52 protein-coding genes and 2 pseudogenes (1 of these 54 running past the window's edge) are annotated in these 57,671 nt (G+C 52.0%); 35 read left to right on the plus strand and 19 right to left on the minus strand.

Annotation, left to right across the window (positions count from 1 at the left end):
• The coding region (locus MUA00_RS12515; RefSeq protein WP_271121941.1) for an IS3 family transposase at positions 1-95 on the plus strand (95 nt) is incomplete at its 5' end.
• Positions 96-147: 52 nt separating this feature from the next.
• Here the strand turns inward: MUA00_RS12515 and zupT are convergent.
• Complete coding sequence (gene zupT / locus MUA00_RS12520; RefSeq protein WP_271123378.1) at positions 148-915, minus strand: zinc transporter ZupT; 768 nt, start codon at positions 913-915, stop codon at positions 148-150.
• 125 nt (positions 916-1,040) lie between these two features.
• Here zupT and ygiD point away from each other — a divergent pair, with 125 nt between their 5' ends.
• The gene (gene ygiD / locus MUA00_RS12525; RefSeq protein ID WP_271123379.1) at positions 1,041-1,829 is read left to right on the plus strand and encodes a 4,5-DOPA-extradiol-dioxygenase; all 789 of its coding nucleotides are present in this window, start codon (positions 1,041-1,043) and stop codon (positions 1,827-1,829) included.
• Positions 1,830-1,870: 41 nt separating this feature from the next.
• Here ygiD and MUA00_RS12530 read toward each other — a convergent pair whose 3' ends face one another.
• The 3 genes from MUA00_RS12530 to tolC all read right to left on the minus strand — a co-directional run bounded on the left by MUA00_RS12530 (position 1,871) and on the right by tolC (position 5,370).
• Positions 1,871-3,031 carry a glutathionylspermidine synthase family protein gene (locus tag MUA00_RS12530; RefSeq protein WP_271123380.1) on the minus strand — a complete coding sequence of 387 codons (1,161 nt, stop codon included), beginning with the start codon at positions 3,029-3,031 and terminating at the stop codon, positions 1,871-1,873.
• Between the two features lie 5 nt (positions 3,032-3,036).
• Positions 3,037-3,705, minus strand: coding sequence for a DUF1190 family protein (locus tag MUA00_RS12535; RefSeq protein ID WP_271123381.1), 669 nt, complete (start codon positions 3,703-3,705; stop codon positions 3,037-3,039).
• Positions 3,706-3,873: 168 nt separating this feature from the next.
• Positions 3,874-5,370, minus strand: coding sequence for an outer membrane channel protein TolC (gene tolC / locus MUA00_RS12540; protein ID WP_271123382.1), 1,497 nt, complete (start codon positions 5,368-5,370; stop codon positions 3,874-3,876).
• A gap of 210 nt (positions 5,371-5,580) precedes the next feature.
• On the opposite strand from tolC, the gene nudF reads away from it, so the two are divergent.
• The 5 genes from nudF to parE are packed head-to-tail and all read left to right on the plus strand — an operon-like array spanning position 5,581 to position 10,008.
• Positions 5,581-6,213 carry an ADP-ribose diphosphatase gene (gene nudF, locus MUA00_RS12545; RefSeq protein ID WP_271123383.1) on the plus strand — a complete coding sequence of 211 codons (633 nt, stop codon included), beginning with the start codon at positions 5,581-5,583 and terminating at the stop codon, positions 6,211-6,213.
• A gap of 2 nt (positions 6,214-6,215) precedes the next feature.
• Positions 6,216-6,638 carry a DUF1249 family protein gene (locus tag MUA00_RS12550; RefSeq protein ID WP_271123384.1) on the plus strand — a complete coding sequence of 141 codons (423 nt, stop codon included), beginning with the start codon at positions 6,216-6,218 and terminating at the stop codon, positions 6,636-6,638.
• 25 nt (positions 6,639-6,663) lie between these two features.
• Positions 6,664-7,491 carry a 3',5'-cyclic-AMP phosphodiesterase gene (gene cpdA, locus MUA00_RS12555; protein ID WP_271123385.1) on the plus strand — a complete coding sequence of 276 codons (828 nt, stop codon included), beginning with the start codon at positions 6,664-6,666 and terminating at the stop codon, positions 7,489-7,491.
• On the plus strand, positions 7,491-8,066 hold the full coding sequence (gene yqiA / locus MUA00_RS12560) for an esterase YqiA (protein ID WP_271123386.1): 576 nt from the start codon (positions 7,491-7,493) through the stop codon (positions 8,064-8,066). The genes cpdA and yqiA overlap by 1 nt, the downstream gene beginning before the upstream one ends.
• 46 nt (positions 8,067-8,112) lie before the next feature.
• Positions 8,113-10,008: a DNA topoisomerase IV subunit B gene (gene parE / locus MUA00_RS12565; protein ID WP_271123387.1), complete on the plus strand. Its 1,896-nt coding sequence runs from the start codon at positions 8,113-8,115 to the stop codon at positions 10,006-10,008.
• 74 nt (positions 10,009-10,082) lie between these two features.
• Here the strand turns inward: parE and MUA00_RS12570 are convergent, their stop codons facing one another.
• The 4 genes from MUA00_RS12570 to qseB all read right to left on the minus strand — a co-directional run bounded on the left by MUA00_RS12570 (position 10,083) and on the right by qseB (position 13,133).
• The gene (locus MUA00_RS12570; protein ID WP_271123388.1) at positions 10,083-10,400 is read right to left on the minus strand and encodes a putative quinol monooxygenase; all 318 of its coding nucleotides are present in this window, start codon (positions 10,398-10,400) and stop codon (positions 10,083-10,085) included.
• A 30-nt stretch (positions 10,401-10,430) separates the two neighbouring features.
• Positions 10,431-11,012 (minus strand): NAD(P)H-dependent oxidoreductase, encoded by a 582-nt coding sequence (locus MUA00_RS12575; protein WP_271123389.1) that lies wholly within the window; start codon positions 11,010-11,012, stop codon positions 10,431-10,433.
• A 109-nt stretch (positions 11,013-11,121) separates the two neighbouring features.
• The gene (gene qseC, locus MUA00_RS12580; RefSeq protein WP_271123637.1) at positions 11,122-12,474 is read right to left on the minus strand and encodes a quorum sensing histidine kinase QseC; all 1,353 of its coding nucleotides are present in this window, start codon (positions 12,472-12,474) and stop codon (positions 11,122-11,124) included.
• A complete protein-coding gene (gene qseB / locus MUA00_RS12585; RefSeq protein WP_271123390.1) occupies positions 12,474-13,133 on the minus strand; it encodes a quorum sensing response regulator transcription factor QseB in 660 nt (219 codons plus the stop codon). Before qseB ends, qseC begins: the two co-directional genes overlap by 1 nt.
• A 194-nt stretch (positions 13,134-13,327) precedes the next feature.
• On the opposite strand from qseB, the gene MUA00_RS12590 reads away from it, so the two are divergent.
• The 5 genes and pseudogenes from MUA00_RS12590 to MUA00_RS12610 form a co-directional block, all read left to right on the plus strand.
• A complete protein-coding gene (locus MUA00_RS12590) occupies positions 13,328-13,732 on the plus strand; it encodes a YgiW/YdeI family stress tolerance OB fold protein (RefSeq protein WP_271123391.1) in 405 nt (134 codons plus the stop codon).
• A 168-nt stretch (positions 13,733-13,900) separates the two neighbouring features.
• Positions 13,901-16,171: a DNA topoisomerase IV subunit A gene (parC, locus tag MUA00_RS12595; RefSeq protein WP_271123392.1), complete on the plus strand. Its 2,271-nt coding sequence runs from the start codon at positions 13,901-13,903 to the stop codon at positions 16,169-16,171.
• Positions 16,172-16,262: 91 nt separating this feature from the next.
• Entirely contained in the window at positions 16,263-17,018 is a 756-nt protein-coding gene (locus tag MUA00_RS12600) for a 1-acylglycerol-3-phosphate O-acyltransferase (RefSeq protein ID WP_271123393.1), read from the plus strand.
• 78 nt (positions 17,019-17,096) lie between these two features.
• The gene (gene ftsP, locus MUA00_RS12605; protein WP_271123394.1) at positions 17,097-18,509 is read left to right on the plus strand and encodes a cell division protein FtsP; all 1,413 of its coding nucleotides are present in this window, start codon (positions 17,097-17,099) and stop codon (positions 18,507-18,509) included.
• A gap of 60 nt (positions 18,510-18,569) precedes the next feature.
• A pseudogene (locus tag MUA00_RS12610) lies at positions 18,570-20,792 on the plus strand (YgiQ family radical SAM protein); the annotation flags it as partial.
• Positions 20,793-20,878: 86 nt separating this feature from the next.
• On the opposite strand, the gene dkgA reads toward MUA00_RS12610, so the two are convergent.
• Together dkgA and yqhD are read right to left on the minus strand one after the other, a co-directional pair.
• Entirely contained in the window at positions 20,879-21,706 is an 828-nt protein-coding gene (gene dkgA / locus MUA00_RS12615; RefSeq protein WP_271123396.1) for a 2,5-didehydrogluconate reductase DkgA, read from the minus strand.
• 105 nt (positions 21,707-21,811) lie between these two features.
• Positions 21,812-22,975, minus strand: coding sequence for an alcohol dehydrogenase (gene yqhD / locus MUA00_RS12620; RefSeq protein WP_271123397.1), 1,164 nt, complete (start codon positions 22,973-22,975; stop codon positions 21,812-21,814).
• 194 nt (positions 22,976-23,169) lie between these two features.
• On the opposite strand from yqhD, the gene MUA00_RS12625 reads away from it, so the two are divergent.
• A complete protein-coding gene (locus MUA00_RS12625; protein WP_271123398.1) occupies positions 23,170-24,060 on the plus strand; it encodes an AraC family transcriptional regulator in 891 nt (296 codons plus the stop codon).
• A gap of 36 nt (positions 24,061-24,096) precedes the next feature.
• Here MUA00_RS12625 and yghB read toward each other — a convergent pair whose 3' ends face one another.
• Positions 24,097-24,756: a DedA family general envelope maintenance protein YghB gene (yghB, locus tag MUA00_RS12630; RefSeq protein WP_271123399.1), complete on the minus strand. Its 660-nt coding sequence runs from the start codon at positions 24,754-24,756 to the stop codon at positions 24,097-24,099.
• Positions 24,757-24,918: 162 nt separating this feature from the next.
• On the minus strand, positions 24,919-26,106 hold the full coding sequence (gene metC / locus MUA00_RS12635; RefSeq protein WP_271123400.1) for a cystathionine beta-lyase: 1,188 nt from the start codon (positions 26,104-26,106) through the stop codon (positions 24,919-24,921).
• 257 nt (positions 26,107-26,363) lie between these two features.
• On the opposite strand from metC, the gene exbB reads away from it, so the two are divergent.
• Together exbB and exbD are read left to right on the plus strand one after the other, a co-directional pair.
• On the plus strand, positions 26,364-27,104 hold the full coding sequence (gene exbB / locus MUA00_RS12640; RefSeq protein WP_271123401.1) for a tol-pal system-associated acyl-CoA thioesterase: 741 nt from the start codon (positions 26,364-26,366) through the stop codon (positions 27,102-27,104).
• A 6-nt stretch (positions 27,105-27,110) separates the two neighbouring features.
• On the plus strand, positions 27,111-27,536 hold the full coding sequence (gene exbD, locus MUA00_RS12645) for a TonB system transport protein ExbD (protein ID WP_271123402.1): 426 nt from the start codon (positions 27,111-27,113) through the stop codon (positions 27,534-27,536).
• Between the two features lie 46 nt (positions 27,537-27,582).
• On the opposite strand, the gene MUA00_RS12650 is transcribed toward exbD, so the two are convergent.
• On the minus strand, positions 27,583-28,479 hold the full coding sequence (locus MUA00_RS12650) for an SDR family oxidoreductase (RefSeq protein ID WP_271123403.1): 897 nt from the start codon (positions 28,477-28,479) through the stop codon (positions 27,583-27,585).
• A gap of 263 nt (positions 28,480-28,742) precedes the next feature.
• Here MUA00_RS12650 and MUA00_RS12655 point away from each other — a divergent pair, with 263 nt between their 5' ends.
• The gene (locus MUA00_RS12655; RefSeq protein WP_271123404.1) at positions 28,743-30,194 is read left to right on the plus strand and encodes a methyl-accepting chemotaxis protein; all 1,452 of its coding nucleotides are present in this window, start codon (positions 28,743-28,745) and stop codon (positions 30,192-30,194) included.
• 81 nt (positions 30,195-30,275) lie between these two features.
• Entirely contained in the window at positions 30,276-30,992 is a 717-nt protein-coding gene (gene fucR, locus MUA00_RS12660) for an L-fucose operon activator (protein WP_271123405.1), read from the plus strand.
• Positions 30,993-31,017: 25 nt separating this feature from the next.
• On the opposite strand, the gene MUA00_RS12665 is transcribed toward fucR, so the two are convergent.
• Together MUA00_RS12665 and MUA00_RS12670 are read right to left on the minus strand one after the other, a co-directional pair.
• Positions 31,018-31,404, minus strand: coding sequence for a cytoplasmic protein (locus MUA00_RS12665; RefSeq protein WP_271123406.1), 387 nt, complete (start codon positions 31,402-31,404; stop codon positions 31,018-31,020).
• 5 nt (positions 31,405-31,409) lie between these two features.
• Positions 31,410-31,811: a hypothetical protein gene (locus MUA00_RS12670; protein ID WP_271123407.1), complete on the minus strand. Its 402-nt coding sequence runs from the start codon at positions 31,809-31,811 to the stop codon at positions 31,410-31,412.
• A gap of 102 nt (positions 31,812-31,913) precedes the next feature.
• On the opposite strand from MUA00_RS12670, the gene MUA00_RS12675 reads away from it, so the two are divergent.
• Together MUA00_RS12675 and MUA00_RS12680 are read left to right on the plus strand one after the other, a co-directional pair.
• Positions 31,914-32,417 carry an ESA_00282 family adhesion-associated protein gene (locus tag MUA00_RS12675; protein WP_271123408.1) on the plus strand — a complete coding sequence of 168 codons (504 nt, stop codon included), beginning with the start codon at positions 31,914-31,916 and terminating at the stop codon, positions 32,415-32,417.
• A gap of 95 nt (positions 32,418-32,512) precedes the next feature.
• A pseudogene (locus MUA00_RS12680) lies at positions 32,513-32,721 on the plus strand (hypothetical protein).
• A gap of 183 nt (positions 32,722-32,904) precedes the next feature.
• Here MUA00_RS12680 and MUA00_RS12685 read toward each other — a convergent pair.
• Positions 32,905-33,945 (minus strand): aldo/keto reductase, encoded by a 1,041-nt coding sequence (locus MUA00_RS12685; protein ID WP_271123409.1) that lies wholly within the window; start codon positions 33,943-33,945, stop codon positions 32,905-32,907.
• A gap of 316 nt (positions 33,946-34,261) precedes the next feature.
• On the opposite strand from MUA00_RS12685, the gene MUA00_RS12690 reads away from it, so the two are divergent.
• The gene (locus MUA00_RS12690; protein WP_271123410.1) at positions 34,262-34,618 is read left to right on the plus strand and encodes a DUF1971 domain-containing protein; all 357 of its coding nucleotides are present in this window, start codon (positions 34,262-34,264) and stop codon (positions 34,616-34,618) included.
• A gap of 201 nt (positions 34,619-34,819) precedes the next feature.
• On the opposite strand, the gene MUA00_RS12695 is transcribed toward MUA00_RS12690, so the two are convergent.
• Positions 34,820-34,957 (minus strand): hypothetical protein, encoded by a 138-nt coding sequence (locus tag MUA00_RS12695; protein WP_271123411.1) that lies wholly within the window; start codon positions 34,955-34,957, stop codon positions 34,820-34,822.
• A 184-nt stretch (positions 34,958-35,141) separates the two neighbouring features.
• Between MUA00_RS12695 and MUA00_RS12700 the strand changes: the two genes are divergently transcribed.
• Positions 35,142-35,540, plus strand: coding sequence for a hypothetical protein (locus tag MUA00_RS12700; RefSeq protein ID WP_271123412.1), 399 nt, complete (start codon positions 35,142-35,144; stop codon positions 35,538-35,540).
• Between the two features lie 179 nt (positions 35,541-35,719).
• On the opposite strand, the gene MUA00_RS12705 is transcribed toward MUA00_RS12700, so the two are convergent.
• Entirely contained in the window at positions 35,720-38,725 is a 3,006-nt protein-coding gene (locus MUA00_RS12705; protein ID WP_271123413.1) for an autotransporter family protein, read from the minus strand.
• A gap of 568 nt (positions 38,726-39,293) precedes the next feature.
• Positions 39,294-39,908, minus strand: coding sequence for a DUF2238 domain-containing protein (locus MUA00_RS12710; protein ID WP_271123414.1), 615 nt, complete (start codon positions 39,906-39,908; stop codon positions 39,294-39,296).
• Between the two features lie 589 nt (positions 39,909-40,497).
• Between MUA00_RS12710 and tssB the strand changes: the two genes are divergently transcribed.
• The 14 genes from tssB to MUA00_RS12780 form a co-directional block, all read left to right on the plus strand.
• Positions 40,498-40,995 (plus strand): type VI secretion system contractile sheath small subunit, encoded by a 498-nt coding sequence (gene tssB, locus MUA00_RS12715; protein WP_271123415.1) that lies wholly within the window; start codon positions 40,498-40,500, stop codon positions 40,993-40,995.
• A gap of 32 nt (positions 40,996-41,027) precedes the next feature.
• A complete protein-coding gene (gene tssC / locus MUA00_RS12720) occupies positions 41,028-42,575 on the plus strand; it encodes a type VI secretion system contractile sheath large subunit (protein WP_271123638.1) in 1,548 nt (515 codons plus the stop codon).
• A gap of 18 nt (positions 42,576-42,593) precedes the next feature.
• A complete protein-coding gene (gene tssK / locus MUA00_RS12725) occupies positions 42,594-43,943 on the plus strand; it encodes a type VI secretion system baseplate subunit TssK (protein ID WP_271123416.1) in 1,350 nt (449 codons plus the stop codon).
• Positions 43,940-44,692, plus strand: a complete 753-nt coding sequence (gene tssL, locus MUA00_RS12730; RefSeq protein ID WP_271123417.1) for a type VI secretion system protein TssL, short form — start codon at positions 43,940-43,942, stop codon at positions 44,690-44,692. Before tssK ends, tssL begins: the two co-directional genes overlap by 4 nt.
• Positions 44,692-46,374 (plus strand): OmpA family protein, encoded by a 1,683-nt coding sequence (locus MUA00_RS12735; protein ID WP_271123418.1) that lies wholly within the window; start codon positions 44,692-44,694, stop codon positions 46,372-46,374. The genes tssL and MUA00_RS12735 overlap by 1 nt, the downstream gene beginning before the upstream one ends.
• A gap of 4 nt (positions 46,375-46,378) precedes the next feature.
• Entirely contained in the window at positions 46,379-46,870 is a 492-nt protein-coding gene (gene hcp, locus MUA00_RS12740) for a type VI secretion system effector Hcp (protein ID WP_271123419.1), read from the plus strand.
• A 170-nt stretch (positions 46,871-47,040) separates the two neighbouring features.
• The gene (gene tssH / locus MUA00_RS12745; protein WP_271123420.1) at positions 47,041-49,695 is read left to right on the plus strand and encodes a type VI secretion system ATPase TssH; all 2,655 of its coding nucleotides are present in this window, start codon (positions 47,041-47,043) and stop codon (positions 49,693-49,695) included.
• Positions 49,695-52,046, plus strand: a complete 2,352-nt coding sequence (locus MUA00_RS12750; protein ID WP_271123421.1) for a type VI secretion system Vgr family protein — start codon at positions 49,695-49,697, stop codon at positions 52,044-52,046. Before tssH ends, MUA00_RS12750 begins: the two co-directional genes overlap by 1 nt.
• A gap of 11 nt (positions 52,047-52,057) precedes the next feature.
• Positions 52,058-54,385, plus strand: coding sequence for a glycoside hydrolase family 19 protein (locus MUA00_RS12755; protein WP_271123422.1), 2,328 nt, complete (start codon positions 52,058-52,060; stop codon positions 54,383-54,385).
• 3 nt (positions 54,386-54,388) lie between these two features.
• A complete protein-coding gene (locus tag MUA00_RS12760) occupies positions 54,389-54,880 on the plus strand; it encodes a hypothetical protein (RefSeq protein ID WP_271123423.1) in 492 nt (163 codons plus the stop codon).
• Between the two features lie 121 nt (positions 54,881-55,001).
• Complete coding sequence (locus MUA00_RS12765; RefSeq protein WP_271123424.1) at positions 55,002-55,244, plus strand: PAAR domain-containing protein; 243 nt, start codon at positions 55,002-55,004, stop codon at positions 55,242-55,244.
• Positions 55,235-56,464: a lysozyme inhibitor LprI family protein gene (locus tag MUA00_RS12770; RefSeq protein ID WP_271123425.1), complete on the plus strand. Its 1,230-nt coding sequence runs from the start codon at positions 55,235-55,237 to the stop codon at positions 56,462-56,464. Before MUA00_RS12765 ends, MUA00_RS12770 begins: the two co-directional genes overlap by 10 nt.
• Before the next feature lie 58 nt (positions 56,465-56,522).
• Positions 56,523-56,780 carry a PAAR domain-containing protein gene (locus MUA00_RS12775; RefSeq protein ID WP_271123426.1) on the plus strand — a complete coding sequence of 86 codons (258 nt, stop codon included), beginning with the start codon at positions 56,523-56,525 and terminating at the stop codon, positions 56,778-56,780.
• A gap of 2 nt (positions 56,781-56,782) precedes the next feature.
• Positions 56,783-57,671, plus strand: the 5' portion of a protein-coding gene (locus MUA00_RS12780) for a hypothetical protein (protein ID WP_271123427.1). The gene runs 272 nt beyond the window's last position; the window shows 889 of its 1,161 coding nt (coding positions 1-889); it begins with the start codon at positions 56,783-56,785; the stop codon falls past the right edge of the window.

The raw sequence follows: 57,671 nt of genomic DNA on the forward strand, positions 1-57,671 counted from the left end.
ACTATATCCATTACTATAACAACGAGCGGATCAGCCTGAAATTAAAAGGCCTGAGTCCGGTAGAATACCGAACCCAGACCCCGATAGCCGCTTAACATGAACTGTCCAACTTTATGGGGTCAGTCCATTTCTCAACCGGGCTTTTTGTTAGCCGATGCCGCTGGTTTGCAGCAGCGTCAGGCTTAATCCCATCACCGCCATACCGCAAAGAACGCCGTAACTGGGATTGTTATGCGGATCGATTTCTTTCGCCAGCGGCATCAGTTCATCTACCGAAAGCGCCACCATAATTCCTGCGACGGCCGCCATGATTGAAGCCATAACAATCGGTGAGATCATCGTGCCCAGAATCAACCAGGCCAGTACGCCGCCAAAAATTTCTGCCAGCCCTGAAATGCCAGCCCAGACGATCGCTTTACGTTTTGAACCCGTTGCGGCATAAACCGGGCCTGCAACCGCCAGGCCTTCAGGAATATTGTGTAATGCGACGGCGAGCGCGATACCCATCCCGAGCTCGAGATTGGAACTGGCCGTCACAAAGGTTGCAATGCCTTCCGGGAAGTTATGCAGACTGATACCGAGCGTTAGCAAAAGCGCGGTGCGGCGCAGGTTTGGTGCTTTTAACGTGCCATCCATCAAATCCTGTGGATGCGCATGGGGCAGGCTGCGATCGAGCGCGAAATAGCCCACCAGCCCCAACACGAACATGCCATAGCCAAGTACGGGCGACATCCCTTCGGTGTGCAAAGCAGCAGGCAGCATTTCCATCAAAGAAATGAGCAGCATAATACCGGCTGCAAAACCAAGTGAAAATGCCAGCACCCGGTTCGACGGCTTCTGGCCGATTACACCCAAAACGGCCCCGATAAAGGTAGCTCCCCCGGCAAGCAGGGTCAGGAGCAAGGGGACTGACATTGACAACTCCTCATCATACACATTCAAATTTCCTGATGATCTTCATCATGCTTATCTGAGTTCTTCCCGCAATGATTGGGCGTAATGTTGTGTCATTAAATATTTATCCGCTTAAGGACATGATGATGACTACCCAACGTATGCCCGCGCTATTCCTTGGTCACGGTAGCCCGATGAATGCGCTCGAAGAGAATCACTATACCCAGACCTGGCGGCATTTGGGAGAGGCTCTGCCGCGCCCGAAAGCGATTGTGGTGATCTCTGCCCACTGGTTCACGCGTGGTACCGGCGTAACCGCGATGGAAGCGCCAAAAACTATTCATGATTTCGGCGGATTCCCGCAGGCGCTGTACGATACCCATTATCCGGCCCCGGGTTCTCCGGCGCTGGCCCAGCAGCTTGTCGATTTGCTGGCGCCAGAACATGTCACGCTGGATAAGGAGGCTTGGGGTTTCGACCATGGCTCCTGGGGCGTGCTAATAAAAATGTACCCGGATGCAGACATTCCCATGGTGCAGTTAAGCATTGACAGTACTAAACCGAATGCTTGGCACTACGAGATGGGCCGTAAACTGGCTGCGTTGCGTGATCAGGGTATTATGCTGATCGCCAGCGGCAACGTTGTGCATAACCTGCGCACCGCCCGTTGGCACGGAGAAAACACACCTTATCCATGGGCCGAATCGTTCAATCAGTTTGTGAAAGACAATCTCGCCTGGAAGGGGCCAACGGCAGAGCACCCGCTGGTGAATTATCTGCAACATGAAGGCGGATCGTTATCAAACCCGACGCCGGATCACTACCTGCCTTTGCTTTATGTACTTGGCGCGTGGGATGGTGAGGAACCGATTACGATCCCGGTAGACGGAATTGAGATGGGATCGTTGAGCATGCTTTCGGTGCAGGTAGGTTAATAAAAAAGGCGCGATTACCGCGCCTTTTTACGCTACGCTTTTTACTCTACAAAGACGTGCGGATAGAAACGAGAAAGATCCTGGGTGATTAACGCCCGGTCTTCACGAATGCCGATCCCGGCCGGTTGATCGTTGATAAGCCAGCTTCCGATAAGCGTGTAGCTGTCGCCAAATTTTGGCAGTTGATAGAACTCTTGTACGATCATGCCTTCTTCGCCGTAAGGACCATCAACGCGGGCAACTTCCTGACCGTTCTCGATGATCTTCACATTCGCGCCCTCGCGGGAGAAGATCGGTTTAACGACATATTTATCCATCGCCGGGAAATCGTCTTCTGCAAAATACGCGGGCAGCAGGTTTGGATGATTAGGGAACATTTCCCACAGCATCGGCAGCAATGCTTTGTTGGAGATAATGCTTTTCCAGGCAGGTTCCAGCCAGCGCACACCGGCATCTTCAAGCTTGGTAGAGAACATCTCGCGCAGCATGTATTCCCACGGATAGAGCTTAAAGAGGTTGCTGATAACCTGATCCTGCGGGTCGGTAAACTGGCCTTTTTCACCCAGGCCTATCTCTTCTATGTACAGGAATTCGCTGGCCACTTCTGCTTCGGCGGCACAATCCTGCAGATACTGAACCGTACCGCGATCTTCTACCGTCTCCTGGCAGCAGGCGAAATGCACCAGGTTGAAACCATGCTGCTGTTTTAGTTCGGCAAAGCGTTCGATGATCTTTTCTTGCAGGCTGTTGAACTGATCGCTACCCGCTGGCAGATTTCCTGCCTGCGTCTGATCTTCGAGCCAGATCCACTGGAAGAACGCGGCTTCGTAAAGCGAAGTCGGCGTGTCGGCGTTGTTTTCGAGCAGCTTAGGGTCACCCACGCCATCCCACGCCAGATCGAGACGGGAATAAAGCGAAGGCTGTTGGGTGCGCCAGGACTGACGCACAAATTCCCAGGTGTGTTTCGGGATGCGGAATTTAGTTAGCAGCGCATCGCTGCTCACCACTTTCTCGACAACCTTCAGGCACATCTGGTGCAGTTCCGCCGTGACTTCCTCCAGACGTTCAACCTGCGGCAACGTCAGCTTGTAATAAGCTTCTTCACACCAGTAGGGTTCGCCATACATGGTGTGGAAGTTGAAACCGTATTCGGTGGCTTTCTCGCGCCAGTCCGGGCGTTCCTGGATTGCGACTCTTTCCATGTCCCTTAACCGCCCATCGAACGGGAGGAGCCGGTAGCGCTGCTGCGTTGCATAGTCGATTGCTTAGCGACCGATTCACCAAAGCCGCCGCGAGTTACGGTGTTGGTGGTGGCTGGTTTTGGCGCCATAGCGGTTTTTGGAACGGTGGCTGTACGGCCAGGCGTTGCCGCGCCGTAGCTCTTGCCGCTGGCATCAGCATATTTGCCGTAGGCCGGACTTGCCGGATTTTTGGAGGTGAACAGCGGCTGCTGAGCAAAGCCCGCGCCGCCGCCCATCAGGCGACCCATCATGTAACCCGCCATCAGCGGCATCCAGAAACTTCCGCTCTGCTGGGTTTGCGCCTGGTTCTCACCCGCCATACTGGCCTGGGCAGGCGCCTGTTGGCACTGACCTTCACCAAACTCGGCGATACATTCTTCACGGGAAGCATATTTAGGCGCGGTGCGCTCAGCTTCCTTTAAGGCGTTATTGTAGGAGGTGGTGCATTCCGCGCTTTTGCCAGGGTTTGCCTGGGCGCAGTCATCCGCGTTCTGGTACATGGAGACGGTTTCGTCGCTCTGTTCACAACCCGCGAGCATAAACACGGCGGTGACGGCCAGCGCAACCGGCGTTAGATGTCTGGCGTTCCAGCTTTTGCGGAACGATGCGTGGTTTATAGTTTTTGTCCGTTTCATTTATCTGTCCTGAGCCCAAAGGAATGAAGCTAATGTTGTGCTTAGAATAGGGGATGAATGGTCGAAATTAAAGCGATGACGGGCGATTGCGGGGGGATCTTTACGTTGCCTTACGTTCGAAGCCGCAAGTTGTGACAGGGGCATGTCGCCATGCCCCTTTTTACGAAATTAATTTCCGAATGGATTACGGGAATTGGTGCTGGTCGCTTTCGCAGGCTGAGCTGCCGGAGTGGTCTGAGCAGAGACGCTGGTAGCGGCTGCAGCGGTATTCGCTGTGTAACCGTCCGCGCGCGCATTCTGCTCTGGCGTTTCTGGAGCCACGCTGTCAGCGGTGGTCGGCACCGGCTGGCCGAGCGTTGCGTTAAGCGCGACCAGATCCTGTTCGTTAAGCGTACCCAGAGCCTGCTTAATATTAAGCTGATTGATCAGGTAGTTATAACGAGCACTGGAAAGCTGCTGTTTCGCGTTATACAACGTCGTGGTCGCATCCAACACGTCAACGATAGTACGAGTACCTACGGAGTAACCTGCTTCCATCGCATCTAAAGAGCTTTGCGCAGACACAACGGCCTGTTTGTATGCATTGATGGTACTGATGGACGCGTTCACGTTATTGAAGGAGGAACGAACGGTCTGCACAACGCTGCGGTGCGCGCTTTCCAGTTGTTCACTCGCGCCCACAAAGTTGTACTGCGCTTGTTTAACCTGTGAGTTAACCAGGCCGCCCTGATACAGCGGCAGCGAGAAGCTCAGGCCGATTTTATTCTGGCCCATATTGCTGTCATCGTACTGCGCGTTGTTGGTTTTTGAGCCGCTGTAGCTGGTATCGGAAACGCCGGTAGAAGCGCTCAGGTCCACGGTTGGCATATGGCCCGTTTGTGCGTAGCGAATTTGTTCGCGAGCAAGATCCTGAGACAGACGAGCCTGCAACAGCGCCAGGTTACGTTTTTCAGCTTCCTGCAGCAGGCTATTCACCGCTTCGGGCTTGTTGGTTTTGAAACCGTCAACGTTTAAAGAAGCCAGAGACGGATAGTAATTGCCGGTAACCTGACGCAGCGCTTCTACCGCGTTATCCAGGTTGTTGCGGGCAGTCACTTCGTTTGCCAGCACGTTATCGTACTGCGAACGGGCGTTCTGCACGTCGGTAATAGCTACAAGGCCTACGTTAAAGCGCTGGGTCGTCTGGTCTAACTGACGGTAAATCGCCTGTTTCTGCGCTTCGGTATAGGAAAGTGCATCAATGGCGCTCAGCACGTTAAAATAGGCCGTCGCGGTATTGAGAATCAGCGTTTGCTGGTCGGTCTGGTAAGTCACGTCCTGGATGCCGGCAGATTTTTCCTGCAGGGTCAGCGCACGCCATTTCGACATATCAAAAATAGTTTGCGTCAAAGACAAAGAGGCGCTGGTTGCATTGGAGTTAACGCCGTTCGCGTCGCGATAGCCGTTGCTATAGGTGTAATCTGCGCCAAGGCCGAGTTGCGGTAATAACGGGCTACGCGCTTCGTTAATTTTCTCGAATGCGGCATCACGGTCTGCAGCGGATCTACGTAAGTCCGGGTTGCTAAGACGCGCCTGCTGATAAACCTGCATCAGGTTTTCTGCCTGGCTCATGGCGCTGAAACCCGTTAGGCTCAGACCGATAAGGATTGGGAGCAGTTTCTTCATTTGCATTCCTTGTTGTGAAGCAAAATTGTTTTGTTAGCGCTGTTTGAGGCGAAATATTTGCCGATTCTAGCAGAGACGGCCAGCGGGGCGGGTTGGCGTAACGTGCCATCCACCCGGAATTTTCATCAATCTACCACATAGCAAATGAAACGGCAGTCAAACAGGGTTGAAATTGCTCATTTCATTACCATTAGTCATCAGGACATCATTATGAGTCAGCCTAAGAATAAGCTTGTCACGTTAGCCAAAAACGATGTTGAAATTATTGCACGGGAAACACTTTATCGCGGCTTTTTTTCGCTCGATCTTTATCGTTTTCGCCATCGTCTTTTCAATGGTGAAATGAGTGGCGAAGTTCGACGTGAAATTTTTGAACGCGGGCATGCCGCGGTGCTGCTACCCTATGACCCTGTGCGTGATGAAGTGGTGCTGATTGAACAGATTCGAATTGCCGCTTACGACACAAGCGACACGCCATGGCTGCTTGAACTGATTGCCGGAATGATTGAAGAAGGCGAAAGCGTTGAAGACGTGGCGCGTCGGGAAGCCGTGGAAGAAGCCGGTTTATTGGTTGGGCGCACAAAACCGGTGCTCAGCTACCTGGCAAGCCCTGGAGGAACCAGCGAGCGGTTATCCGTACTCGTGGGTGAAGTGGATGCCACCACCGCTGAAGGTATACACGGTCTGGTGGATGAAAACGAAGATATTCGTGTTCATGTGGTGAGCCGGGAAAAGGCTTATCAGCTAGTAGAAGAGGGGTTCATTGACAATGCTGCCTCAGTCATCGCTTTGCAATGGCTGCAACTGCATTATGAGAAACTGCGAATTGAGTGGAACGACTAACTATGAAGCGCTATACGCCTGACTTCCCTGAAATGATGCGCCTGTGCGAAACCAATTTCGCTCAACTGCGCCGCCTGCTGCCGCGTAATGATGCGCCAGGCGAAAACCTGACCTATCAGGTTAATAGCGCCCGCTATCGGCTGACCGTCCTTGAGTCTACCCGCTACACTACGCTTGTTGAGATAGAACAAACCGCGCCCAGCGTAAGCTACTGGAGCCTGCCATCCATGTCCGTCAGGCTTTACCATGACGCGATGGTCGCGGAAGTGTGTTCAAGCCAGCAGATCTTCCGCTTCAAAGCACGGTATGATTATCCTAATAAAAAGTTGCATCAACGCGACGAAAAGCATCAAATTAACCAGTTTCTTGCTGATTGGCTGCGCTACTGTTTAGCGCATGGAGCGATGGCGGTTCCGGTTTGTTAGAGAGAGTGAAACCTAAGGACACCATTTGGAAAGCCTGTTAAATCTTCCTGTGGCCGGTGGGGGCCGTATCAGGATACTGCAAATTACCGATACCCACCTATTCTCTGGAAAGAATGAAACGCTGCTTGGCATCAACACCTGGGAAAGCTACCAGGCGGTGCTTGCGGCTATTCTCGCTGACAAACGTCACTGCGATCTGATTGTCGCAACCGGGGATTTAGCCCAGGATCACAGCGCGCAAGCCTACCAGCACTTTGCTGAGGGCATCGCGAGAATTGCTGCGCCCTGCGTCTGGTTGCCGGGCAATCACGATTTTCAGCCAGCGATGTACAGCGCCTTGCAGGAAGCTGGGATCTCTCCTTCGAAACTTGTCTATATCGGTGATAACTGGCAGGTCGTTTTGCTGGACAGTCAGGTCTTTGGCGTGCCTCATGGCGAACTGAGCGACTATCAGCTTGAATGGCTGGAGCGTAAACTAGCCGCCGCCCCTGAACGTCACACTCTCTTGTTGCTTCATCATCACCCACTGCCCGCTGGATGTAGCTGGCTCGATCAGCACAGCCTGCGTAATGCGCAGGAGCTGGATAACGTGTTGGTCAATTTCCCACAGGTTAAAACCTTACTGTGCGGGCATATTCATCAGGAATTGGATCTCGACTGGAACGGTCGCCGTATGCTGGCAACGCCTTCTACCTGCGTGCAGTTTAAGCCCCATTGTTCCAACTTCACGCTGGATACCATTGAACCGGGCTGGCGCTGGCTCGAACTCCATCCGGACGGCGTTGTCACTACCGAAGTATGCCGTCTGAAAGGCGCAGTATTTAATCCTGATACCGCTTCAGAAGGATACTGATGTCAACGCTACTGTACCTGCACGGTTTTAATAGCTCCCCGCGTTCGGCAAAGGCGACAAGCCTCCAGGCGTGGCTTGCAGAGCGCCATCCACATATAGAAATGGTCGTGCCTCAGTTACCGCCATATCCTGCCGATGCTGCGGAGCTGCTGGAGTCGCTGGTGCTTGAGCACGGCGGCGAGCCGCTTGGTGTTGTCGGCTCTTCGTTAGGTGGCTATTACGCCACCTGGCTGTCGCAATGCTTCATGCTGCCCGCCGTAGTGGTAAACCCGGCGGTAAGGCCCTTTGAATTGCTGGCGGATTACCTTGGCGCCAACGAGAACCCCTACACCGGCCAGCAATATGTGCTAGAGTCTCGCCATATTTACGATCTTAAAGTCATGCAGGTTGACCCGCTTGAAGCGCCGGATCTCATCTGGCTACTGCAACAAACGGGTGACGAAGTGCTCGATTACCGCCAGGCGGTGGCTTACTACACCTCCTGTCGCCAGACGGTCGAATCCGGCGGCAATCACGCCTTTGTGGGCTTCGAAGATTATTTCACACAGCTTGTCGACTTCCTCGGTCTACATTGAGGCCGGGTCGGCCGATTCTCTGTTTCGCTATCTGAACGAATAAACCATGACGCAATCCAGTTATAACGCCGATGCCATTGAGGTACTCACCGGGCTTGAGCCGGTTCGCCGCCGTCCGGGAATGTACACCGACACCACCCGCCCGAATCATTTGGGCCAGGAAGTCATTGATAACAGCGTGGATGAAGCGCTGGCAGGCCATGCTAAGCGTGTTGATGTCATTCTCCATGCCGACCAGTCATTAGAAGTTATCGATGACGGTCGTGGTATGCCGGTAGATATCCATCCCGAAGAAGGGGTGCCTGCGGTCGAACTGATCCTCTGCCGTCTGCACGCTGGCGGTAAGTTCTCTAATAAAAACTATCAGTTTTCCGGCGGCCTGCACGGGGTGGGGATTTCCGTTGTCAACGCTCTGTCCAAACGTGTTGAAGTTACCGTTCGCCGTGACGCGCAGGTCTACAGCATCGCTTTTGAAAATGGCGATAAGGTGCAGGAGCTTGACGTGGTCGGCACCTGCGGCAAACGCAACACCGGCACCAGCGTTCACTTCTGGCCGGATGAAAAATTCTTCGACAGCCCGCGCTTCTCTGTTTCACGACTGAGCCACCTGCTGAAAGCCAAAGCGGTGCTCTGTCCGGGCGTGGAAATCACCTTTACCGATAAAGTAAATAATACCGAACAGCGCTGGTGCTACCAGGATGGCCTGAAAGACTATCTGAGCGAAGCGGTAAACGGGCTGATCACGCTGCCGGAATCACCGTTTATCGGTAATTTTGCAGGCGATACCGAAGAAGTTGACTGGGCGTTGCTCTGGCTGCCGGAAGGCGGCGAGCTGCTGACTGAAAGCTATGTAAACCTGATCCCAACCATGCAGGGCGGTACGCATGTCAACGGCCTGCGCCAGGGTCTGCTTGATGCGATGCGTGAATTTTGCGAATACCGCAACATTCTGCCACGCGGGGTAAAACTTTCGGCGGATGATATCTGGGAACGCTGTGCCTATGTGCTTTCAGTCAAAATGCAGGACCCGCAGTTTGCGGGGCAGACCAAAGAACGCCTCTCATCCCGCCAGTGCGCAGCCTTTGTCTCAGGCGTGGTGAAAGATGCGTTTAGCCTGTGGCTAAACCAGAATATTCAGGCCGCGGAACAGCTTGCGGAACTGGCTATCTCCAGCGCTCAGCGCCGGATGCGCGCGGCCAAAAAAGTGGTGCGTAAGAAACTGACCAGCGGCCCGGCTTTGCCTGGCAAACTGGCGGACTGTACCGCGCAGGATCTCAGCCGTACTGAACTGTTCCTTGTGGAAGGGGATTCCGCAGGTGGCTCGGCAAAACAGGCGCGCGATCGTGAATATCAGGCGATCATGCCGCTTAAGGGTAAGATCCTTAACACCTGGGAAGTTTCCTCCGATGAGGTCCTGGCCTCCCAGGAAGTACATGATATTTCTGTTGCGATCGGTATCGATCCTGACAGTGAAGATCTAAGCCAGTTACGCTACGGCAAGATCTGTATTCTCGCGGATGCGGACTCTGACGGACTGCACATCGCAACGCTGCTGTGCGCGCTGTTCGTGCGACACTTCCGTTCGCTAGTGAAAGGCGGCCACGTTTATGTGGCAATGCCGCCTTTGTACCGCATCGATTTGGGGAAAGAGGTGTACTACGCGCTGGATGAAGAAGAGAAAGCCGGCGTGCTTGAGCAACTCAAGCGTAAGAAGGGCAAACCGAACGTACAGCGTTTTAAAGGTCTGGGTGAAATGAACCCGCTGCAGTTGCGCGAAACCACGCTCGATCCAAATACACGCCGCCTGGTACAGCTTACCATCAGCGACGAAGACAGCGACAAAACGCTGGCAATGATGGATATGTTGCTTGCCAAAAAACGTTCCGAAGACCGTCGTAACTGGTTGCAGGAAAAAGGCGATACGGCCGATCTCGACGTCTAACAGGGTCGAAATAAAAAGGGAGCCGGTGTAAACCGGCTCCCTTTTCTTTTTCTAAAAACAGTTAGCGAATTATTTTATTTAATCGCGTCTTCCAGGATGTGAATATGGATATCCAGCACGTCATCTTTCACCGCGGCGCTGTGGTTCTTCATGTGCGGCGTGGCTAAGTGGGCTTCCAGATGGGCAACGCTCTCCCATTTTTCCACCATAAAGATGGAATCCGGGGCGGTAGTCTGAAAAGCGACCTGCGCATTATGATCGACTAACGGCGCGTAACCGAAACAACCTTCTTCTTCTAACACGATCGGGATAATTTTTGCGAACGCATCCACAACGTTCTTACGATGATGCTGGCCCGGGCGGGTGCGAATCTCAGCTATTACTGTCAGCATGACTAACTCCTTTTCTAAGCAGACCAACAGTTAAGCAAAAATTTCGCCGAGATGCTTGCGATATTCTGCAACAAAGCGTGGAACGTCCGGCACCTTCATTACGTCGTTCGCGATAAAGGTCGGCAGGCCTTTCATGCCCAGGAATTCATTGGCCTTATGGAAGGGCAGATAAACGCCGTCAACGCCAACGCCATGGAAGAACTGTTCTTTATCTTCAAAGGCTTGCAGCGGGGCGTTCCAGGTAAGGGAAAGCATATAAGTTTTTCCCTGAATCAGCCCGCCGGAACCGTATTTCTTCGCCGCGTCAGATCGAGTACGACCATCGCTGGCATACAGGGAGCCGTGACCTTCGGTGAACACGTCATCAATGTATTTTTTCATGGTCCACGGAGCACCCATCCACCAGCCCGGCATCTGATAAATGATGGTATCGGCCCAGAGATATTTTTCGACTTCAGCTTTTACGTCGTACTCGCTGTCGGTGCGCGTAACCTGAACATCATGTCCGAGGTCGCGCAGGTAGCTTTCCGCGACTTCGGTCAGGGTGTCGTTTAGCTGGCCGTTAGAGTGGGCGAATTTTTTCGCACCGTTGATAATTAGAATATTGCTCATCGTTTGTCCTCGAATCATTGCGTTTGGCACGAAGTCTAACGTGACCGCCGTCACGATAAAATGGCCAGAATGTGCAAAGACTTTTGCCATAGGAGCAATAATCTTCTGATTACCAGCTTATCCGTACCTGAAATCCACCGCTTTCAACGTTAGAAAACTGCGCATTCATGCCGTGCAAGGAAGCGATACGCTGGACGATCGAAAGGCCCAGGCCGCTGCCTGTTTTTTCCAGGCCTGGTGGACGAAAGAACCTTTCGCCTAACTTCGGTAAAAACTCCGGACTGATACCCGAGCCGTTATCGGTAATGCAAATTTCTCGCTTGCGTAAAACAACGTTCACCAAGCTGCCGCCTGGGCTGTAGCGCACGGCATTATCCAGCAGGTTACGCACCATTAAACTCAGCAGTAAAGTTTGCCCACGCACAGACACTTGCTCTTCTTTTAACTCAAGGCGAATATCCACGCCCTCGCGTTGAGCCTGGTGCCAGGCATCCATTACGGCGCTTTGCAGCAGTGCAGGAAGCGATACATCCTCAATATCGTCCAGGTCAGCCAGCGAATCCAGGCGAGACAAAGTAAGCAACTGATCCACCAGACGAGAGGCCCGCTCGGTGCCGGTCGTCAGATTATTCAATGCATGTTCGCGCATTTGGGGATCGTTAGCCGCCAGTTGCGCCACTTCAGCCTGTACTTTTAGCGCCGCCAGCGGGCTGCGAAGCTCATGGGCCGCATCCGAGGTAAAACGGCGTTCGCGCAGCATGAACTCGCCGGTGCGGGTAAAAAGCGTATTGAGCGCATTGACCAGCGGTTTTATTTCCAGAGGAAGCTGCTGCGTCTCTAGCTTGCGGGCATCGTCTGGTGAACGCTGGCGTAACTGCGCCGCCAGCTTATGTAGGGGGGCAAGCGCGCGGCTAACCAGCCAGACCAGCAGCAATAACATCAACGGCAGGGCAATCAGCCACGGCAGCAGTTGAGACGTGACGATATCCAGAGCCATATCTTCGCGATACTCTCTCTCCTGGCCAACCACAATACGGTAGCGGCCGTCAGGCGTAGTAAGCCACACCAGCCGCCAGGGATCGTCATCGCCGTTCAGGTATCCATCCGTAAAACCATCGCGGCGATAGTCAAACCTCAGGTCTTTACCGTTATCGCCGTCATTCAGGCGCATCTGCCCGTCAACGGAAAAAATAGCGAAGGCGAGGGTATCGTCATCCTGTTTTCCGCGATGGTGCGGCACCATTTTTTTTGTGCGTGGTAACTGTGGATCTGCCCGGAGGGCACGTAAATCCAGCGCGCTTAGTCGTTTGGCAAACAGCAGTTGCTGGGTATCGAACAGCTTGTCGAGCGTTTTGGATGTCTGATGCCAGGCGGCAACGCTTGCGCCAGCCCAGGCGATAGCCGTCAGCAAAATAAAACTGGCGATAAGTCTCGCCCGCAGGCTTTGCGTCAGCTTTTTAATCATTCTTCACCCAGCGTATAGCCAATTCCGTGAACGGTACGAATAAAGCCGCTGCCCAGTTTACGGCGAAGATGGTGAATATGAACTTCCAGCGCATTTCTGGAAACTTCATCGTCCCAGCTATAAATTTTCTCTTCAATAAGCGAGCGAGGAAGTACACGGCCGGCGTTGCGCATCAGCAATTCGAGCAGCGCGAATTCTTTCGGTTTTAGCTGCAGGGATTCACCATTTTTGGTGACGGTTAATTTGATGGGGTCGAGTTCAACCCCAGCGTGTGAAAGCAAAGGCTGCGGCTGGCCGTGAGTGCGGCGAATTAAAACCTGCAGGCGTGCAGCTACTTCAATTAGCGCGAAAGGTTTGCATAAATAGTCATCGGCGCCGAGCTGTAAACCTTCGATGCGTTGTTCCAGCGCATCGCGCGCGGTGAGAATTAATACCGGCTCATTTTGGCCGTTACGCCGCCAGCTTTTTAATATTTCCAGGCCGTCGATGCCGGGCAGGCTTAAATCAAGTACGACTGCATCATAAGGGGCCTGGCTTAATGTTGATTGACCAAGTTTGCCATCGGTAAACCAGTCGATAGTGAAGCCCATTTTGGTCAGCCCGGCTTTAAGTCCATCGCCGATCAGTTTGTCATCTTCAATTAATAATACGCGCATGACGCTATCCTTATCGCTCAAACACGTGAAGTTAATAACGTTTGACTGAGTGTGTACAGAGCAAAAATACGATGCTTCGGCAATTGCCGCAATTCAGTAAAAAAAGCATTTTTGCGGCGAGAAATTAAGATCGCGTTAAGATCTATGCACTTTAATAGGTATCAGAAACGACATATCAATAAGGAGAATAAATAATGAAAAAAGTAGCCGCTATTCTGACCGTACTTGCTATTTCCGCCGCGCCTGCCATCGCTGCAAATCAAGGCGGCTTTGTTGATCCCAATGCGCCAGCCGCAACGCAGCAAGCTCCTGCATCGGGCGGGTTTGTCGGCCCAACGGGCACGGTAACCACGGCAGAAAAAGCAAAAACATTCTCTGACGATACCTGGGTTACGCTGCGCGGAAAGATTGAACAACGCATCGGCGGCGATCACTACGTGTTTCGTGATGCCTCCGGCACGGTAAATGTGGACATTGACCACAAGCGCTGGAATGGGCAGACCATCACCCCGCAGGACACCGTTGAAATCCAGGGAGAGGTAGATAAGGACTGGAATTCTGTTGAAATTGACGTAAAGCAAATCAACAAAATGAAGTAAGCCTGCAACGAGCCGCCCGGTGCGGCTCGCTTTCACTCGCTCACCCGCGTTAAACCTCCGCGCAAAGCTATTCCCCCCTGTGACTCGGCAAGCCAGATAAGGTACTATCGGCGGCAATTACGCCGTTTGTGGCCACACTCGGCTCGTCAGTTTGAGGATGAATAATTAATGAGTGATCTAACTCATGATGGTGCAGAGCGCCTTGCGCTGCACGAATTCACGGAAAATGCCTATCTCAACTATTCCATGTACGTCATCATGGACCGCGCGCTGCCGTTTATTGGCGATGGGCTTAAGCCCGTGCAGCGCCGTATCATCTATGCCATGTCGGAGTTGGGACTCAGCGCCAGCGCTAAATTCAAAAAATCCGCTCGTACCGTAGGCGACGTACTGGGTAAATACCACCCGCACGGCGACAGCGCCTGCTATGAGGCGATGGTCCTGATGGCGCAGCCGTTCTCTTACCGCTATCCGCTGGTAGACGGGCAGGGAAACTGGGGCGCGCCGGACGATCCGAAGTCCTTTGCGGCGATGCGTTATACCGAATCGCGTTTGTCTAAATACGCGGAAGTGCTGCTGGGTGAGCTGGGCCAGGGCACCGTTGATTACATCCCAAACTTTGACGGCACGCTACAGGAGCCAAAAACGCTGCCCGCGCGTTTGCCAAACATTCTGCTAAACGGCACCACCGGCATCGCGGTCGGGATGGCGACGGATATTCCGCCGCATAACCTGCGGGAAGTAGCGAATGCTGCCATCGCGCTTATCGACAAGCCAAAAACCTCTCTTGATGAGCTGCTGGATATCGTCCACGGCCCGGATTATCCGACCGAAGCCGAAATCATTACTCCGCGCGCTGAAATTCGTAAAATTTATCAGACCGGCCGCGGTTCAGTGCGCATGCGTGCCGTCTGGAAAAAAGAAGATGGCGACGTAGTAATTACCGCGCTGCCGCATCAGGTTTCTGGCGCTCGTGTGCTGGAGCAGATCGCAAACCAGATGCGTGCTAAAAAGCTGCCGATGGTTGAAGACCTGCGTGATGAATCCGATCATGAAAACCCGACTCGTCTGGTGATTGTTCCTCGATCAAATCGCATCGATATGGAACAGGTCATGAACCACCTGTTTGCCACCACCGATCTTGAGAAGAGCTATCGCGTTAACCTCAATATGATCGGCCTGGATAACCGTCCGTCGGTGAAAAACCTGCTCGAAATTCTTACCGAGTGGCTGGACTATCGTCGCGATACGGTGCGCCGTCGCCTTTCATACCGTCTCGAAAAAGTGCTCAAACGCCTGCATATCCTTGAAGGTTTGCTGGTGGCGTTCCTCAATATTGATGAAGTGATTCACATCATCCGTACCGAAGACGAGCCAAAGCCAGTGTTGATGGAGCGTTTTGCGCTGAGCGAAACGCAGGCTGAATCCATCCTTGAGCTTAAATTACGCCACCTCGCCAAACTCGAAGAGATGAAAATTCGCGGCGAGCAAAGCGAGCTGGAAAAAGAGCGCGATCGGCTACAGGGCATTCTCGCTTCCGAACGCAAAATGAATACGCTGCTGAAAAAAGAGCTGCAGGCCGATTCTGATGCATACGGCGATGACCGTCGTTCACCGCTGCACGAACGCGGCGAAGCGAAAGCGATGAGCGAGCATGATATGACGCCATCTGAACCCGTCACTATAGTGTTGTCACAAATGGGCTGGGTGCGCAGCGCCAAAGGCCACGATATCGACGCGCAAGGGCTTAATTACAAGGCGGGCGATAGCTATCTGGCTTCAGCTAAAGGCAAGAGCAATCAGCCTGTGGCGTTCATTGATTCTACGGGAAGAAGCTATGCGCTTGATCCGATTACGCTGCCGTCGGCACGTGGTCAGGGAGAACCGCTAACCGGTAAACTTACGCCGCCACCGGGCGCAACCGTAGAACATGTGTTGATGGCCCCAGATGAGCAGAAATTGCTGATGGCATCCGATGCGGGTTACGGCTTCGTGTGTACTTTCAACGACCTGATTTCGCGCAACCGCGCAGGCAAAGCGCTGATTTCACTGCCGGAAAATGCACGTGTGTTGCCGCCAATGGAAATCACCAGTGAAGAAGATATGCTGATGGCAATCACGGCTGCCGGACGTATGCTGATGTTCCCGGTGAGCGATCTGCCTCAGTTATCCAAAGGCAAAGGCAATAAAATCATCTCTATTCCATCTGCTGAAGCGGCGAAAGGGGTAGATAAGCTGGCGCATCTCTTTATCCTGCCACCGCTTAGCACCGTTACGCTGCATGTGGGCAAACGTAAGATTAAACTGCGTCCGGAAGAACTTCAGAAAATTACCGGCGAGCGCGGCCGTCGCGGTACGCTGATGCGCGGTCTGCAACGTATTGATCGTGTAGAAGTTGATTCTCCGGCTCGCGCAGGCATTGGCGACAGCGAAGAGTAATCCATATCGGGCGGCGGTATTGTCGCCCGAACGGTGTGTTTTGCGCTAAAGCAGGTCATACTTGTTAGCGGTTTAGGCTTTAGAGGTTGTTATGCTATCCATCGTTCGTTTTATTATTGTTGTAATTTATTGCATCCTGGTATGCATTTTAGGCTGCATTTACTGCTTATTTAGCCCGCGTAACCCGCGCCACGTGGCAACTTTTGGCCATCTCTTCGGACGCCTTGCGCCCGTATTTGGTCTGAAAGTAGAAACCCGTTTACCCCCGGGCGCTGAAAACCACCCGACCGCAATTTATATCGGTAACCACCAGAATAATTTCGATATGGTTACCGCAGCGAATATTGTGCAGCCGCCGACGGTTACCGTGGGTAAGAAAAGCCTGTTATGGATTCCTTTCTTTGGGCAGCTATATTGGTTAACCGGCAATCTGTTGATTGACCGGGATAACCGCGCTAAAGCGCACAGCACTATTTCGCAGGTTGTGACGCAAATGCAAAAACGTAAAATATCCGTCTGGATGTTCCCGGAAGGTACTCGTAGCCGCGGGCGCGGATTATTGCCGTTTAAAACCGGCGCGTTCCATGCCGCTATTGCTGCCGGCGTGCCAATTATTCCGGTGTGCGTTTCCAATACCAGTAATAAAATTAAACTGAACCGTTGGAATAACGGCCTGGTGATTGTCGAAATGCTGCCGCCGATTGATACCAGTCGATACGGTAAAGATCAGGTGCGTAAACTGGCAACGCACTGCCGTGAAATTATGATGGCGAAAATCGACGAACTAAATAAAGAAGTGGCGGAACGCGAAGCGTCCGGCACGGTAGAGAAAAAACAGGCGAACTAATCGCCTCATGCCGGGGTTCCCCCCTCTGGCGGTACGGTTTGTACCGCCCCCACGTTTTAAGTTTTACATGGAGTAATTATGTCACTCAGTCGGCGTCAGTTTATTCAGGCATCGGGAATTGCACTTTGTGCGGGTGCGGTGCCACTGAGGGCAAATGCGGCGGGGCAACAGTTACCGTTACCCGTTCCCCCTTTGCTTGAATCTCGCCGTGGTCAGCCTCTTTTTCTGACGCTGCAACGGGCACACTGGTCATTCACCGGCGGCGCGAAGGCGCAGGTCTGGGGATTAAACGGACGTTACCTGGGGCCGACAATTCGCGTCTGGAATGGCGATGATGTGAAGATGATTTACAGCAATCGCCTGCAGGAAAATATCGGTATGACTATCGCCGGCCTTCAGGTGCCAGGGCCTTTAATGGGCGGCGCGCCGCGCATGATGTCGCCCAATGTAGACTGGGCGCCCGTGCTGCCCATTCGTCAACAGGCCGCCACGCTTTGGTATCGCGCAAACACGCCAAACCGTTCTGCGCAGCAGGTATATAACGGCCTTGCGGGTATGTGGCTGATTGAAGATGAAGTCAGTAAATCACTGCCCATCCCTAATCACTACGGCGTTGATGATTTCCCGATAATCATTCAGGACAAGCGTCTGGATAATTTCGGAACGCCGGAATACGTCGAACCGGGCAGCGGCGGTTTTGTGGGAGATACGCTGTTGGTTAACGGCGTGCAGGGGCCGTATGTTGAAGTTTCTCGCGGTTGGGTACGCTTGCGTTTGCTCAACGCGTCCAACGCGCGTCGCTATTTGCTGCAAATGAGCGATAACCGTCCGATGCATGTTATTTCAGGCGATCAGGGTTTTTTACCTGCGCCTGTCCCGGTCAAACAGCTTTCTCTGGCTCCCGGCGAGCGCCGCGAAATCCTGGTTGATATGACCGAAGGGAAAGAGGTTTCGATTACCTGCGGTGAAGCGGCGGGGATTATGGATCGTATTCGCGGCTTCTTTGAGCCGTCGAGCATCCTTATTTCTACGCTGGTATTAACGCTGCGCCCAACCGGTCTGCTGCCGCTGGTAACAGACAGTCTGCCAATGCGTCTGTTGCCGGATGAAATTATCAACGGCAGCCCGGCACGCAGCCGTGATATTACGCTTGGCGACGAACCGGGCATTAACGGCCAGTTGTGGGATATTAAGCGCATCGATATCCAGACGCAGCAGGGCACCTGGGAACGCTGGACCGTGCGTTCGGATATGCCGCAGTCCTTCCATATTGAAGGCGTGAGTTTCCTGATTAAGAACGTTAATGGCGCCGCGCCCTTCGGCGAAGACCGCGGCTGGAAAGACACCGTCTGGGTCGACGGCCAGGTTGAGCTGCTGGTTTATTTCGGCCAGCCTTCCTGGGAGCATTTCCCGTTCCTTTATTCCAGCCAGACGCTGGAAATGGCGGACAGAGGCTCAATTGGTCAACTGCTGGTACAGCCCGCGCCATAAAATTTGCATACCGCCTTCACCGAAGGGTGAAGGCAAAATTAAACCCTGTATTAACCCTTCATTTATTGCCTGATAACGGCGTATAATCGCCGGCTTTGGTTACTTTTACATCATTTTTCGGAAAGCTATATGAGCTCTGTAAGCTTGATCCAGCCCGATCGCGAACTCTTTTCGTGGCCTCAATACTGGGCGGCCTGTTTCGGCCCGGCACCGTTTTTACCCATGTCACGCAAGGAAATGGACGACTTAGGCTGGGATAGCTGCGACATCATTCTGGTTACCGGCGATGCGTACGTTGACCATCCCAGTTTTGGTATGGCGATTTGCGGTCGCATGCTGGAGGCTCAGGGCTTCCGCGTGGGAATAATCTCCCAGCCGGACTGGAACAGCAAAGAAGATTTCATGCGTCTGGGAAAACCGAACCTGTTCTTCGGCGTCACCGCAGGCAACATGGATTCCATGATCAACCGCTACACCGCCGACCGTAAACTGCGCCACGATGACGCTTACACGCCGGACAACGTCGCGGGCAAGCGCCCCGATCGTGCTTCGCTGGTTTATACCCAGCGCTGTAAAGAAGCCTGGCGCGATGTGCCGGTGATCCTTGGCGGCATCGAAGCGAGTCTCAGACGCACCGCGCACTACGATTACTGGTCCGATACCGTACGTCGTTCGATTCTGGTGGATGCCAAAGCCGACATGCTGATCTTCGGCAACGGCGAGCGTCCGCTGGTGGAAGTGGCTCATCGTCTGGCAATGGGCGAGAAAATTGACGAGATAAGCGACGTTCGTAACACCGCGATGATGCGTAAAGAGGCGATGCCGGGCTGGGCGGGCGTGGATTCCACACGTCTGGACACGCCCGGGCGCATCGACCCAATCCCCCATCCTTATGGCGAAGATTTGCCGTGCGCGGATACCGGCAAACCAACAGAAGTAAAAGAAGAAACTAAAGCCGTTGTCATTCAGCCGCCGCGTCCTAAGCCGTGGGAAAAAACTTACGTGCTGCTGCCGTCGTTTGAAAAAGTGAAAAACGACAAAGTGCTCTATGCCCACGCATCGCGCATTTTGCACCATGAAACTAATCCGGGCTGCGCGCGTGCGCTGATGCAAAAGCACGGCGATCGCTACATCTGGATTAACCCGCCGGCCATTCCGCTTTCCACCGAAGAGATGGACAGCGTGTTTGCGCTTCCCTATAAGCGCGTGCCGCACCCGTCTTATGGCAAAGCCCGCATTCCTGCGTATGAAATGATTCGCTTCTCGGTCAATATCATGCGTGGCTGCTTCGGCGGCTGTTCATTCTGTTCGATCACCGAGCACGAAGGGCGCATCATTCAGAGCCGTTCGGAAGATTCGATCATCAGTGAAATTGAAGCGATCCGCGATACCGTGCCGGGCTTTACCGGCGTGGTTTCCGACCTGGGCGGTCCAACGGCGAATATGTATATGCTGCGCTGTAAATCGCCGCGCGCTGAACAAACCTGTCGACGTCTGTCCTGTGTTTACCCGGACATCTGCCCGCATATGGACACCAACCACCAGCCGACCATTAATCTTTATCGTCGCGCCCGCGATCTGAAAGGCATTAAGAAGATCCTGGTCGCATCCGGCGTGCGTTATGATCTGGCGGTAGAAGATCCGCGCTATATCAAAGAGCTGGCTACCCATCACGTGGGCGGCTACCTGAAGATCGCGCCGGAACATACTGAAGAAGGCCCGCTGTCCAAGATGATGAAGCCGGGGATGGGCAGCTATCACCGCTTCAAAGAGCTGTTTGATACCTATTCGAAACAGGCCGGAAAAGAGCAGTATTTGATTCCATACTTTATCTCTGCGCACCCGGGCACGCGTGATGAGGATATGGTGAATCTGGCGCTGTGGCTGAAGAAAAACCGTTTCCGTCTGGATCAGGTGCAGAACTTCTATCCATCGCCGCTCGCGAACTCGACCACTATGTATTACACCGGTAAGAATCCGCTCGGCAAGATTAGCTATAAAAGCGAGGATATCGTGGTGCCGAAGGGCGATCGCCAGCGACGTCTGCATAAGGCATTGCTGCGCTACCACGATCCGGCAAACTGGCCGATGATCCGTGAAGCGCTGGAAGCTATGGGTAAAAAACATCTGATTGGCGGTCGCCGTGAATGTCTGGTGCCGGCACCGACGTTAGAAGAGATGCGTGAAGCGCGTCGTTATAACCGTCATTCACAGCCGGCGCTGACCAAACACACGCCGATAGCGCATCAGCGTCGTCCTGCAGCGGCAGGTGCGAAGTTTGCGCCTAAGACGGGTGTAAAAGCCGGGGCGAAGAAAAGGCCGGCGTAAATAAAAAGCCTTCCTCACAATTGTGAGGAAGGCTTTAAACGTTAATCGCCAAACACATCCGGGTCAGGCCCGAGACGTTTGCCGCTATCAAGCTTCGCAATCTCGCCCAGTTCGTCCTTATCGAGACGGAAATCAAAGACGTCAAAGTTTTCAGCAATACGCGACGGCGTGACCGATTTTGGGATAACGACCAGGCCGCTATCTAAGTGCCAGCGAATAACAATCTGCGCCGGCGTTTTGCCGTATTTATCCGCCAGATCGCGAATGATTTTTTGATTAAACACGCCATCGCCGCCCTGTGCCAGCGGGCTCCATGATTCGGTCTGAATCTTGTGCGTGGCGTTCCAGGAGTGGAGCTGGCGCTGTTGTAGCAGAGGATGCAGTTCAATCTGGTTGATAACCGGCGTAACGCCCGTTTCATCAATCAGCCTTTGCAAATGGTTGACCTGAAAATTACAGACGCCGATGCTTTTCGCCAGCCCCTGCTTTTGCAGCTCAATCATCCCTTTCCATGCTTCAACGTAATGGTCTTTGCCTGGTACAGGCCAGTGCATAAGGTAGAGATCGATACTATCAAGCTGCAGCTTTTCCAGGCTCTCTTCCAGCGCCTGGTGCGGACGCTGCTGATCTTCGTTCCAGAGCTTGGTGGTGATAAACAACTCATCACGCGGCAGGCCTGCATTTTTCAGGGCGTTACCTACGCCATCTTCATTTTTGTACGCCGCGGCGGTATCGATTGAGCGATAGCCGACTTCCAGCGCCTTATCAATAGCGAGCAGCACCTGATCGTTACTGGCTTGCCATACGCCGAGGCCCAACTGAGGCATCACGTTCCCATCCTGGAGCTTGATTACTGTTGGATTTGCCATGCGTTCCTCCTTAATGAGCGATTCACCGGGGCCAGGCCCCGGTGTAACAATTGCATTTAAGTCTGGACCAAATACCCGAAAACGAAAGCCAGGTAACTAAATTACTTAGCGTGCCGCTTCATAAATGCGGCGGCTTACGTCAAGAGTAATATCCTGATGCTCACCGAGCTGGGTCATGCCTTTCTCTTCAAGTTTGGCCAGCAGCGCGGGAATAGTGCTGCCGTCCAGGCCGTAAGCAGACAGGCGGGTTGGTACGCCCATTTGCTCGAAGAAGTTACGTGTCGCTTCAATGGCCGCATCGATTCGCTCTTCTTCACTGCCGCTGGTGATGTTCCACACGCGTTGTGCGTACTGCAGCAGTTTGTCGTGCTTCACCGCGCGTTTTTCATTCAGCAGCGAAGGCAGCACAACCGCCAGCGTCTGCGCGTGATCCAGGCCATGCATCGCGGTCAGTTCATGGCCCAGCATATGGGTTGCCCAGTCCTGCGGTACGCCTGCGCCAATCAGGCCGTTAAGCGCCTGAGTGGCGGCCCACATTACGTTTGCGCGCACGTCGTAGTTTTCTGGCTCTTTCAGGGCTTTCGGGCCGTCTTCAATCAGCGTCAGCAGAATGCCTTCTGCAAAACGATCCTGTACTTTAGCGTTTACCGACCAGGTGATGTACTGCTCAACGGTATGAACGAACGCGTCCACCACGCCGTTGGCAACCTGGCGCGGTGGAAGCGTGTAGGTATAAACCGGATCGAGTACGGCGAAGACCGGCTGAACGTGCTCGGACATAAACGCCTGTTTGTCACCGGTAGCGCGACGAGAAACCACGGCGCCTTTGTTGGATTCAGAACCCGTTGCCGGCAGCGTCAGCACGGACCCCATCGGGATGGCGCTTTCAACGTCGTCGCCGCGAGTCAGAAGGATGTTCCATGGATCTTTTTCCTGCGGATAATTAGCCGCAGCGGCGATGAATTTAGTGCCGTCCAGAACGGAACCGCCGCCCACAGCCAGCAGGAAAGTCACGTTCTCTTTACGAACCACTTCAACCGCTTTCATCAGCGTTTCGTAGGTCGGGTTTGGTTCGATGCCGCTGAACTCCAGCACGCCCAGACCTTCCAGCGCAGTGTAAACCTGATCCAGCACGCCATTTTTCTTCACGCTGCCGCCGCCGTAGGTTATCAGCACGCGCGCTTTGGCTGGGATCTGGGCGCGCAATTCAGCAATTGCGCCTTTACCAAACAGGATGCGGGTTGGGATATGTAGATTAAAATTGTTCATTATTAGTTTCCCGTTGAGTGGGTGAAAACAGACATTGCTTAGCGCTTTTTGATGGAGTTCATTGTCGGCTTATGGGGGCTATCTCTCAATGCATATTCCTGCCTTTGTCTTGCCCATTTCTCCAGAAGGCTGGAGAAAAAACCGCTTTCGTCGCACACTGTCATTGCTAAAAAAGCCTTATGGAGCGCACGAAGATGAACCGGAAAACGATTTGCCAGCAGCTCACGCAAAAAATTAATCGTTTGATGCAAAATGAAAATGATGCGCTTCAGGCGCTTCCTAATGTTCGTCTGCTGTACGGCGCCAGGCCCAATGCCAGAACGCCGGTGATGTATGAACCGGGGATCGTGATTCTCTTTTCCGGCCATAAAACGGGCTATATCAACGATCGCGTGTTTCGCTACGACGCCAACGAATATCTTCTGCTCACCGTACCTTTACCTTTCGAATGTGAAACTTTCGCGACGCCGGAGGTGCCGCTGGCGGGAATGCGCATCAACATCGATATCTTGCAGCTTCAGGATCTGTTGATGGATATTGGCGAAGACGATCTCTTCCATCCGCAGGCTTGTTCTACCGGCATTAACTCCGCCGAACTTTCTGAGGAAATCCTCTGCGCGGTGGAGCGTCTGTTAGATGTGCTGGAACGCCCGCTGGACGCGCGAATTCTTGGCAAACAGATTATCCGCGAAATTCTCTATCACATTCTTACCGGCCCGCGAGGCGGCGCTTTGCTGGCGCTGGTCAGCCGCCAGACGCATTTCAGCCTGATAAGCCGTGTGCTCAGGCGCATTGAAACGCAGTACACCGAGAGCCTGTCCGTCGATCAGCTTGCCGCTGAGGCGAACATGAGCGTCTCGGCGTTTCACCATAACTTCAAATCCGTCACCAGCACCTCGCCGCTGCAATATCTGAAAAGTTATCGACTGCATAAGGCGCGTATGCTGATTTTGCACGACGGGCTAAAAGCGAGTACCGCAGCGGTACGGGTGGGATACGAAAGCGCATCGCAGTTTAGCCGCGAATTTAAACGCTATTTTGGCGTCACGCCGGGTGAGGATGTCGCGCGTATGCGCACAATGTAAAAACCCCGGCGCGAATGGCCGGGGCTGTGGAATTACTCAGGCGAGCCTAACTTTTTTTTTGAGCACCACGAACAGTGTGCCGACCAAACCGGCAACCAGCAGGGCGATGGGCAGGATCATCAGGAAGGTCATCACCTGATCTTCATGGCGTTTCACAAAGGGGATCATACTCAGCGCATAGCCAAAGCTTGTCACCACGCCGACCCATAGCAGAGCGCTTAGCCAGTTAAAGAACTGGAAGCGGCGATTGCTGAGGCCGGAAATGCCCGCCATGGTTGGCAGTAAAGTACGAACAAACGCCAGAAAACGACCCGCCAGTAGCGCCAGCAACCCATGCCTGTCGAACATATGCGTGGCCCTCTGGTGATACTGAGCGGGAAGCTGGCTTAGCCAGCCTCTCACCGTTTTGGTGTTGCCCAGCCAGCGGCCCTGCAAATAGCTCAGCCAGCAGCCGAGGCTCGCCGCCGTGGTTAAAATCACCATTGTCGGGACGAAATCCATTACCCCTTTTGCCACCAGCGCGCCCGCCAGCAGCAGCAGGCTGTCTCCCGGTAAAAACGAAGCCGGCAGCAACCCATTTTCCAGAAACAGCGTCGCAAACATGACGCAATAGACAACACCAATCACATGAGGGTCTGCCAGGGCGGCAAAGTCATGTTGCCAAAGCGCCTGGACGATATTTTGTATTACAGCCATGGAAAATCCTGTGGAACCGCTTAGGTAGTACGCCTTAAATAAGACGAACTTTATTTTAGAGACAGTGTAACGCTAAAAAGCCCACGGCACCTTGATCGCGGGCTCAACAAATCACAGCGGCAAACAATTTCTTGTCCTTTCAGGCGCCCATATCTGGCAGCTTCAGGCTATGCGCTGGAAACCTGCATCAAGATCGGCCTGAAGATCGTCTACGTTTTCCAGCCCGATATGAACACGAACTAAAGTTCCGGAAAAATCTATCCCGCCTGCCGGGCGAATTTCCGCTAATTCCTCCGGCTGATTAGCAAGGATAAGCGATTCGTAGCCTCCCCAGGAATAGGCCATGCTGAAATACTGGAAATGATTGAGATAGCGTTGCAGTTGTTCATCGTCTAAGCGTTTTTTCAACACGAAAGAGAACAATCCGCTGCTGCCTGTAAAGTCACGTTTCCAGAATTCATGACCTTTGCTGCCGGGGAGCGCCGGATGGTTCACTCGTTCAACCAATGGATGTTCAGCCAACCATCCGGCAAGCTTTAAACTGCTTTCCTGATGCTGACGTAAACGCACGCTAAGGGTGCGCAATCCGCGGCTGGTCATGTAAGCCGTGTCGGCGTCCAGCATTTGGCCCATCAGATAAGAATTCTCACGCAGCTTATCCCAGCAGCGCGCATTGGATACAGCGGTGCCTACCATCGCGTCGGAATGCCCAATCAGATATTTGGTGCCCGCCTGAATAGAGATATCGACGCCAAATTCCAGCGCTTTAAATAAAATGCCCGCCGACCAGGTGTTATCTATCATGATGATAGCTTCGGGCGCGACGCTGCGAACCGCCTTCACAATCGCCGGTACGTCGTGAACTTCCATGGTGACGGAGCCCGGCGATTCAAGAAAAACAACTTTGGTATTGGGCTGCACAAGGTCTGCGATGGCTGCGCCAATTAAAGGATCGAACCAGGTAGTGGTTACGCCAAGTTTAGCGAGAATTTTTGTGCAGAAATCCTGGCTGGGTTCGTAGGCGGTGCCGGTCATCAGCACGTTATCGCCCTGTTCGACAAAAGCCAGAATCGCGTTTGCCACGGCGGCGGCGCCACAGGGGTAGAGTGCACAACCTGCTCCGCCTTCCAGTTCGCACATCGCTTCCTGCAAAGAGAAGTGGGTTAGGGTGCCGCGACGCCCATAAAATAATTCGCCTTTTGCCCGGTTGGCGGTGGCCTGCCTTTTGGCTTCTACGGTTTCAAAGACTAATGATGAAGCGCGTTGAATGACGCTGTTAACCGATCCCTGGGTGAATTTTTTGTCGCGCCCGGCGTTTATCAGTGCCGTTTCGATGTGCTTCGCTGCCATTTTTTGCTACCCCGTTTAAACGTCTGGATGTCTAAACATAATTTATCATGGTTTACACAGCGTGCCGCATGCCGTTTCTTCAGGTTGACAAAAAAAGCTGAAAATTCGGCAGCCCCGCGGTTTTACTGCGTAAACGCAATGAATACACAGACAATTTCAGGCACTCTGCAAATACTAATGAGAACTACTATCAATTCGATGTCGTTTTGATATTATTACGCTCAGATTTTGTATTATTTTCGCGGTGGAGAGTAAGAGTGACGAATAATTTGATGCAGACGGACCTCTCCGTCTGGGGCATGTATCAGCATGCCGACATCGTGGTAAAAATTGTGATGATCGGCCTGATTCTGGCCTCAGTCGTCACCTGGGCCATCTTCTTTAGTAAAAGCGTTGAACTGTTCACCCAGAAGCGCCGCCTTAAGCGTGAACAGCAGCAGCTCGGTAACGCCCGCTCTCTGGACGAAGCCTGCGAAATGGCTTCCGCCTTCGGTGTTAAAAGCCTCAGCACGGTATTAATTAACGAAGCTCAGAATGAGCTGGAACTGTCTGCCGGAAGTGAAGACAACGAAGGCATTAAAGAGCGTACCGGTTTCCGTCTGGAGCGGCGCGTAGCTGCGGTTGGCCGTCACATGGGCCGTGGCAATGGTTTTCTGGCCACCATCGGCGCTATCTCCCCATTTATCGGTCTGTTCGGCACGGTATGGGGCATTATGAATAGCTTCATCGGCATCGCTCAGTCGCAAACCACTAACCTTGCGGTTGTTGCGCCGGGTATCGCCGAAGCCTTGCTGGCAACGGCAATCGGTCTGGTTGCGGCAATCCCGGCGGTTGTTATCTACAACATTTTCGCCCGTGTGATTGGCGGTTACAAAGCCTCGCTGGGCGACGTAGCGGCACAGGTTCTGCTGCTGCAAAGCCGCGATCTGGATTTAGAAGCCAGTTCTCAGGCTCGTCCGGTTCCGGTTCGTACGGCTCAAAAACTGCGTGTGAGTTGATAACTAATGGCTATGCGTCTTAACGAAAATCTCGACGATAACGGTGAAATGCATGAAATTAACGTTACGCCGTTTATCGACGTAATGCTGGTTCTGCTGATCATCTTTATGGTGGCAGCGCCGCTGGCGACCGTGGACGTGAAGGTGAATCTTCCGGCGTCTTCCAGCCAACCGCAGCCGCGTCCGGAAAAACCGGTTTATCTGTCCGTTAAAGCCGACGACACGATGTTTGTGGGTAATGACCCGGTGACGAAAGAAAACATGATCAACGTAATTACCGCGGCCACTGAAGGTAAGAAAGACACCACGATTTTCTTCCGCGCGGATAAAACGGTGGATTACGAGACGATGATGAACGTAATGGATACCCTGCACCAGGCAGGATATCTGAAGATTGGGCTGGTAGGACAGGAAGTCACAAAAGCTCAGTAGTAAGTCTCAGAAATGAAGATGGCGTGGTATAAACCACGCCATTTTTTTAGCCCAAATGCTCGCCGCCGCACACACCGTGCACTTCCGCTGTAACGTAGCTTGACTCCTGACTTGCCAGATAAACATATATCGGCGCAAGCTCTGCCGGCTGCCCTGCACGTTTCATTGGCGTCTGCTGGCCAAACTTCGGAATTTTTTCCTGAGTCTGACCGCCGGAAATCTGCAGCGCGGTCCAGATTGGTCCCGGCGCCACGACGTTAACCCGAATGCCTTTTTCCGCAACTTGCTTAGCCAGCCCGCGGCTGTAGTTCAGGATGGCGGCCTTGGTTGAAGCGTAATCCAGCAAATGCGGGCTTGGCTGATAAGCCTGAATTGACGAGGTGGTGATGATGCTGGCCCCAGGTTTCAAATGTGGCAGAGCCTCCTGCGTTATCCAGAAGAGGGCAAAAACGTTCACCGCATAAGTTTTCTGGAACTGCTCGCTGGTTAACCCGGCAATCTCTTCCACCGCCGTTTGTTTACCGGCCACGAGCGCCAGAATATCCAGTCCGCCAAGTTCTTTAATGGCCTGTTGCACCAGGGAGCGAGCAAATTTTTCGTCGCTTAAATCGCCAGGAATCAGCACCGCTTTGCGGCCCGCCTCTTCAATTAAAACTTTTACCTGTTCGGCGTCTTCCTGCTCGGCGGGAAGATAGTTAATGACAACATCAGCGCCTTCACGCGCGTAAGCGATGGCGGCTGCACGACCAATGCCCGAATCGCCGCCGGTGACCAGCGCCTTACGATCCTTTAGTCGGCCGCTCCCGACATAGCTGCTTTCGCCGCAGTCAGGAACCGGGTCCATCTTCGCCTGAACCCCTGGAGCCGGTTGTTTCTGCTGCGGATACTCGCCGGTGTGATACTGGTTGCGCGGATCCTGAATTTTAGACTGGTGATTTGCCATTAGTCGTTCTCCGTTTTGTTTACACATCCTTAAAGCCTGGTTGTTTTTGCTGAAATGTCTAACCGTTCCAGTTTATTCCTGGTGCGAATGGCCGGTGGGAGGGGGGCTGCTTGCTGACTTAATTCAAATTAAAGAAACAGAACGGAGTGATTATTTGTAACGCAGCAAAAAATTAACTTATTAACAATAAAGCATCTACGCTTTTTTATTAGGCGATAATAAAGCCGTGAAAATACCTGATAACAATAATCGTGGATGAAACAATGGCAACAATGACTTTTTTTCACACAGCAAAGAAGCAGCCCGAGATAGTCTCTTTTAATCGAATTTATCAGCATGCTGACGTTTTAATGCTTGGGTTGGTATGGGGTTTATATGTCGTGGCAATTGGCGCGGGATGGGCCTATGAGTCGCTTCCTGTGGCGCTGATTGCTGGCGCGGTGCTTGCCGTAACGTCCAGTCTGATCAAGCTTTTTTTTCCAGGGAAGCTTATCACCCGGCTGTTCTATGCCTTTACATTATTAGGTTTTGCAGCCTTATTAATTCAATTAGGAGAAGGGGAAACCGAATTTCACTTTGCGGTCTTTGTATTATTATCTGCGTTATTGGCCTACCGCGATTATCGCCCAATATTAATGGGGGCGGCCACCGCAGCGGTACACCATATATTATTTAATTATCTGCAAGAGCAAGATTTGTTCGGCGTTATTTGCTTTATGCATACCGGTTTTCATATGGTTTTCTTCCACGCTATTTTTGTCGTGGCGCAGAGTGCAATTCTTATTTACCTGGCCGTCAATATGGCCAATGACGCCCGTTCGGCGAGCGAAGTGGCACGGCTGGCCGCGCAAATTAATCGCGAAGCTGGCTGCCTGACGCTCACAAAAAGCGACAGGGAGAGTCACTCGCCTTTTGCGCAAACCTTCAGCACTGCGCTTACGGCGATGCGCGATACGCTTAGCAAGGTCAGCGCAGGCGTAGCAGATGTTCTGAACGCCTCGGAAAGCATTATCGAACGCAACGCCGCCCTTTCTAAACGTACAGATGAACAGGCAACGGCATTGGCTGTTGCGGCAAGCGCTATGGAGCAGCTCACCAGCGCCGCCGAACTCACTGACGAAAAGTCTCTGGAAGCGAAAATACTTGCCACGCGTACAGGTGAAATTGCCGTGCGGGGCGGCGAAAGTATCGATAAGGCGACGCACACTATGGAACAAATCCGCGATGAGTCACAGCGCATCAGCAATATCCTTGAGCTTATAGACGGCATCGCTTTCCAGACGAATATTCTTTCTTTGAACGCTTCTGTAGAAGCGGCAAGGGCGGGCGTGCACGGTAAAGGCTTTGCGGTTGTGGCTTCTGAGGTCCGCACGCTTGCGATGCGCTGCGAAAATGCAGCGAAAGATATTCGTCAGTTGATCGCTGTTTCCGTAGAGTGCACGCGTAATGGTTCCCTACAGGTTGAACATGCCGGGCAGACAATGAAGGAGGTTATCGCCTCTATCGGCACATTGTCGTATCTGGTGGAAGAACTGGCTGAGATGAGCAGCCGGCAAAGCGCCAATATTGCGCAAATGAATGAGAGCGTAGCCAGCATTGACGGCAGCGTACATGAAAATGTGGCGCACGTAGCCCAGACGGTACAGGCTGCGCGTCAGCAGCAGCGGCAGGCTGATGAATTGCAGCAGGCGATTTCGGTGTTCCGTTTGGCCTGATTACAGCCAGAGAATGTCTGGCATTCCGGCAAAATTCCCCTATGTTAAAAGCGGCAGGTTCAACAGACATGAGGGGAATGGATGAAAACCGCACGTCACGAGGAACTGATTCAGCTCCTCGAACAATACGAAAATCTGACTACGCGGCAATTGGCGCGCCTGCTGGAGGTAAGCCTTGAAACGGTACGGCGCGACCTGGATTGTCTGCAAAAACAGGGCAAAATTATTCGTCAGCACGGACGCGCCAGACATATCAGCCGTGGCACCGGAGACAGCGGCGATCCCTTTATTGAGCGTCAGAAAAGCCATCTTCACAGTAAAGCTGCTATCGCTCGTCGTGCGTCAGACTGGGTGAGTGAAGGCATGGTTATCGCCCTGGACGCCAGTTCTACCTGTTGGTATCTGGCCCGTCTGCTGCCGGATATCCCTCTCACCGTGTTCACTAATAGCGAACGAATTTGCCAGCTACTGGCAAAGCGTGAACATATACAACTCATCAGCACCGGCGGCACGCTGCAGCGTAAGTACGCTTGTTACATCAATGCTCCGTTGGGCACGTTGCTCAAAAATATCGATATAGATTTATTCGCTTTCTCCTGCGAAGGGGTTGATGTCAACGGTACGCTGTGGGATACGCGTAGCTGGAACGCGGAATATAAAACGACGCTGCTTCGGCGCGCCGCCCAGTCTTTGCTATTAATCGACAAAAGCAAACTTGAGCGGGCAGGGGAGATCAGAATTGGCGATGTGGCGGATGTCACTGAAATTATTAGTGATTCTCATCACCATAACGGCTAGGCAATAGTTCATCCGCAGCGGTTGCTTATAAATTCGGCGTCTTATAGGTGCCTTCAATCAATTCGCGCGTGATAGATAAAGTCTGCGCTTCGCAGGTTTTTATCTCCTGATATTTTGCCTCAAGTCGCGATATTATCATCTGCTTTAAATGCGGCTGGCCGGCGATAATTTCACTTAATACCGCGCCGTAAACTTCTTCTTTAAATCTCATGGGATAGATCTGGCGGCGGTTTTTCCACTTAAGATCCACCAGGGCGGAGGTGATATCGGTAATTTCTTGGGTATATTGGGCGATATTTTCATTTCTCAATATAACCAGTGCGTTGATATTTTGCTTTAAGGTAAATTCAAGGTCATCTTCGCTGCCGTCAGCTTCTTTTACTGCGGACAAGGACAGGCTTAGTTCTGTCATGGCTATTAATCCTCAAAAGAATAAAATAACGGCCAGCTCTTTTCCTGGGTGAGCTGATTCAGCCAAATCTGTTCTTCTTTTAGCCTGATATCTGACGTTTTTTCTTCTATCAACATCTGTAAATCGGCCGGGTTGAGCTTTTCTTGTTCGCATAGCTCGTTGATTACGGCGACCAGCGTTTGAATTTTCGCAGCGCAGAGCAGGCGTTCTTTAATATGCTTATCCGTTTCTTCCAGTAGCGTGTTTTTTGCAAGTCCTGCATAATGTTTGCCGCTAAGAATGGTTTTCTCAAGCGCTGAAAGTTTCTCCTGAACATGGCTGTTCGACTCACTGTTACTTGCGCTATCGCTATGGTCCTCCACGGTGGAAACCTGAAAGCGGCACGGCACAAAACTGTTGGGAAGCACTAGTTATGTCCTTTACTATCAACAGCCTGCTGGAGGCCTTTGTGGGAGATATATCAATATTATGATGCCTCAAATCCAAAATAAAAAAAACAGGAGTTTCTGATGCAGAGCGTTTTTTATTTTATTGTGACCCTGCTAATTTTGTTATGCGTCGTCCTGCTGTTAATGAAAGAAATGTCGAATGAGCAGGAAAATGCGGCATCAGGTAAATTAAAAGTGGTTTCTACCAGCAGCGCTGAGGAACGTGAAGACTATTTCGCAATGTTGATGAACAAAATTACGCCTGATTACTTCTGGCGCGTAAATAGCGAATATATTGATTTTACTTATGCAACGATAAAAAGAATGCGAATTGATGAGCTGATATCCCGGCCCGAATTATTTAATGCACAGCGTCGCTGCAGCGATTTGAATTCAGCGGTATATAAGTATTACGACAATATCAAAAAACGCTGTGCTGAAGGCGAACATGTGTCATTTTCAGATATAGAAGTGCTCAATTTACGCCAGTGCTTTAACGAATTAAGCCACGAGGCTTATCCCGCGTTAGTGGGGCTGGTCTGGCCGCAATACCAGCGTCCTGCCGTAGATTTGGCCGACGTATAAAGCTCATGCCGCCCTGAGCTTACGGCGTACGCGGCAGGACAGATCCTTACCTGATTCGCTATACTGAGCGTCCAATTTATAGGGATCAGGACATTATGGAACGTTTCTTTGAAAATGCGATGTACGCCGCTCGCTGGTACTGGCACCGGTCTACTTCGGTTTATCTCTGGCGCTGCTTGCCTTAACGGTTAAGTTTTTTCAGGAGATCCTTCTAATGTGGTATGTGATTATTCATCTGACGTTTGTGCTTTCCGCGTTTGCCATGGGGTATCTGGATAAACTGTCCCGGCAGGCAAAATATTAACGGGCAAAGCCTCAGGTTGCTGATAAAGAAGGAAAAACCACGTTTTTTCCTTCTTTATCGTTGTCAGGTGGAAACCAATGGATTGATTTTCCTTATTTTTTAAATGACGACTCCCTTTAGTTTTGTGACGCCGGAAGATTTGTCATCAGTGTCGGCCTCTTCATCTGAAGAGGCTTTTTACGTTTATTTATCTGAAGATGCCTGCCACAGATTCAGCTCGCCATCCGCCACGTGTTTATCGATTGCGCTGAGTTCTTCGCCGCTGAAGCTCAGGTTTTCCAGAGCCTTCACGTTTTCTTCAAGCTGCTCCGGACGGCTTGCGCCGATTAACACAGACGTCACTCTTTCATCTTTCAGCAGCCAGCTAAGCGCCATTTGCGCCATGGTTTGTCCACGATGCTGCGCCATCTCATTAAGCAAGCGCAGGCTATTAAGATTCGCTTTGGAGAGCATATTTTCCGTCAGGCCGCGTGCCTTTTTTCCTTCGACCTGCATACGCGATCCGTCTGGAATGCCGTTCAGGTATTTGCCGGTCAATAGTCCCTGGGCAAGCGGCGTAAAAGCAATACAGCCCGTACCGTTTTGCTCAAGCGTATCCAGAAGACCGCTCTTATCAACCCAGCGGTTTAGCAGGTTGTAAGAGGGTTGGTGGATAAGTAATGGAATTTTCCACTCGCGTAGCAGCTCGGTCATTTTCTGCGTACGCTCTGGTGAATAAGAAGAAATGCCGACATATAAAGCTTTACCGCTTTGCACGGCCTGAGCTAAAGCCGAAGCGGTTTCTTCCATAGGCGTATATTCGTCAACGCGGTGCGAGTAGAAAATATCGACATAATCAACGCCCATACGCTGCAGGCTTTGGTCGAGGCTTGCCAGCAGATATTTGCGTGAGCCGCCGGAGCCATACGGGCCTGGCCACATGTCGTAACCGGCTTTTGTCGAGATGATAAATTCATCGCGATAAGCCGCAAAATCCTGGCGCAGCAGACGACCAAAATTTTCTTCAGCGGAACCGGCAGGCGGGCCGTAATTATTGGCCAAATCAAAATGGGTAATGCCTGAATCAAACGCTTTTTGCAGTAACGCGCGTTGTGAATCCAGATTATTAATATGGCCAAAACTGTGCCACAGACCGAGGGAGAGAGCGGGCAGTTTCAGGCCGCTCTGGCCGCAACGACGATACTGCATAGATTCATAACGGGTAGGGGAAGCCTGATAAGGCATGATATCTCCTTAGCGGATTGAAGGAATTTGAAACCTTGTTCCACTTTACTCCGTTCGCCAGATGAACCCCAGATGAAGAGGTAGAATGGTGAAGGTGGATCACACCGTGATGAAAAAGAAAGGTTAATCTGAGCGGTTTACAGATTTTAGGCAGTCAAAATGACCAGTGGCTGTCTGTTTGACCATCACAGATCAAGTCTGAATGACTATACTGCAAAATGTTCCCTGGCTAATATTTTTCAAATACAGCGTCATATGTTTCTGGCATGAATATTGCTTAAAAATGGCCATGCACCTTTACTCTCTGGAGAATCCTATGGCACACCGCATCCCGGCAGATTACAAACACACTCGTTCTACGCCTTTCTGGAACAAAGATTCCGTTCCGAAAGCGCTGCTTACCCATCACAACACCAAAAAAGACGTTTATGGGCGATTATCGGTCATGGCGGGAGCGGTGAAGTACATTGGTTTCAAAAGCGAAAATGATACGGCTCCGGAAATCGAACTGATTATTGAAGAAGGGCATTTTGGCGTCAGCCCTCCACAATACTGGCACCGTATTGAGTTACTGACCGAAGACACCTACTTCAATATCGATTTCTTTGCCGCTCCTGATGCTCAATTAGAGGGAAAGGGGTTCGGGCAAGTGGTGAGCACCTCTAAGGAGTAGCCTGAAATTAAGTGTTATATATCGTCAGGCGTAATTAAGCACTTACGGGGAGCGGGCGCTCTGCTGCTGTTGATAGCTGGCACCGCCTGTTACTAATAGATTCTCCTCACTGCAGCGTCAAATGCTAAAGATTATTCACTGCTGTTTGCTGCGTGTTTCGCATAATCTAATTTTGCGCCTGACGTATATGGCATCTAATAATTATGGAAAATGTCCGACTGTGGCGGAAGCGATTTTCTTCCTCTTCTGCTGAAAAAAGCGTTTTCCGATGTAAAATGCAGCAAAAATAATCACATGGAACAGGGTGTTTTGCCTGGGCATACGCCATTTTTGGGCCATAGATTATTCCTTTTTAGCAAAATGCTGTTCGAAAACATTGATTGTACTTTTGGTTAATGAGATATTTTTGCCCCAACAAGACCCGTCAACAATACGTATCGGTTAAGCGAAGTACATACGTGATAGCATGTATTTCGATGCGGAAAATGAATGCCGCGCGTATACACAGTATAAAAGGAAAAGTATGCAAAAATTAGCAATTATCACGGCGCTAGGCCTCCTGCTGGTAGCAGGATGCGCGCAGCAGGCACCGAAAAAAACGGTGGTACGTGAGCCTGTGATAGCTCCTCAGCCTGCCGCCCCTCTGGCGCAGATCCAGCCGGAAAGCAATAGCCGGGCAACACGTATGCAGGAATGCCGTAAAGAGCTGGAGGCCATGCAGGTATACAATAAGGCTTCATATAACAAGTATATGTATGATGTGCAGAAATTGACCTCATCTATAAACAAATATCGTCAGGTTGAGCCGTCGATTAGTACGGAAATCAACGATATTGTACTGCCGCAGACGGAATTTCAGATGCGTGAGCTTTGCTTCCGCATCAAAAACCATCTGATGCAGTTAATGGTTAAATCGTCTTGATTTTATAAAGCCGCCCGGGCTTTATACGCTGCATTTTCTCCACTCAGGTGGAGAGAATGCGCCAGCTTGTTATCAATAAACAGGCGGTAATGATGAAGCTCAGTTGCAAAAATACGTTTTGATTCAACCAGTAAAATTAAAAATGCCAGCGTTTGAACGCTGGCATTTTCACAGGCGTATTACCAGCGGTAGTTCCACAAGATATGCGCCGAGTAAGCGCTATAATCCTTTTCTCCCCATTCACCGTTCAGACGCAACGAAACGGTAGAAGCGACGTTCATTCGGCCACTGATGCCAACTTCAAGCTGTCCTCGATTATCCGGAATATCGTTGCTGACCTTTTCACCGTTAAACAGCAAATCGTTTGAACCGCTTCCTGTCAGCCAGTTTGCCGCGACCCAAGGCTGCCAGGCCTCAGGGGCATTAAGCTCGATATTGCTGGCTTTAAGACCCAGTCTCCCCAGAACGCTGCTGTTATCATTCGCGTTAATACGAGAGCCGTTAGCCTCAGTATGGCTATCCTGATGAAGGTAGCTGTAAATAACCTGCGCCTGAGGCTCCAGTTTCCAGTTACGTTTGGAACGAGAATCCATCAGCCAGGCATGGCCGGCTTCCAGGGATGTGGCAAAACCGCGGCTGTTATATTTTTCTTGCTCCATATAGCTGCTGTTCACCGTATTTTTATAGGTGCTCAAGGCAAGCCAGCTATCGAAATAAGTGCCGGTACGGTTGGTGGTATCTTCCTGCCAGGTTGCATACATACCGACGTTAAAACCCTGAACCTCACCGCTTGCGGTACGGCGGTTATTGTGAACAGTAATTCTGTTATCTGTATTACCGGCCCCTAACATAAAGCCGCCGTTAACAATACCTTTACCCAAAGGCTTAGAGAAAATATCGCTACCTATCTGCAGGACGGTAATATTTGCTTTATTGCTGATGGCTCCGCCCGCAGCGCTATTCTCGCTGTAGCGTCCGTTCACATACATCCAGGTATTAAGATCGTCTTCATTACGAATAACGAGCTGGTCGCGATCTTCACGTTTGTGCTGGAACATGGTTTGCGCTGCGGTATAGTTCGCAAGATATGCTCCGACTGCTGGGTTATAAAGCTCTGGAGCCGCAGGGACATAACCGCCACCGGCAGAAGAACCATTACCGCCAGCGGAAGAACCGTCACCACCTTCGGAAGAACCATTGCCGCCGGCAGAAGAACCATTATCACCATTAGAAGAGCCGTTACCACCAGCGGAAGAACTGTCACCACCGGCAGAAGAACCATCACCGCCGGCGGAAGAACCGTCACCACCGGCAGAAGAACCATCACCGCCAGCGGAAGAACCATCACCGCCAGCCGGAGCGTCATTATTACCGGTATCCGTTTCCTCAGGGGCAGGCTCAACCGTTGGCGGCGTAGCGACAGATTCCAGATACCAACTGCCGTCAGAGTGCTGATTCAGATTGTATTCCCAGGCTCCTGCAACGGCTGGTGATGCCAGGGTGAATTTAGCATCTGAAGCTCCTCCGACAGAGATAACTTTCATTCCGTTAACCGTCTGCGCGCCCAGGCCACCAATATTGTTAACCTTGACCGCTGATTCACCAAGAGAGCTTCCTTTAATGACCAGTCTGTCTGTAGGCGATGCGTCATCGGCTAAAACGCTATTCATCATGATCTGACTACCGCTTTGGCCGGTGTAATCGCCATTAACGGTAAAAATATTGCCTGCTTCTTGCTTCAGACTGGAAATTTGCAGATTGCCGCTGTTAACCAGATTTCCATTAATAGTATTGGCCGTTGGGCCTGAGGCAGCCGTTGTACCTTCCACGCCATTCCAGGAAGAAAGCGTGCCCCCTTTAGCAACGTTAACATTGCCGAGGATCTCGCCAGCGCTGGCAAAAATAGCGCCCGAATTTACTGCGATATTTGCGCTTGCAAGTGCAGAGCCTGCGTTCAGCAGTGTTGTTCCTCTATTCAGAGTAGTATTGCCGCTATAGGTATTTACTCCACCGAGTAACAGTCTGTTATTGTCATTTTTGACGACTTCTCCGCTGCCGCTAATGATATTATCAAACTGAGTGTCGCCAGCCTGATCAAAAATAAACGAACCATTATTGGTTACACCACCTTCGAGCGTGCCAGTTTTGCTCCCATTGCCGAGCTGTAAGGTGGAACCTTGCGCAATTAGTGAATTCCCCTTGTTCGTTACATCGCCCGCCAGCGTTAATTTACCGCTGTTAATCAGGAGGCTATCACCGCTACCGATGATATCTATATTACCCGTTGTTTCCCAACTCGTACCGTCCATTTTTAAAGAGGCGAAACCTTCTCCAGGATTGCGGCCAATAAAATTACTGTCCTCGCTACCCGTTCCTTTTAACGTAAGGGTATTGCTGGTAGAGTTTGAAGAAATAACATCGCCTTTAATATCTGAACCGGTATTCAGTGTAATGGTGTTTTTTTTAGCACTGGTTAATTCAATGGCATTCCCACCCTTACCTTCGATTATCCCGCTGTTGCTTAAATCAACTTTGGCTGCGTTATCAACAAAGATCGCGCTCGCTGTCTGGCTTGATAATAAGCCAGTATTATCGATGGTCGAGTTACCCCCGTGCAAAGCGATTGCAGAACCATTTTTGCCGTCTATTTCTCCGTTGTTCTTCAATATAACTGATACGAGAGTATCAATGGCTGTATCTGCTTTGATAGTCGAATTAGCAGCGTTAGCGATCGTAAGGGAGGAAACATTTTCTCCCATTTTTATGGCGAAATCTTTTCCCTCGATAGCACCGGAGTTATTGATAATGCCAGCCATGCTCTCTACATAAATAGCCGTGCTATTCTCAGAGGAGATATTTCCTGTTTGTTGATTGTTAAGAGAAAATTCAGTGGACTCCGTATTTATTAAAATACCATTACCTGTATTTCCAGAAATGGTGCCATTGTTTGTTGTTGACTGGATTGTGCTGCCGGTGATCGTTACCGCCGGGCTGCTACTATCAGCGTTAATAATTACTCCGGAGTTAATTGAATATTCAGTATCAGTACTGAATATCTGCGGAGCATCTGTCGACTGGCTAATTACCGCCGCATTCGATAATAAAGGGACGAGGGCCGTAACTATTACGGAGCTTTTAATAAGAAGCTTTGTGCTGTTATTAAGATTAAATGAGATTCTGTCCATAGGTTTTTCATCCAAAGAGTTTAGAAGCAAGGGTATTTAATCGGTATTATTTTTAATGTAAAGTATTTTTTTTATGAATGCATGGTTGTTAAGTATGTTTATTGTCAATGCTTTTTCCTTGCAATTTGAACTATGTTTATTTTTTGTAAGTGAAATCTGAAAAGAGAGGTGTTTCTTACCGCTTATTTCAAAAGCTGCGTATTTATTTCGGAATAGTATTAGAGACAAAGCAAATCGTTAACTATTTGCGAGTATAATTAGCAAGCTTACAAATGTACATAATGAATGTTTTATCATTGATGTATTTGTCTTTGATATATTATTGGCTTGAACATTTATTGTTTTTATAGGATGTTTCTAATGAAAGAGTACTTGTGTAAAAATAAGATCAGTGGCACGGGAGAGGAAAGTATTGGAAAATATAAATAATGGTTTCTAAATTCAGTTATATTTATTTTTTGTGCTACACCGAATTGACTCCGTGATGAATACGGGAAACGGAAAGCGATTCTTTAATTTTGAAGCCTGATACGCTAAACCGGAGCCATCTGGCCCCGGTTTAGATAGGTTAAAGCAAGCGAATTAGCTGACGCTGGTGATATCGCCCAAGGAGCGACACCGTGGTTATCGCGCCGAGCAGGGCGCAGAACATGTCTGATTGCGTATCCCACTGGTCGCTCTGAGTGCCAAGAAAATCATCCGCGCCTTGACCCATAGCCAGCGCTGCCCACCATTCAATCAGCTCGTAAGTCGCGCTGATCGCCAGTGCTACGCAGCACGCCAGAAAGCCCGTCATCTTGCGCCCATTGACGTAACCACCACGCACCAGGATCTCACGCGCGGCCAGCGCAGGCACCAATCCCTGGAAAAAATGACCCAGTTTGTCATACGGGTTGCGGCTAAGATTGAACATTTCCTGAACGTCAAAACCAATGGGCACTTTAGCGTAAGTGTACATGCCGCCGACCATCAAAACGATCGCATGAAAGAAAATCAGTATGTAGAGCAGGGGAGTCAGCGGGTAACGCTTTTGGGTAATGAGCAGCAGTGGCGCGATGATGACAACCGGCGTAACTTCCATCATCCAGGTGACTCTGTCACCGGTAAAAATGCCTGTATAAATCAGGATCAGCAGCAGCAGCGCGGCAACTTTTAATGCCAGGGAGGGAGCAGTCTGGGTCATATCATTTTACTTGTCAGAAAAATGACTACTATCGGCTAGCGAGGTGAAAAGCTCAATGTCACAGCGGGACATAAAAAAACGGGGCCGTGCATGGCCCCGTTTATCAACAACGATTAGAACATCTTGCGCACACGCAGGCTGAAGACGATTAAACCCATCGGTATTAATAATTAGGGTTGATATAATTTGGTTGTTTTATTTTTGCTGTGTATGCTTTTGATTATCTTATCCTCTGCTTTCAGATTTGATGTTTTAGCCATCCCTTTTACTTTTCGCGGATTTATTTTAAGAAATTTCTATGATTTTATTCTGGCTTTAAAATATAGATTTAAATCAAATATTGTTCATTGGGTAACATAATCCCAATAATTTTCATTGTTGCGCTAACTCATAGAAATGTATGAGGAAAACTCATTGAATTCGATGTAAAGAAATTTTTATCGTAACGGATTGGTAGAAAAGTCTCATAAATAATCTTGTTTGAGATGGGGAATCCATGTTATTGCGACTGTTTGATTATTTGCTCTAGTATTGCGTATAAATAAATATGGAAATAAAAACCATCATACGGCGATAAAAAGAGGGAATTATGAGCGACAGCTTCCAGAGTGAGGTGCCGAAGGCACGTATTAATCTAAAACTTGATTTACATACGGGTGGTGCTCAGAAGAAAACTGAATTGCCGCTGAAATTACTGGTAACAGGCGATTTCAGTAATGGGCAGGAAACCGCACCGTTATCAGAGCGCGGTAAGACCGGGATCAATAAAAATAATTTTAACAGCGTCCTTTCCGAATACGAACCCAAAATTAATCTCACTGTAGCGAATACCCTTGCTGGTGACGGCAGCGAAGAAAATATCAGCCTGACCTTCCGTAATATGAATGATTTCGCACCGGAACAGGTCGCCCGTCAAATTCCTCAACTCAAAGCCATGCTGGCCATGCGCAATTTACTCCGCGATTTGAAGGCGAATCTGCTGGATAACCAGACGTTCCGAAAAGAACTGGAAAGGATCCTGCTTGACCCAACGCTCAGCGCTGAACTGCGCAGTGAGTTGTCCGCTCTGGCCCCGAAAAAGCCATAACGGTCGCGATACTTAACGGATTAATGAAGGAAATGCTGATGTCTGTAAAAAATGAGAATGCCGCGGGCGGCGAAAGCATCGTGCTGGAACGCCAGGAAGCCGGTGGTGTGTATGCTTCCCTGTTTGAAAAAATTAACTTAAATCCGGTCTCCGAGTTGAGTGCACTGGATATCTGGCAGGATGCGCAGGCGATGTCGGATGCGACTGCTGATGAACGTCTGACTGCCGGGATGCGGGTGTTTCTGGAGTGCCTGACAAAATCAGGCTCAAAAGTCGAAAAGCTGGATAAGTCCCTGATTGACCACCATATCGCAGAACTGGATTACCAGATTAGCCGCCAGTTGGACGCGGTCATGCATCATGAGGACTTTCAGGCGGTAGAAAGTCTGTGGCGCGGAGTGAAATCCCTTGTCGACAAAACCGATTTCCGCCAGAACGTGAAGGTTGAACTGCTGGATATGTCTAAAGAAGACCTGTGTCAGGACTTCGAAGACAGCCCGGAAATTATCCAGAGCGGACTGTATAAGCATACTTATATTGATGAATACGACACACCGGGCGGTGAGCCGATTGCCGCGCTGATTTCCGCTTACGAATTTGATGCTTCAGCGCAGGACGTTGCGCTGTTGCGTAATATTTCGAAAGTATCTGCCGCAGCCCATATGCCCTTTATCGGCTCCGCAGGCCCGAAATTTTTCCTTAAGGACTCAATGGAGGATGTGGCGGCCATCAAGGATATCGGCAACTACTTTGACCGCGCCGAGTACATCAAATGGAAATCCTTCCGTGAAACCGATGATTCCCGCTATATCGGTCTGGTGATGCCGCGTGTGCTGGGTCGCCTGCCCTATGGCCCGGACACCGTACCGGTACGCAGTTTTAACTACATTGAAGAAGTGAAAGGTCCGGATCACGATAAATACCTGTGGACCAACGCATCATTTGCCTTTGCGGCCAATATGGTGCGCAGTTTTATCAATAATGGCTGGTGCGTACAGATTCGTGGCCCGCAGGCCGGCGGCGCAGTACAGGACCTGCCAATTCACCTGTACGACCTCGGTACCGGCAACCAGGTGAAAATCCCGAGTGAGGTGATGATCCCGGAAACCCGCGAATTTGAATTCGCTAACCTCGGCTTCATCCCGCTGTCGTACTACAAGAACCGCGACTACGCGTGCTTCTTCTCTGCGAACTCGACCCAGAAACCGGCTCTGTATGACACCGCCGATGCAACGGCCAACAGCCGCATCAATGCCCGTCTGCCGTACATCTTCCTGCTGTCGCGTATTGCGCACTACCTGAAGCTTATCCAGCGCGAAAATATCGGCACCACCAAGGACCGCCGTCTGCTGGAGTTGGAGCTCAACACCTGGGTACGTAGTCTGGTCACCGAAATGACCGATCCGGGCGACGAGCTGCAGGCGTCACACCCGCTGCGCGATGCGAAAGTGGTGGTAGAAGATATTGAGGAAAATCCGGGCTTCTTCCGCGTACAGCTGTTTGCTGTGCCGCACTTCCAGGTGGAAGGCATGGACGTCAACCTGTCTCTGGTTTCCCGGATGCCGAAGGCGAAATCGTAAGGCGAGGGGAAATCAGGGATGAAAATTCATCGTCCGTTATGGAATGAAGGGGCACTTTTGGCCCCTCAACAGTTTCAGCAGCAGTCTGAATGGGATGCACTTTCCCGGGCCGGTATCGCCACCCGTGGCAGTGCATTTCCCTGGGGCGTCGGGCATGTCGAATTGGATGAAGCGATGCTGGCCTCCGGCCGGGTTCAGGCGCAGTCACTGCGTCTCTGGCTCCCGGATGACACGCTGGTTGATACCCGATTCAGCGATCTGCCACCCGAACCCCGTGAAATCGACGCATCTGCGTCTGTTGGCAATGCGCCGGTGACGGTGTATGTGGCGTTACCGGTGATGCAGGCCGGAATCGTCAATGTGCAGACCGACACGGTGCCAGCTGAGCGTCCGCTGCGCTATCGGGAAGCTTGGGAGACGATCACGGATCGTTTCGGACAGGACGAAGAGTCGATGGCGGTGGCCCGCTTTAATCTGGCATTCCGTTTCGGACATGAAGACAAGGGCGCCTGGGACACCTGTGCCATTGCCCGCCTGCTGCGGGACGGGCAGGGAGGCTGGCGTCAGGATCCTGATTTTATCCCACCGATGGCCCTGTTCTCGGCAAGCCGCAGCCTGTGTGAGCGCCTTGCACTGTTGAACCGCCAGTTGCGCTCCCGTCGACAGCGTCTGATGTCCATGCGTCGCGAAAGCAACGACAGAATGGCCGATTTTGCGGTCGCTGATGTCTCTCTCTTCTGGCTGCTGAATGCCCTGAACTCGCATGCCCGGGTGCTCTCCGAGTTTGAGCGTTTCCCTGACAGGCATCCTGAGCAGGTCTGGGCAGAGCTGGCTCGCCTTGCCGGCAGTATGCTGACGTTCTCGCTCGAACATGACCTGGATGCCATTCCGGGCTATGACCACCGCACGCCGGAAAAAAGCTTCCCGCCACTCTTCGATCTTATCAGCGAACTGCTGGAAGCGAGCCTGCCGTCACGTGTGGTGGCCGTCCGGATGGAGCGCATGGATCCGGAAACCTGGAAAGCCGTGCTGCACGATATTCGTCTGCGCGATGAAGCCGATTTCTATCTCTCTGTACGGACCAGCCAGCCTGCCTGGCAGATTGTCGGGCGCTTTACCGACGTCTGTATTGCCGGTGCGCCGGCCAGTGTCGGCGAAGTCTCCGGGGTGGCCGTCGAAGGAATCGGCCTCATTGCCCTGAGCCGTGTACCTGCTGCGCTGCCGGTGCGTCTGGAGAACCAGTACTTTGTACTGGATATGGAGAGCGATGCCGCCCGTGAAATGCTGGATCAGGGCGTCTGTGTCTTCTATGTCCCGTCCGTGCTCGGTGAGCTTGAGCTGGAACTGTTTGCGGTGCTGCGCTCATGATAAAGGACTTCGACATTGATGCCCTGATGGCAGAAACCTGGCTGACAGTGGCGCAGTTGCGCCACGGCGGGCAGGTCACAGACGGCCCTGCGCTCTATGCGGCATGTAAAGCGCAGGTGGAGAGTGTGCGTGAGGCACTGGATCGGGCCGGATTTGATGCGGAAAGTATCGATCACATCACCTATGCCCAGTGTGCCCTGCTGGATGAAACCGTCATGAACCGCAGGCCGGCGCCGAAGACGGCAGAAGGTGATACCGGCGTAACGGAAGCCATGGATAGCCCTTCCTCTGATGAAGATGCCCGTGACGCGCTGAACATGGCCACGCTGGACGCGGGGCAGAAAGCCTGGCGTTCGGCACCGCTGCAGGCGGTGTACTTTGGTTCACTGCGTGCTGGTGGGGCGCTGTATGACCGCATCGCGGAGATACTGCGACACCCCGCCCCAGAACCTGCCGTGCTGACCTGTTACCAGCGGGTGCTGGCGCTGGGTTTCCAGGGACAGTACAGCCTGTCCGGTGTGGGTCAGTCCCGTCGTGATGAGGTTATCTCCGCACTCAATGAACGCGTGCCGCCGCTTGAGACTAGTGTCTCACTGGTGGTGCAGAAAACCGGACGACGCCGTTACAACCTGCTGCGTTCCGCCTGGTTCTGGATTGTGGTGGCGATCGTGCTGACGGGTGTTGTGTGGTTGGGTGGTCATCTGTGGCTGCAGGATCTGCTGCACCAGCAACTGCCGGAATCACGCTAATGGGAGGACGAACGTTCGCCCGGGCGGCGTTTCCGGTGCTGGTCTGTCTGGCTGCCGTGCTGTGGCTGGTGTGGGGCTTTCTGGCATGGGCAGTGACAGGAAAAACACTGCTGACGCTGGCCGCACTGTTGATTTCCGGGGGGATTAGCCGCCGGCGTTACCGTCGTCTGCAGCCTGCACAACCGCTGGATGGCGTCAGCTTTCTCCCGCCGGAAGACCATACCGGACCGGTGGTACTGGTCTGCGGGGATGTGGATGACAACGTGTTCGCTCTGGGGCCATTCCGGCGCACGACTCAGGGCTGGTATCTCCGGGTTGATGAGCCTTCTGAACTGACACCACTTGCCACCCGTTTGCTGGCCCGTACGCCGGTGATGGCCGGACAGCTTTCGGTGATGTATCGCTGCCTGCCGGACCGCCATGATGACGAGACCCTGTTGCGGGCGTCCCTGAAAGCGTTGCGTCTGCAGGTGAAACAGCTTCGCGAGCTGACGGGTTATGACGTTCCGGTGGTGCTGAACGCGGAGTTAAGTGGACCGGAGACGCCCTGGATAGTGGTCCGGGGCAATACGTTCCTGGTGTGCCCGGATGACGAGTCAGCGGTCACACTTAGTGAGTGGCAGCGTGCCGCACAGACCGCCACGGTCCAGCCGTTCCTGTTACAGGCGACGGCGATGCTTCACTCGGTCATGCTGGACGAACTGGGCAAATCCGACAGGTTGTGTCCCGCGGTGCGGCCGTTTGCGGTCACCCTGCGGCTGGGGCAGGTAGTGACTTCTGTCAGCGCCCTGTGGCCACAGTGGCTGTTTCGTCAGACCCGTATTACACCTGCGGCCAATGTCTGTGCATATGAACCCCGCTGGCATTTTGCCGATCCGGTTCTGCCCCTCCTGATGCCATACACCACTCCGCTACAGGGCGGTAAAACCGGGCGTCGGGTAGTGATGGTTCTGCTGTTGTGCGCGCTTGGCGCCATTGCGCTGTCCGTGCGACACAACCAGGCGCTTATCCGTAAGGTCAGCGCCGATCTCCAGCGCTGGGTGGCTATCCCGATGACGCACTATGACCCAAAAGCACAGGCACTTCATGCGCTGCAGCAGGATGCATTGCTGCTGGAACGCTGGCAGCGCCAGGGCGTGCCGCAGCGTTATGGTCTGGCGTTGTATCCGGGCAACCGTCTGTGGCTCGCGGTTCAGCAGGCCATTGATACGTATGTGCCACCGCCTCCGCCACCAAAACCGAAACCCAAACCGGTTCCGAAAATTGTCCGCCTCGACAGCATGTCGCTGTTCGACTCCGGCAAAGCGGTGCTGAAAACCGGCTCTACCAAAATGCTGGTGAACTCTCTGGTGGGTATTAAGGCGAAGCCGGGCTGGCTGATTGTGGTCGCGGGTCACACGGATAACACCGGTAATGCACAGCTAAATCAGACGCTGTCGCTTGAGCGTGCCGCAGCGGTACGCGACTGGGTGCGTGACACCGGTGACGTGCCGGAAAGCTGTTTTGCGGTGCAGGGCTATGGTGCAAGCCGTCCGATCGCAACCAATGACACCCCGGAGGGCCGTGCGCTCAACCGCCGTGTCGAAATCAGTCTGGTACCGCAGGCGAACGCCTGTCAGATACCGGGCAAACCCTCAGCGTCATCGCAGGATGATGACGCTTCACAACACAATGGAGAGTAATTCCATGGCAATTCCTGTTTATCTTTGGCTGAAAGACGACGGCGGCGCGGACATTAAAGGGTCTGTGGACGTTCAGGATCGTGACGGCAGCATCGAGGTTGTCGCTCAGGAGCATAACCTGTACATCCCGACCGACAACAATACTGGCAAGCTGACCGGTACGCGTATCCACACGCCGTTCAAATTTACCAAGGAAATCGACTCCTCCAGCCCGTATCTGTACAAGGCGGTGACCACCGGTCAGACCCTCAAGTCTGCGGAATTCAAGTGGTACAAAATCAATGATGCGGGCCAGGAAGTGGAGTACTTCAACACCAAACTGGAAAACGTGAAAGTGGTGAAAGTGAACCCTGAAATGTACGACATCAAGGACCCTTCTAAAGAGAAGCACAACCACCTTGAGCGCATTGAACTGCGTTACGAAAAAATCACCTGGACTTACAAAGACGGCAACATCATTCATTCCGACTCCTGGAACGAACGCGCCACGGCGTAAGCCACAAGCGGGCAGAGCTTCTCTGTCCGCTTTTTCTTTTTTGCTGAATGTCTGCGGATGCGGGCTTTCAGCAAAGAAATAATCACATCCCGGAAACAGACCTTATGGGCCTCGGTAACGGCCAGGGGCGGTAGCGTGCCTGAACGGTCCTCAACAGTGAGCAAGCAAACATGGAAAACCCGGCAATCCTTCTTCGACGTCTGAATCCTTACTGCGCCCGCGCCATGGAAGGCGCCGCCTCCCTGTGCCAGACCCGTGCGCATGCTTCAATCCTGCCGGAGCACTGGCTGCTGAAGCTGCTGGAGCAGGGCGAAGGTGACCTGACGGTGCTGGCGCGCCGCTATGAATGGGATATGGACGCCCTGTGGCAGGATTTGCTCGGCTGGCTGGATGCGCTGCCGCGCTCCGTACGCAATCGCCCACAGCTTTCCGACGGTATTCAGACGCTGATGCAGGAGGCCTGGATGCGGGCGTCACTGGCAGGTGAAGAACACATTCGCAGTGTCCATCTGCTGATGGCCCTGGTGGATAAACCGAAACTGGCGCGCTGTGACGGTCTGTGGCCTTTGCTGACGCTGGGCCAGAGTCAGCTTGAACGCCTGCGTCCGCTGCTCGATGCGCAGTCCGATGAACGCCCGGAAATGCAGCAGGAAGCGGAACTGGCGCAGAACGGCAGTGAGGTGGAATTTGTTGGTCGCCCGATCGGGGCTGACATAAAAGAAGGTGAACTCAATCCTGCGCTGCAGAACGCGCTGGATAAATTCACCCTCGATGTCACTGCCAAAGCGAAAGAGGGCAAAATCGACCCGGTGTTTGGCCGTGATACCGAAATCCGCCAGATGGTGGATATTCTCTCAAGACGTCGCAAGAACAACCCGATCCTGGTCGGTGAACCGGGTGTGGGTAAAACAGCTCTGGTGGAAGGCCTGGCCCTGCGCATTCATGAGGGCAACGTCCCTGAGTCGCTGAAAACTGTCAGCCTGCGCACCCTTGACCTTGGTCTGCTGCAGGCAGGGGCGGGCGTGAAAGGCGAATTTGAACAGCGCCTGAAAAACGTCATTGATGCCGTGCAGCAGTCGCCCACGCCGGTGCTGCTGTTTATCGACGAAGCGCACACCATTATTGGCGCCGGCAATCAGGCGGGCGGCGCGGATGCGGCCAACCTGCTGAAACCCGCCCTGGCACGTGGCGAGTTACGCACTATCGCAGCCACCACCTGGTCTGAATACAAACAGTACTTTGAGCGCGATGCGGCTCTTGAGCGCCGCTTCCAGATGGTGAAAGTGGACGAGCCGGATGACGAGACCGCCTGCCTGATGTTGCGTGGCCTGAAATCCCGCTACGCCGAACACCACGGCGTGCACATCACCGATGAGGCGGTAAAAGCGGCAGTCAGCCTGTCGCGCCGTTACATCACAGGACGTCAGCTCCCTGACAAAGCCGTCGATCTGCTGGACACTGCGAGCGCCCGCGTGCGTATGAGCCTCGACACCCGGCCTGAAGATCTCACTCGCCTGAAAGCGCAACTGACGGCGCTGGAATTTGAAGAGCAGGCGCTGCTGGAAGATATCGCCCTCGGCAGTCACGCCCACGGCGAACGTATTGAGCAGATTAAACAGCAGGCTGGCGTTTTAAACAAACAGCTCAGTCAGCTTAAGAAACAGTTCGACCTCGAAAAATCCCTGACGCAGGAACTGCTTGCGTGTCGCACTGACATCAGCCGTCACGCAGAAATTAGCGCGTTGCAGGAACGTTTGTCTTTCATTCAGCAGGATACGCCGTTGCTGGGGCTGGATGTGGATGTACGCACCGTCGCCAACGTGATTGCCGACTGGACCGGCGTGCCGCTGTCTTCCCTGATGAAAGACGAGCAGACCGAACTGCTGACCCTGGAAAACGAAATTGGCAAGCGTGTGGTTGGGCAGGATGTGGCGCTGACAGCTATAGCCCAGCGCTTACGTGCGGCCAAAACCGGCCTGACCTCCGGGAACGGTCCACAGGGCGTGTTCCTGCTGGTCGGCCCGAGCGGCACCGGTAAAACCGAAACCGCGCTGGCGCTCGCGGATGTGATGTACGGCGGCGAAAAGTCGCTGATTACCATCAACCTGTCGGAGTACCAGGAGCCGCATACGGTTTCCCAGTTGAAGGGCTCGCCTCCGGGCTACGTCGGTTACGGCCAGGGCGGCATTCTGACCGAAGCGGTGCGCAAGCGCCCGTACAGCGTGGTATTGCTGGATGAAGTGGAAAAAGCCCACCGTGACGTGATGAACCTGTTCTATCAGGTGTTCGACCGCGGTTTTATGCGCGACGGTGAAGGCCGTGAAATCGATTTCCGCAACACCGTCATCCTGATGACCGCCAACCTTGGCAGCGACCCCATCATGCAACTGCTGGATGAACAGCCGGACGCCACCGAAGGCGACCTGCACGAACTGCTGCGCCCCATCCTGCGCGACCACTTCCAGCCCGCGCTGCTGGCCCGCTTCCAGACCGTGATTTACCGCCCGCTGAATGAGACCGCGATGCGCACCATCGTGCAGATGAAACTGGCTCAGGTGAGCAGGCGCCTGCATCGCCACTATGGACTGAAAACCCATATCGACGAGAGCCTGTATGACGCCCTGACCGCCGCCTGCCTGTTGCCGGACACAGGCGCCCGTAACGTCGACAGCCTGCTCAACCAGCAAATCCTGCCGGTGCTGAGCCAGCAACTGCTGACCCACATGGCGGCGAAGCAGAAACCACACTGCCTGACGCTCGGCTGGAATGATGAAGAAGGGATTGGGCTGGAATTTGATGCCACTGATACCACAGGGGAGGCGTGATGATGGAAAGCATTGCCAGTCTGGCACAGAAGAAAATCGATGAAGCCCTGGGGCTGTCCCGCTATCGCGTGGATGTGCATGACTGCTCACATTTCCTGGACGTGCTGCGGTTTCGTGCAAGCGAAACGCTGAGTCAGCCCTGGTGCTACGATGTCACCGTCACCTGTGCGGCAAGTCTTGCTGGCAATGATCTGATGCTAAAGCCTGCATCCTTTACCTTCCAGACGCCGCTTTATGACGGTACGCCGGCGGTGCCGGTGCGCACGGTCTATGGTGTAGTTGATTATTTCCGGCGCGTTTCCGTGTCGGGGGATGAAATCACCTACGCCCTGCGTATCGTGCCGCGTATCGCCCTGATGCAGCACTCCGAGCGCTGCGCGGTGTACCTGAACCAGTCGGTGCCGGAAGTGTTGGAGCAGATCCTGCGTTCCCACGGGCTGGAAGGGGCGGATTTCGAATTCCGTCTGTCGCAGTCATACCCGGTTCGTGAGCTCATCACCCAGTGGCGTGAGACGGACCTGGCCTTTGTCCAGCGCCTGCTGGCCGAAGTCGGTATCTTCTGGCGCTTTGAGATGGACAGCCGCATTGAACAGGATGTGGTGATTTTCCAGGACAGCCAGATGCGGTACCAGTTTGGCGTGAAGTTGCCGCTTATCCCACCCTCGCGCACCAGCGATAACGGTCAGGACAGCGTCTGGGATCTGCGTACGGAAGACAGAGTGGTCACCGGCAGCGTTGCCAACCGCGACTATAACTACCGCGAAGCGCTGACCCCGCAGGACAGTTCTGCGACCGTCCGCCAGGAAGGCGGTGCCACCACCGGTGAGGTGTATCATTACGCTGAGCCGTTCCTGAGTGAAGGCGATACCGAAACGCCGGAAGGGGGAGCCTGGTATGCCCGCCTGCGTCACGAACGTTATCTCAATGGCCAGCAGACGGTAACGGGACGTTCAAGCAGCCCGGTTCTGGCGCCCGGTGAAGTACTGGAGGCCCAGGGCAATGTCCCTGAATCTCTGAAAGACGGCATCGTGATCACCGGTGTTCAGACTTCCGGTGCGCGTGATAAGGGTTTTCAGCTCCGCTTCACGGGGATCCCTTACAGTGAAGCGGTCTGCTACCGTCCGGCGTTACTGGACCGCCCGGTGATCGCTGGTTCACTGCCGGCCCGGGTGGAAAGTGACGAGAAAGGTGACACTTATGCGTACCTGGACAACCAGGGGCGCTACCGGATCAGACTCGATTTTGATCGCAGCAGCACTGAGCAGGGATATGCGTACCTCTGGCTGCGGATGGCAAAACCGTATGCCGGGGATACCTATGGTTTCCACTCCCCGTTGCTCGACGGTACCGAAGTCTCTGTGATGTTTGACGGGGGCGACCCGGACCGCCCGTATATCGCCCACGCCCAGCACGATTCTGAACACCCGGATCATGTGACGAACGATAACCATACGCGGAACGTCTGGCGCACGGCGGGGGATAATAAGTTCCGCCTGGAAGATAAGCGTCAGGAAGAGCATTTCAAACTGGCGACGCCATTTGGCAAAACGCAGCTCAATGGCGGTCATGTGGTGGACGCCAGGCGTGAGCCACGCGGAACCGGGTTTGAGCTGCGCACTGATGAGTACGGTGCAGTACGTGCCGGACGCGGTATGCTGCTGACGGCCGATGCACAGACGGCGGCACAGGGAAAAATGCTGGACATGGCCACCGCCATCGAACGCCTGAATCAATCGGCTGCCGAAATGAAGCGGCTCAATCTCCTCGCGCAGCAGGCTCAGGCACTCACCTGCGATCTGGAAAGCCAGAACAGCCTGCTGGAAAACCGCCTGAAAGATCTCCAGTCAGCGGCACTGCTGGGGAGTGCGCCACAGGGCGTGGCGTTCACTTCGGGTGAACATCTGCAGATGACCAGCAAACAGAACACCATCCTGAGTGCGGGTCAGCATCTGAATATGGGGGCCATGAAGAACATCACGCTGTCTGCCAGCGACTCTGTCGGGCTGTTTGCCCATCAGTCCGGGGCGAAACTGATTGCTAATCAGGGGGATGTTGAGGTCCGCGCAGAGGCGAGCTCAATGGAGATGACATCTGAGTTGTTGTTCACCATCAGCAGTAACAAGGATGAGCTGCTCATCAGTGCCCCTAAACTGCGACTCAATGGCGGCGGCTCCAGTATCATGCTGGACAACGGCGGCATTCTGGAAGAAACCCTGGGGGATTACCTGGTCAAATCTGCGCATTACCGCTCGCCGATGGCCGGTGGCAGTATGGACACCACGCCGCCTAAGTTCAGCCAGACAAATGCCAGCGTGATGCCACCCAAAACACGTAATATCCCTTCACGTTAAGGATGACCGGAATGAAAATCTGTTTTCCTGCCCGAAAAGCCAATGGCGAGCAGTACGCCACTGTGGATGACATGATGCAGCCGCTCTGTCAGGAGCCACACGGCTCCTGGCTGGCCGGAACAAACAACATGTGGCACGGCGGGATCCACATCACCGGTAAGAGCGCTCCTGGTTCCTTGCTGACAGACGAGATGGCAGACACGGCGGTGCCGCTTCAGTTTATGGCGGGCGGCGAAGTGGTGGCCTGGCGCATTAATCAGGACTATCTGACCGGTAAATACATCAATAACCCGCTGCAGTATTCCAGTACGTTTGTGCTGGTCAAATCGATCTGTACCCCCGATCCCGAAAAAAAGGACAACAGCCTCGATTTTTACTCGCTGTATATCGGGCTTGCTCCGCTGTCTGCTTTTCCGGAGCACAAGCTGTATCAGGTTACTGACAAGGGTGACGGGCTGAGTCGGCGTGAATACACCGGCAAAGAAAAAGACGGAGATAAGGCACCGGTTGCGAAGGATAAACTGAAAGCGGGCGACTGCGTCATTGTGCTGCGTGAGATCACCTTCGACCTGAAGGGACTGACGCAGACGTTTGGGCTTGCCCGGATGCTGAACAGCAAATCCGAAATGACCGGCGGGGCGTTCTGGGTGTCGCTCGATTCGCAATTTGTGACCCCCGTGGGTGAGCAGAGGGCACACCTGCCGGCCTGGATGCAGCAGGCGGTTACGCAGGGCACATTTGATACCGTCGTCAAACCAGCAACCAGACTTGAGGTGGCAGCAGGTGATGCCGTGGGCTATCTGGCGGAAGACATTGCCCCCTGCGACTTACATGGTGTGGAGAAAAGTGCGTTCGCACATATTGAAGTGCTCAGCACCGACAGCCGGATGATCGATTTTCTGAGCAATAAGGCCCAGGTGAAGAGCGGCCCGAAATACGTTTATATCCACCCGGAAAGCTTCATTTATAGCCGTTCCGGCGATACCTTCACCCGGACCAAAGGACAGGTGCAGAAAGATATTCACAAAATTATGCTGCAGGACAAATGCCATCCGTTCAAGGACAGCAGCGGTAAGCGCTGGTTTGATATCGGGGACGGGGCCTGGGTCAGTGATGCTGATGTGGATGCGGATATCTGTCAGTACGACCTGGATAAACTGGGCTTTAAAGCATTTGAAGAGCCGTCCACGTCCGACATGACGAAATCCCTGCATGAAGGGTGGATCAAAGATGGATTCACCAGAATGGCGGAGTGGGTACGGCCTGAGCGTGGTATCCGGGAAAAGCAGGTCTCTGACTACTACAAAGCTCTGCTGCGAAAAATGGACAGTGATAACAGTGGCGACCTTTCCGGCGCAGAGCTGCGCCACGCGGTTAATTATGCGGAGCTGGATGTCAGAGATATCGCGGCACGAATGGTGGTCAAGCACGACAGTGAGTGGTTCGGTGGCAGTAGCCATCACCGCTGGAGAATATTTTTAAAGCAGCTGGATCCGCTGTGTGTCAGCTATGTCAGAAAGTGGTTTGACGACATGGAATGGATGAGTCAGGTGGAGGGATTCAGCAGCGGTGAGCCTGTCTGGCATATGCATCCGGTGACATTTTTAGACGCAATTAAGACCGTCGAAAGTGGATTCATCACATTAGAAATGGTTTTGGCAGCAAACTTAGGAAAAAATGAACCACAATGTAAGGAAGTTTTGCCCTATTTGAATAAATACGCCGATGCTTATGGCATGAAAGATAAAAAAGAAATTGCTCACTTTTTATCTCAAATTGGTCATGAGAGCGGGTTTGTCATAACCGAAGAAAATCTTAATTATAGCGGTAAAGGTATGAGGCGGATTTTTGGTTGTAAAAAGGGGCCTAAAAACTATAACAAAGCTAATGATGACTGTGATTTAGGACGATTGAGAAATAAATTATGGACACAAGAATCAACTTATGCTCATCATCCAGAGAACTTAGCCAATTATGTTTATGCGGACCGTATGGGAAATGATGATGAAGCATCTGGGGATGGATACAAGTATCGTGGTCGCGGTATGATTCAATTGACTGGTAAAGATGGGTATCGGTATTTCACAAATATGCACAACAAAAAAAATCCGTCGGACAGTCAGGATTTTGTAGCATCTCCGGATTTGGTCATATCAAGTGTGGAATACGGTGTTGAGTCCGCATTTTCGTTTTGGGTAAGCAAAGGATTAAATGTATCTGCCAAAAACTTAAGTGTTTATGATGTGACATTTAAAGTAAACGGTGGGCATAACGGATACGATGATCGTCGGATTAGGTTTAACAAGGTTGCAGAACTGCTAAATATTAACAAGGACTAAGATATGTTTTCTAAGATACTTTGCAGCTTATTATTTGCATTCTGCTCATTGCCTTCATATGGGCAGGGTGAGGTAGTTCAGGGACCGTTCAAAATTGACGGCGAAAAAACAATCTACTTTCAGAGAGAGCCAAACCCTGATTTTCCCCTTGGTTTGTACTACGATTCCGGAACAAAAAAAACGCAAGTTGATAAATATGAAGTGGATGGGGATACTCCAAATATAGATACTGTGTTTTTTATGAAGATTCATAATGTAAAAAACGTTATTGTTTTAATCTCTTGGCACCAATTGCATCAAGCTGAGTCCATCAATGGGAATACTTATCAAGTCTATGCTTATAAATACAGTAATGACTCGTTATTTATAAATGACATGATCACAAAAGACCCTGCGCTAAACGGTATGGATGGTGAGTTTAATGGTGATGAAGTGTATTTTAAATATAAAGATGCCGCATCTATTAAAAAATATATTAAGAATAAATATAATTAATTTTAATTGGTTTGAGTGGTTGCGATTTTGGATGTTTAATATCGGACGATGATAAATTACATGGTTACTTCGGAAGTAACGTCAGTGAATAATAAATTAAAATTACTCCCTGGAGAGAAGTATGCAAGGGATTATTCGTCTCGGCGACAAAACCACACACGGTGGAGAAGTATTGTCCTGCTCAATGACCATATTTTTTGGTGATATCGGTGTGGCCCGTAATCATGCTAATATATATAAGTATTCATACATTGTTAAAGGGAATAGTGTCGATAAGCTATCACACTTAGTCGCTAAACATCATTGCGATAAAGATAGTTCATTTGTTTGCCAGCAATTACTTTGGGAGAGGAAATGGAGTTAACAAAATTAGCGGTGGTAGTTGGAGTATTTAGTATATTCCCAGCGGTTACTTTTGCAGCAGCATTTAAATGCGATATGAAAGGGTTAAATGTAACTGAGCGGACGATATGCAATAATCCATCACTAAGCGGGATTGATGATATTGCCAACAAAAAATACATATCAAAAATTAATGATAGTTTGAACGTTGGCACCCTAAAAAGACAACAGCTCGAATGGTTAGAACAAAGAAATAAATGTGGTGAGAATACTTCATGCATAGAAAACTCATATAACAACAGATATAGAGAGTTGACTTATATGCCTTCTTTTAGTTCAGTGTCTGAAGTTTTTAGCGAGTTGGATAAACCCTTGAAATATGGGTTGGTGAATAAATATGGATTTACTATTAGTGACAAACAATGGAGAATAAGGCCATTAGTTAAAGAATATGATCTTAACCGAGAATTCGGAATACCATTATTGGCTGAAGATGTATTTTATTGGAAGATATTAACCCATTTTATTGTTAAGCATGATCTGGTTTTATTGTACATTGTCAAGACAGATGATAGTATTTTTCTTATGAAGAACACAGACGGTAAGAACTCAATATTAGCAAAATATTCAAGGGGGGATTCAGATGTAGATGTATATTTGAAGGGGCGTAGTGATTCGCTTACCACATATGCAGTTAGTTCTGGTGACTCTGAAGATATATATGAAATTAATAATATTGATGGTCAGATCACAGCACCGAAGTTTATCAAGCATGAAATGAACGAACAATCTGATGCGCATGTGTGGAAAGGATATTGCGGTGATAGCTTGTGTGTTAGTAAAATTATTTCACCCGATAATAAATGGCGTATTGCCTCTCCTGATTTAGGACAAACAAATGTCGATGAGGGTGTGTATTATTTCCCAGCGAATCGACCCGATCTAGGTGTCAATGTTTTCCTGCCTCAAGCTGAAGAGGAACGAGATGATTGGGGGTATGAAAGAAATTACACGTGGGGTGGTAGTGATGATTTCTACTTTGATAATCAGGGTGGCTTGGCTTGTATTTGGAAAGCTAATTTAAAAAACAAAACCACTCAAAGGATTTTGCCAATTGAAGGTATGATTGAACCTTATTATATTAGTTATAATGGCGAATCATTTATCATTGCTAAATACATCGACAACTCTGGTAATAGAGAGCATGAAATCAAATATGGCTTCTATATAGCCAAGGAATAATATGTATAGAGTTGCGGCATCAAATATAGATTCAAGGTGATTTAAATAGGAATGTACCATGCAAGGAATTATTCGTCTCGGTGACAAAACCACTCACGGTGGAGAAGTGCTGTCCTGTTCAACAACTATGTTTTTTGGTGATCTCGGCGTGGCCCGTAAAGGTGACCGTGTTTCCTGCCCGGAACATGGCGATACCACTATCGTTGAAGGTAACCCAAATTACCGCGATCGGGGTGTTCCTGTGGCGTTCCATGGTCACAAGTGTGGCTGCGGCTGCACACTTATCAGCTCACTGCCCAATGCTCTGGTGGGGTAAACGTGCCGGTTGAACTTGAGCGCATCCCCGAGCAGGAGAAATTGCCCCCCCGGCCACGCTTCAAACGCTGGCTGCTCCTGGGCATTGTGATGCTGCTGGCAGGGGCTGCGGTCACATTCCTGTTATGGAAGGGCGAGCGCTCAGGTGCAGCTTTCTGGGGGCTGGCAACAGGGCTGCCTGTCGCGTTGTGGGGCTTACTGGTTGTCGGGCGCTATTTTGGCTACGTGCTGCTCCGTGGGCGTTGTGAGAAAAAAAATGCCACGACCGCCGCCCGGTATAGGGCAGACGTCGCCCGCGGACAACGTTTTGCCTGGCTTATCGGCGAAGCCCTGATCAACGGGTTGGGGCCTGCCAGCCTGAATACACATGAAGCCGTGTTAGCCAAAAAACCACTGATGATGCCCTGTGAACCCGTCAATGGCGGCGACCCGGTTCGTCATCGGGCGCTGGCGGTAACCGGTAAGATGGCTGATCGGGAAGCACACTATCTCCCGGAGATCATCGCTTATGTTCAGAATCTGGTGGCGTTGCTTCCGTCGACGCTGACCTGCTATCTGGCGGTGGATACCGGTGAACAGTTTTCGACATTGCCGTCTCTCCTGCAAAAAAGCGTTACCCATCCGCTGGTGCGTATCCGCGACCTGACGGGGTTGGAACTCCTCGACTACTGGCTGGACTGTCATTATGACCGTGCCGCCGCGTTACTGGTGGTCAGCGCTCAGCTTTACGGGCCGCCGCCAGAAGACAGTGGTGAGGCCATTTCAGTGTTACTGCTCACCAACTGCCGTCTGAAGGATACTCCGGACGTGTCGGTCAGGGTTCACCGGCCGCAGATTTGCCGCGATGGCAATCTCGACCGGGCATTTGAGCGCGTCATGATGTGGTCAGGAC

Origin of the sequence: Dryocola boscaweniae (assembly GCF_025215095.1) — a bacterium.
GTDB lineage: Bacteria > Pseudomonadota > Gammaproteobacteria > Enterobacterales > Enterobacteriaceae > Dryocola > Dryocola boscaweniae.

Coding starts and splice junctions, on each gene's coding strand:
- MUA00_RS12775 (WP_271123426.1), top strand. CDS start 56,523: ATGCAAGGAATTATTCGTCTCGGTGACAAAACCACTCACGGTGGAGAA.
- tolC (WP_271123382.1), bottom strand. CDS start 5,370: ATGAAGAAACTGCTCCCAATCCTTATCGGTCTGAGCCTAACGGGTTTC.
- MUA00_RS12770 (WP_271123425.1), top strand. CDS start 55,235: ATGGAGTTAACAAAATTAGCGGTGGTAGTTGGAGTATTTAGTATATTC.
- yghB (WP_271123399.1), bottom strand. CDS start 24,756: ATGGCTGTAATACAAAATATCGTCCAGGCGCTTTGGCAACATGACTTT.
- ftsP (WP_271123394.1), top strand. CDS start 17,097: ATGTCACTCAGTCGGCGTCAGTTTATTCAGGCATCGGGAATTGCACTT.
- MUA00_RS12685 (WP_271123409.1), bottom strand. CDS start 33,945: ATGCCTTATCAGGCTTCCCCTACCCGTTATGAATCTATGCAGTATCGT.
- MUA00_RS12650 (WP_271123403.1), bottom strand. CDS start 28,479: ATGGCAAATCACCAGTCTAAAATTCAGGATCCGCGCAACCAGTATCAC.
- dkgA (WP_271123396.1), bottom strand. CDS start 21,706: ATGGCAAATCCAACAGTAATCAAGCTCCAGGATGGGAACGTGATGCCT.
- yqiA (WP_271123386.1), top strand. CDS start 7,491: ATGTCAACGCTACTGTACCTGCACGGTTTTAATAGCTCCCCGCGTTCG.
- tssC (WP_271123638.1), top strand. CDS start 41,028: ATGCTGATGTCTGTAAAAAATGAGAATGCCGCGGGCGGCGAAAGCATC.
- tssK (WP_271123416.1), top strand. CDS start 42,594: ATGAAAATTCATCGTCCGTTATGGAATGAAGGGGCACTTTTGGCCCCT.
- parE (WP_271123387.1), top strand. CDS start 8,113: ATGACGCAATCCAGTTATAACGCCGATGCCATTGAGGTACTCACCGGG.
- tssL (WP_271123417.1), top strand. CDS start 43,940: ATGATAAAGGACTTCGACATTGATGCCCTGATGGCAGAAACCTGGCTG.
- MUA00_RS12765 (WP_271123424.1), top strand. CDS start 55,002: ATGCAAGGGATTATTCGTCTCGGCGACAAAACCACACACGGTGGAGAA.
- MUA00_RS12705 (WP_271123413.1), bottom strand. CDS start 38,725: ATGGACAGAATCTCATTTAATCTTAATAACAGCACAAAGCTTCTTATT.
- MUA00_RS12700 (WP_271123412.1), top strand. CDS start 35,142: ATGCAAAAATTAGCAATTATCACGGCGCTAGGCCTCCTGCTGGTAGCA.
- MUA00_RS12750 (WP_271123421.1), top strand. CDS start 49,695: ATGATGGAAAGCATTGCCAGTCTGGCACAGAAGAAAATCGATGAAGCC.
- exbD (WP_271123402.1), top strand. CDS start 27,111: ATGGCTATGCGTCTTAACGAAAATCTCGACGATAACGGTGAAATGCAT.
- MUA00_RS12590 (WP_271123391.1), top strand. CDS start 13,328: ATGAAAAAAGTAGCCGCTATTCTGACCGTACTTGCTATTTCCGCCGCG.
- MUA00_RS12675 (WP_271123408.1), top strand. CDS start 31,914: ATGCAGAGCGTTTTTTATTTTATTGTGACCCTGCTAATTTTGTTATGC.
- MUA00_RS12625 (WP_271123398.1), top strand. CDS start 23,170: ATGAACCGGAAAACGATTTGCCAGCAGCTCACGCAAAAAATTAATCGT.
- MUA00_RS12710 (WP_271123414.1), bottom strand. CDS start 39,908: ATGACCCAGACTGCTCCCTCCCTGGCATTAAAAGTTGCCGCGCTGCTG.
- tssB (WP_271123415.1), top strand. CDS start 40,498: ATGAGCGACAGCTTCCAGAGTGAGGTGCCGAAGGCACGTATTAATCTA.
- MUA00_RS12535 (WP_271123381.1), bottom strand. CDS start 3,705: ATGAAACGGACAAAAACTATAAACCACGCATCGTTCCGCAAAAGCTGG.
- nudF (WP_271123383.1), top strand. CDS start 5,581: ATGAGTCAGCCTAAGAATAAGCTTGTCACGTTAGCCAAAAACGATGTT.
- qseB (WP_271123390.1), bottom strand. CDS start 13,133: ATGCGCGTATTATTAATTGAAGATGACAAACTGATCGGCGATGGACTT.
- tssH (WP_271123420.1), top strand. CDS start 47,041: ATGGAAAACCCGGCAATCCTTCTTCGACGTCTGAATCCTTACTGCGCC.
- MUA00_RS12735 (WP_271123418.1), top strand. CDS start 44,692: ATGGGAGGACGAACGTTCGCCCGGGCGGCGTTTCCGGTGCTGGTCTGT.
- MUA00_RS12570 (WP_271123388.1), bottom strand. CDS start 10,400: ATGCTGACAGTAATAGCTGAGATTCGCACCCGCCCGGGCCAGCATCAT.
- MUA00_RS12530 (WP_271123380.1), bottom strand. CDS start 3,031: ATGGAAAGAGTCGCAATCCAGGAACGCCCGGACTGGCGCGAGAAAGCC.
- MUA00_RS12665 (WP_271123406.1), bottom strand. CDS start 31,404: ATGACAGAACTAAGCCTGTCCTTGTCCGCAGTAAAAGAAGCTGACGGC.
- parC (WP_271123392.1), top strand. CDS start 13,901: ATGAGTGATCTAACTCATGATGGTGCAGAGCGCCTTGCGCTGCACGAA.
- MUA00_RS12695 (WP_271123411.1), bottom strand. CDS start 34,957: ATGGCCCAAAAATGGCGTATGCCCAGGCAAAACACCCTGTTCCATGTG.
- metC (WP_271123400.1), bottom strand. CDS start 26,106: ATGGCAGCGAAGCACATCGAAACGGCACTGATAAACGCCGGGCGCGAC.
- ygiD (WP_271123379.1), top strand. CDS start 1,041: ATGACTACCCAACGTATGCCCGCGCTATTCCTTGGTCACGGTAGCCCG.
- MUA00_RS12755 (WP_271123422.1), top strand. CDS start 52,058: ATGAAAATCTGTTTTCCTGCCCGAAAAGCCAATGGCGAGCAGTACGCC.
- yqhD (WP_271123397.1), bottom strand. CDS start 22,975: ATGAACAATTTTAATCTACATATCCCAACCCGCATCCTGTTTGGTAAA.
- zupT (WP_271123378.1), bottom strand. CDS start 915: ATGTCAGTCCCCTTGCTCCTGACCCTGCTTGCCGGGGGAGCTACCTTT.
- hcp (WP_271123419.1), top strand. CDS start 46,379: ATGGCAATTCCTGTTTATCTTTGGCTGAAAGACGACGGCGGCGCGGAC.
- MUA00_RS12575 (WP_271123389.1), bottom strand. CDS start 11,012: ATGAGCAATATTCTAATTATCAACGGTGCGAAAAAATTCGCCCACTCT.
- MUA00_RS12600 (WP_271123393.1), top strand. CDS start 16,263: ATGCTATCCATCGTTCGTTTTATTATTGTTGTAATTTATTGCATCCTG.
- fucR (WP_271123405.1), top strand. CDS start 30,276: ATGAAAACCGCACGTCACGAGGAACTGATTCAGCTCCTCGAACAATAC.
- MUA00_RS12550 (WP_271123384.1), top strand. CDS start 6,216: ATGAAGCGCTATACGCCTGACTTCCCTGAAATGATGCGCCTGTGCGAA.
- MUA00_RS12655 (WP_271123404.1), top strand. CDS start 28,743: ATGGCAACAATGACTTTTTTTCACACAGCAAAGAAGCAGCCCGAGATA.
- MUA00_RS12760 (WP_271123423.1), top strand. CDS start 54,389: ATGTTTTCTAAGATACTTTGCAGCTTATTATTTGCATTCTGCTCATTG.
- MUA00_RS12690 (WP_271123410.1), top strand. CDS start 34,262: ATGGCACACCGCATCCCGGCAGATTACAAACACACTCGTTCTACGCCT.